The 44,636-nt window shown below is 59.1% G+C and carries 36 protein-coding genes, 2 tRNA genes and 1 pseudogene; 24 read left to right on the top strand and 15 right to left on the bottom strand.

Features of this window, described 5'->3' with window-relative positions; all coding sequences use genetic code 11:
- The 4 genes from pgl to GAO09_RS05180 form a co-directional block, all read right to left on the bottom strand.
- Positions 1 to 547 (bottom strand): 6-phosphogluconolactonase (pgl, locus tag GAO09_RS05195; RefSeq protein WP_153352987.1); only part of this gene is annotated, 547 nt, incomplete at its 3' end.
- 3 nt (positions 548 to 550) lie between these two features.
- A complete protein-coding gene (zwf, locus tag GAO09_RS05190; RefSeq protein WP_153352986.1) occupies positions 551 to 2,023 on the bottom strand; it encodes a glucose-6-phosphate dehydrogenase in 1,473 nt (490 codons plus the stop codon).
- A gap of 93 nt (positions 2,024 to 2,116) precedes the next feature.
- Entirely contained in the window at positions 2,117 to 3,406 is a 1,290-nt protein-coding gene (locus GAO09_RS05185) for an NAD(P)/FAD-dependent oxidoreductase (RefSeq protein ID WP_153352985.1), read from the bottom strand.
- 10 nt (positions 3,407 to 3,416) lie between these two features.
- A complete protein-coding gene (locus GAO09_RS05180) occupies positions 3,417 to 4,844 on the bottom strand; it encodes a glutamine synthetase family protein (RefSeq protein ID WP_153352984.1) in 1,428 nt (475 codons plus the stop codon).
- A 146-nt stretch (positions 4,845 to 4,990) separates the two neighbouring features.
- On the opposite strand from GAO09_RS05180, the gene GAO09_RS05175 reads away from it, so the two are divergent.
- The 3 genes from GAO09_RS05175 (at position 4,991) to GAO09_RS05165 (ending at position 8,513) form a co-directional block, all read left to right on the top strand.
- Complete coding sequence (locus GAO09_RS05175) at positions 4,991 to 6,184, top strand: BaiN/RdsA family NAD(P)/FAD-dependent oxidoreductase (protein WP_153352983.1); 1,194 nt, start codon at positions 4,991 to 4,993, stop codon at positions 6,182 to 6,184.
- A gap of 79 nt (positions 6,185 to 6,263) precedes the next feature.
- The gene (locus GAO09_RS05170; RefSeq protein ID WP_153352982.1) at positions 6,264 to 6,458 is read left to right on the top strand and encodes a hypothetical protein; all 195 of its coding nucleotides are present in this window, start codon (positions 6,264 to 6,266) and stop codon (positions 6,456 to 6,458) included.
- A 216-nt stretch (positions 6,459 to 6,674) separates the two neighbouring features.
- A complete protein-coding gene (locus GAO09_RS05165; protein ID WP_153352981.1) occupies positions 6,675 to 8,513 on the top strand; it encodes a methyl-accepting chemotaxis protein in 1,839 nt (612 codons plus the stop codon).
- A 105-nt stretch (positions 8,514 to 8,618) separates the two neighbouring features.
- Here the strand turns inward: GAO09_RS05165 and GAO09_RS05160 are convergent, their stop codons facing one another.
- Together GAO09_RS05160 and aceA are read right to left on the bottom strand one after the other, a co-directional pair.
- Entirely contained in the window at positions 8,619 to 8,885 is a 267-nt protein-coding gene (locus GAO09_RS05160) for an SMc00767 family acetate metabolism repressor (protein ID WP_410769478.1), read from the bottom strand.
- Between the two features lie 41 nt (positions 8,886 to 8,926).
- Positions 8,927 to 10,216 carry an isocitrate lyase gene (aceA, locus tag GAO09_RS05155; RefSeq protein ID WP_153352980.1) on the bottom strand — a complete coding sequence of 430 codons (1,290 nt, stop codon included), beginning with the start codon at positions 10,214 to 10,216 and terminating at the stop codon, positions 8,927 to 8,929.
- A gap of 191 nt (positions 10,217 to 10,407) precedes the next feature.
- Here aceA and GAO09_RS05150 point away from each other — a divergent pair, with 191 nt between their 5' ends.
- The 5 genes from GAO09_RS05150 to GAO09_RS05130 all read left to right on the top strand — a co-directional run bounded on the left by GAO09_RS05150 (position 10,408) and on the right by GAO09_RS05130 (position 16,100).
- A complete protein-coding gene (locus GAO09_RS05150) occupies positions 10,408 to 11,826 on the top strand; it encodes a helix-turn-helix domain-containing protein (RefSeq protein WP_153352979.1) in 1,419 nt (472 codons plus the stop codon).
- A 154-nt stretch (positions 11,827 to 11,980) separates the two neighbouring features.
- Positions 11,981 to 13,078 carry a polyamine ABC transporter substrate-binding protein gene (locus tag GAO09_RS05145; protein WP_153352978.1) on the top strand — a complete coding sequence of 366 codons (1,098 nt, stop codon included), beginning with the start codon at positions 11,981 to 11,983 and terminating at the stop codon, positions 13,076 to 13,078.
- Positions 13,079 to 13,169: 91 nt separating this feature from the next.
- A complete protein-coding gene (locus GAO09_RS05140; protein ID WP_153352977.1) occupies positions 13,170 to 14,321 on the top strand; it encodes an ABC transporter ATP-binding protein in 1,152 nt (383 codons plus the stop codon).
- 11 nt (positions 14,322 to 14,332) lie between these two features.
- Positions 14,333 to 15,283, top strand: a complete 951-nt coding sequence (locus GAO09_RS05135) for an ABC transporter permease subunit (protein WP_153352976.1) — start codon at positions 14,333 to 14,335, stop codon at positions 15,281 to 15,283.
- Positions 15,284 to 15,287: 4 nt separating this feature from the next.
- Positions 15,288 to 16,100: an ABC transporter permease gene (locus tag GAO09_RS05130; RefSeq protein ID WP_153352975.1), complete on the top strand. Its 813-nt coding sequence runs from the start codon at positions 15,288 to 15,290 to the stop codon at positions 16,098 to 16,100.
- Positions 16,101 to 16,103: 3 nt separating this feature from the next.
- On the opposite strand, the gene GAO09_RS05125 is transcribed toward GAO09_RS05130, so the two are convergent.
- Positions 16,104 to 17,963 (bottom strand): AsmA family protein, encoded by a 1,860-nt coding sequence (locus tag GAO09_RS05125; RefSeq protein WP_209018616.1) that lies wholly within the window; start codon positions 17,961 to 17,963, stop codon positions 16,104 to 16,106.
- 160 nt (positions 17,964 to 18,123) lie between these two features.
- On the opposite strand from GAO09_RS05125, the gene GAO09_RS05120 reads away from it, so the two are divergent.
- Positions 18,124 to 20,079, top strand: a complete 1,956-nt coding sequence (locus GAO09_RS05120; protein WP_153352973.1) for an acetoacetate--CoA ligase — start codon at positions 18,124 to 18,126, stop codon at positions 20,077 to 20,079.
- A gap of 291 nt (positions 20,080 to 20,370) precedes the next feature.
- On the opposite strand, the gene GAO09_RS05115 is transcribed toward GAO09_RS05120, so the two are convergent.
- Positions 20,371 to 24,354: a PAS domain-containing sensor histidine kinase gene (locus GAO09_RS05115; protein ID WP_153352972.1), complete on the bottom strand. Its 3,984-nt coding sequence runs from the start codon at positions 24,352 to 24,354 to the stop codon at positions 20,371 to 20,373.
- Positions 24,355 to 24,585: 231 nt separating this feature from the next.
- On the opposite strand from GAO09_RS05115, the gene GAO09_RS05110 reads away from it, so the two are divergent.
- From GAO09_RS05110 to GAO09_RS05100, 3 genes are all read left to right on the top strand, one after another.
- Positions 24,586 to 25,032: a phasin family protein gene (locus tag GAO09_RS05110; RefSeq protein WP_153352971.1), complete on the top strand. Its 447-nt coding sequence runs from the start codon at positions 24,586 to 24,588 to the stop codon at positions 25,030 to 25,032.
- A 298-nt stretch (positions 25,033 to 25,330) separates the two neighbouring features.
- Positions 25,331 to 25,407 (top strand) — tRNA-His (locus GAO09_RS05105).
- Between the two features lie 600 nt (positions 25,408 to 26,007).
- The gene (locus GAO09_RS05100) at positions 26,008 to 26,709 is read left to right on the top strand and encodes a response regulator transcription factor (protein WP_153352970.1); all 702 of its coding nucleotides are present in this window, start codon (positions 26,008 to 26,010) and stop codon (positions 26,707 to 26,709) included.
- A gap of 44 nt (positions 26,710 to 26,753) precedes the next feature.
- Here the strand turns inward: GAO09_RS05100 and GAO09_RS05095 are convergent, their stop codons facing one another.
- Entirely contained in the window at positions 26,754 to 27,638 is an 885-nt protein-coding gene (locus GAO09_RS05095) for a LysR family transcriptional regulator (RefSeq protein ID WP_153352969.1), read from the bottom strand.
- A 118-nt stretch (positions 27,639 to 27,756) separates the two neighbouring features.
- On the opposite strand from GAO09_RS05095, the gene GAO09_RS05090 reads away from it, so the two are divergent.
- The 5 genes from GAO09_RS05090 to GAO09_RS05070 all read left to right on the top strand — a co-directional run bounded on the left by GAO09_RS05090 (position 27,757) and on the right by GAO09_RS05070 (position 34,015).
- Positions 27,757 to 29,253 (top strand): CoA-acylating methylmalonate-semialdehyde dehydrogenase, encoded by a 1,497-nt coding sequence (locus GAO09_RS05090; RefSeq protein WP_153352968.1) that lies wholly within the window; start codon positions 27,757 to 27,759, stop codon positions 29,251 to 29,253.
- 214 nt (positions 29,254 to 29,467) lie between these two features.
- Positions 29,468 to 30,538 (top strand): YjgN family protein, encoded by a 1,071-nt coding sequence (locus GAO09_RS05085; protein ID WP_153352967.1) that lies wholly within the window; start codon positions 29,468 to 29,470, stop codon positions 30,536 to 30,538.
- A complete protein-coding gene (locus GAO09_RS05080) occupies positions 30,528 to 31,592 on the top strand; it encodes a M48 family metallopeptidase (protein ID WP_153352966.1) in 1,065 nt (354 codons plus the stop codon). Before GAO09_RS05085 ends, GAO09_RS05080 begins: the two co-directional genes overlap by 11 nt.
- Before the next feature lie 462 nt (positions 31,593 to 32,054).
- Positions 32,055 to 32,534 carry an iron-responsive transcriptional regulator RirA gene (gene rirA, locus GAO09_RS05075; RefSeq protein WP_153352965.1) on the top strand — a complete coding sequence of 160 codons (480 nt, stop codon included), beginning with the start codon at positions 32,055 to 32,057 and terminating at the stop codon, positions 32,532 to 32,534.
- A gap of 821 nt (positions 32,535 to 33,355) precedes the next feature.
- A complete protein-coding gene (locus tag GAO09_RS05070; RefSeq protein ID WP_153352964.1) occupies positions 33,356 to 34,015 on the top strand; it encodes a TetR/AcrR family transcriptional regulator in 660 nt (219 codons plus the stop codon).
- Between the two features lie 11 nt (positions 34,016 to 34,026).
- Here the strand turns inward: GAO09_RS05070 and GAO09_RS05065 are convergent, their stop codons facing one another.
- Complete coding sequence (locus GAO09_RS05065) at positions 34,027 to 35,274, bottom strand: NAD(P)/FAD-dependent oxidoreductase (RefSeq protein ID WP_153352963.1); 1,248 nt, start codon at positions 35,272 to 35,274, stop codon at positions 34,027 to 34,029.
- 144 nt (positions 35,275 to 35,418) lie between these two features.
- Between GAO09_RS05065 and GAO09_RS05060 the strand changes: the two genes are divergently transcribed.
- Entirely contained in the window at positions 35,419 to 35,772 is a 354-nt protein-coding gene (locus GAO09_RS05060; protein ID WP_153352962.1) for a hypothetical protein, read from the top strand.
- A 17-nt stretch (positions 35,773 to 35,789) separates the two neighbouring features.
- Here the strand turns inward: GAO09_RS05060 and GAO09_RS05055 are convergent, their stop codons facing one another.
- Both GAO09_RS05055 and GAO09_RS05050 read right to left on the bottom strand, forming a co-directional pair.
- Positions 35,790 to 36,017 (bottom strand): hypothetical protein, encoded by a 228-nt coding sequence (locus GAO09_RS05055; protein ID WP_153352961.1) that lies wholly within the window; start codon positions 36,015 to 36,017, stop codon positions 35,790 to 35,792.
- A gap of 126 nt (positions 36,018 to 36,143) precedes the next feature.
- Positions 36,144 to 36,800, bottom strand: coding sequence for a TetR/AcrR family transcriptional regulator (locus GAO09_RS05050; protein ID WP_153352960.1), 657 nt, complete (start codon positions 36,798 to 36,800; stop codon positions 36,144 to 36,146).
- Positions 36,801 to 36,910: 110 nt separating this feature from the next.
- Here GAO09_RS05050 and GAO09_RS05045 point away from each other — a divergent pair, with 110 nt between their 5' ends.
- Positions 36,911 to 37,144, top strand: coding sequence for a tautomerase family protein (locus GAO09_RS05045; protein ID WP_153352959.1), 234 nt, complete (start codon positions 36,911 to 36,913; stop codon positions 37,142 to 37,144).
- A gap of 47 nt (positions 37,145 to 37,191) precedes the next feature.
- On the opposite strand, the gene GAO09_RS05040 is transcribed toward GAO09_RS05045, so the two are convergent.
- The gene (locus tag GAO09_RS05040; protein ID WP_153352958.1) at positions 37,192 to 38,442 is read right to left on the bottom strand and encodes a D-amino acid dehydrogenase; all 1,251 of its coding nucleotides are present in this window, start codon (positions 38,440 to 38,442) and stop codon (positions 37,192 to 37,194) included.
- 245 nt (positions 38,443 to 38,687) lie between these two features.
- On the opposite strand from GAO09_RS05040, the gene GAO09_RS05035 reads away from it, so the two are divergent.
- Together GAO09_RS05035 and GAO09_RS05030 are read left to right on the top strand one after the other, a co-directional pair.
- Positions 38,688 to 39,149: an Lrp/AsnC family transcriptional regulator gene (locus GAO09_RS05035; RefSeq protein WP_153352957.1), complete on the top strand. Its 462-nt coding sequence runs from the start codon at positions 38,688 to 38,690 to the stop codon at positions 39,147 to 39,149.
- A gap of 89 nt (positions 39,150 to 39,238) precedes the next feature.
- Positions 39,239 to 39,526, top strand: coding sequence for a hypothetical protein (locus tag GAO09_RS05030; RefSeq protein WP_153352956.1), 288 nt, complete (start codon positions 39,239 to 39,241; stop codon positions 39,524 to 39,526).
- A gap of 63 nt (positions 39,527 to 39,589) precedes the next feature.
- Here GAO09_RS05030 and GAO09_RS05025 read toward each other — a convergent pair.
- Positions 39,590 to 39,663 (bottom strand) — tRNA-Gln (locus GAO09_RS05025).
- A gap of 456 nt (positions 39,664 to 40,119) precedes the next feature.
- On the opposite strand from GAO09_RS05025, the gene GAO09_RS05020 reads away from it, so the two are divergent.
- Both GAO09_RS05020 and GAO09_RS05015 read left to right on the top strand, forming a co-directional pair.
- Entirely contained in the window at positions 40,120 to 41,727 is a 1,608-nt protein-coding gene (locus GAO09_RS05020; protein ID WP_410768949.1) for a Ppx/GppA phosphatase family protein, read from the top strand.
- On the top strand, positions 41,724 to 42,482 hold the full coding sequence (locus GAO09_RS05015; protein WP_235937936.1) for an RlmE family RNA methyltransferase: 759 nt from the start codon (positions 41,724 to 41,726) through the stop codon (positions 42,480 to 42,482). The genes GAO09_RS05020 and GAO09_RS05015 overlap by 4 nt, the downstream gene beginning before the upstream one ends.
- 101 nt (positions 42,483 to 42,583) lie before the next feature.
- Here the strand turns inward: GAO09_RS05015 and GAO09_RS05010 are convergent, their stop codons facing one another.
- Positions 42,584 to 43,990: a DHA2 family efflux MFS transporter permease subunit gene (locus tag GAO09_RS05010; RefSeq protein ID WP_153352954.1), complete on the bottom strand. Its 1,407-nt coding sequence runs from the start codon at positions 43,988 to 43,990 to the stop codon at positions 42,584 to 42,586.
- A 212-nt stretch (positions 43,991 to 44,202) separates the two neighbouring features.
- On the opposite strand from GAO09_RS05010, the pseudogene GAO09_RS05005 reads away from it, so the two are divergent.
- Positions 44,203 to 44,636 (top strand): annotated as a pseudogene (locus tag GAO09_RS05005) (MBL fold metallo-hydrolase); the annotation flags it as partial.

Raw genomic sequence — 44,636 nt, 5'->3', positions numbered from 1 at the left:
CAAGGCTGGTGTAAGAGAAGGTCAAACGCTCTTCGCCCGCACCTTCGGCCTGCATGGTCAGAACGCCACGCGGACCTTCCGGGTCGATCGCCCTAGCCAGGTTGTTGCCCTTCGGGAAAAAGGAGGCGGTGTGACCGTCTCCACCCATGCCGAGAATGACGACATCGAAAGGATTTCCGAAGCCGGAGGTCTTTTCCGTCGCGATCTTTGCGGCTTCCTCGGCGGTCGTCGCGGGCTGGTAGAGCGGCACGAATGTCGCTGCTTCCGCATTGCCCTTCAGAAGATGCGTCGCCACCAGACGATGGTTGGAACGCTCGTCGTCGGCGGATACGAAACGTTCGTCCACCAGCGTGATCGTTACCTTTGCCCAGTTGATGTCCTGTTCCGACAGCGCCTCGAAAAACCGCTTTGGCGTCGAGCCGCCGGAGACGGCGATCGAAGCCGAACCGCGCACTGCAATCGCCACGGTCAGCTGTGTTGCCACGTCGATGGCAAGCTCGTGTGCCAGCGTTTCGGGATCAGGAAATTCGTGCAGATTACCGGCCATGCCTCAGCCCTCGTGCCATGTGCGGCCGTCACGCTCGATCAGCGCGATGGCCTGGCTCGGACCCCAGGTGCCGGCGGTGTAACCCTGCGCGACCTGTCCGGTTTCGTCCCAACCCTTGAGGATCGGGTCGACCCATTCCCATGCCGCTTCCACTTCGTCGCGGCGCATGAACAGCGTCTGGTTGGCGCGGATCGTGTCCATCAGCAGGCGCTCGTAAGCGTCCGGCGAGCGCACGTTGAAGGCTTCGGCAAAGCTCATGTCGAGCGAAACGTTGCGCAGGCGCATGCCGCCCGGACCCGGATCCTTGATCATCAGCGACTGTTTCACGCCTTCATCGGGCTGCAGGCGGATGATCAGCTGGTTGGCCGAAATGCGGCCCGCTGCGGTGTCGAAAATGTTGTGCGGCACCGGCTTGAAGGTGATGACGATTTCCGACATCCGCTCCGTCAGGCGCTTGCCTGTGCGGATGTAGAAGGGAACGCCGGCCCAGCGCCAATTGCCGATCTCGGCCTTGATGGCGACAAAGGTCTCGATGTTGGAAACGCCGCCTTCCAGCTCTTCCAGATATCCCTTGACCGGGCCACCAGCGGAAGCGCCGGCGCGGTACTGGCCGCGCACCGTCATCTGCTCGACATTGTCGGCGGTAATCGGCTTCAGCGCGCGCAGAACCTTCAGTTTTTCGTCGCGCACGGCCTCGGAATTCATCGAGGACGGAGTTTCCATGGCAACAAGGCAAAGCAGCTGCATGATGTGGTTCTGCACCATGTCGCGCAGTGCGCCGGCCGTGTCGTAATAACCGGCGCGACCTTCAAGGCCGACAGCCTCGGCCACGGTGATCTGCACGTGGTCGATATAGTTGGCGTTCCACAGCGGCTCATAAAGCGCGTTGGCAAAGCGCAGCGCCATCAGGTTCTGGACGGTTTCCTTGCCCAGATAATGGTCGATACGGTAGATCTGTTCTTCCTTGAACACCTTGCCGATCGTGTCGTTCAGCACCAGCGCCGACGCGAGGTCGCGGCCGATCGGCTTTTCGACAACGATGCGGGTCTTTGGCGTGATCAGCTTGTGGTCGCGGATCTTTTCGGAGATCGCGCCAAAAATGCCCGGAGCCACGGCGAGGTAGAAGGCGCGGATGCGGTCCTTGCCTTCGTCCAGCAGCTTTTTCAGCACATCCCAGCCCTGATCGGACTTGGCATCGACGGACACGTAGAACAGGCGTTCGCAGAATTTCTTGACTTCCGCCTCGTCATATTCGCCCTTTTTCAGGTGCTCCTTGAGAGCGTCCTTGGCGAACTTGCGGTAATCTTCATGGGAAAGCGCGCTGCGCGATGCGCCGATAATCCGCGTCGGTTCGGTGAACTGACCCTCGATCTGGCGGTGATAGAGTGCCGGAAGAAGCTTTCGCTCCGCAAGGTCTCCGCTGCCGCCGAAGACGATGCAATCGAAGGGCTCAACTGGGATGATCTGGCTGCTCATACCTAATTCTCTCGAAGTCGCGTTGTTGATAGGGGTCATAATCTAATCGATTTAAAAGCGCTAGCCCGAAATGGGCCAGGGTGACGATTTGCCCTAGAACCTGTCGCGCAAGGCGTACCAGGTCAGGGCGAGGAAAAGGAGCGGAGCCCGCAGGCGCGAGCCTCCCGGAAAGGCCGGAACGTCCAGATCGGCAAGATAGGAAAGCTCCGTCGATTTGCCGAGTGTCATATCTGCATAAAGCTTACCACAATAATTTGACAGCATGACGCCATGGCCGGAATAACCGCCCACCGACATCACGCCGGGCATCACTTCTTTCACAAAAGGCTGGCGGGTGAGGGTGATGCCCACCGAACCGCCCCAGGAATGGGTGATCTCGATATTGTTCAGCGCCGGATAAATCTCGGCGATCTGCCGGCGGATATGGCTGGAAATGTCGCGCGGGCTATCGGCCGTATAGGCTTCGCGACCGCCGAACAGCAGGCGCCCATCCTTCGACTTGCGGAAATAGCGCACCACGAAACGCGAATCGGCGACCGATTCATTGCCGGCAAGAATGGTCGGATGCGCAGTGAGCGGTTCGGTCGCACCGATGAAGGAGCGGATCGGCATGACATGCGCTGCCGTTACCGGTTCCAGATTGCCGATATAGGCATTGGTGGCGATCAGCACGCGATTGGCGGTGATCGTGCCGGTCGGCGTTTCGATCAGGGTTTTACCGCCGGACTGCGAGATCGATTTTGCCGGTGTGTTTTCGTGGATTGCGGCTCCTACTGCGGCGGCCACGCGTGCAAGGCCGATCAGCAGTTTCAGCGGATGGATATGACCCGTGCCGCCATCATAGATGCCGCAATGGTAATGGCTGGAGCCGAGCCGCTCGGCGGTCTCGGCCTTGTCCATGTAGGAAATGTAAGGGTAATCGTAACGTGTCGCGGCAATCTCGGCATTGGCGCGGTATTCCTTGTCGTGGCCCGGCTTGTGGGCCACGCACATGTGGCCCTGCACATATTCCATGTCGATGCCGTGCTTGTCGGCGAAATCCAGCAGGTAACGCTTGGCATGTTCGGCCATGTCGAACAGGGCGCGGGACCGTTCCAGCCCGAGCGTCTCTTCCTGCTCTTCCGGCCACCAGCGCTGGCCGGTGCCCAGCTGCCCGCCATTGCGGCCGGATGCGCCATCGCCGAAATGGCAGGCCTCGATCAGCGTCACCGATGCGCCGGCAGACGCCAGACAATAGGCTGCCTGCAGGCCGGTAAAACCGCCGCCGATGATCGCGACATCCGTGCTCTTCGATCCGTCAAGCGCCGGATAGGTGGGGCGCTCGCCGGCAGACACCTGATACCATGAAATTCCGGGCGCGATCGGGCTCTGCCATGCGGTCATGCCGTCTCCTTCAAACGTTCAGCAACAGGAATTCACGTTCCCAGGGACTGATCACCTGCATGAATGTCTCGAACTCGCCGCGTTTGACCCCGGCATAGATATTGATGAATTCCGAGCCGTAAACCTCCTCGAAGGCGGGCTCGCCTTCCAGAAGCGCCAGTGCTTCCAAGAGGCCGCGCGGCAGTTCGATCGAACCTTCATTGGCGGTGTCCGATGTCGGTTCGGTCGGCTGGATTTCCTTGGTGATGCCGAGCAGGCCGCAGCCGAGTGACGCCGCCAGCGCTAGATAGGGATTGGCATCCGAACTCGGCAGGCGGTTTTCGACACGTCGTGCAGACGGATCGGACACCGGCACGCGGAAAGCGGTGGTGCGGTTGTCGTAACCCCAGGCATTGTTGACCGGGCAGGCCATGTCTGGCGTCAGGCGGCGGTAGGAATTCACATAAGGCGCCAGCATCACCAGCGAACTGGGCACGAATTTCTGCATGCCGCCGATGAAGTGGAAAAACTCCTTGGACGGCGAACCATCCTCGTTGGAGAAGATGTTGCGGCCGGTATTGATATCGACCACCGACTGGTGAACGTGCATGGCAGACCCCGGCTGGCCCTGCATCGGCTTCGCCATGAACGTGGCATAGATGCCGTGTTTCAGCGCCGCCTCACGAATGGTGCGCTTGAACAGAAACACCTGGTCAGCCAGCTGGATGGGATCGCCATGGCGAAGGTTGATTTCCAGCTGCGCCGGACCTTCCTCATGGATCAGCGTGTCGATCTCCAGACCCTGCTTTTCCGAAAAATGGTAGATATCGTCGATCAGTTCGTCGAATTCGTTGATACCGGCAATGGAATAACTCTGGCCACCGGAGATCGAACGGCCCGAACGGCCTTTCGGCGGGTGCAGCGGATAATCCGGGTCTTCATTGACGGCAACGAGATAAAACTCGATTTCCGGCGCGACGACCGGTTTCCAGCCGCGATCCGAATAGAGTTTGACGACATGCTTCAAGACGTTGCGCGGCGTGTAGGGCACGTTCTTGCCGTCGGCGCCGACGATGTCGCAAATCACCTGCGCCGTCGGGTCGCTTTCCCACGGCACGACGGAAAGCGTCGAAAGGTCCGGCACCAGCTTGATGTCGCTGTCGCGGCTGTCATAGCGAAAGTTGCCGGTCTCATCCGGGTATTCGCCCGAAATCGTGTGGCGGTAGAGAGCCGATGGCAGAGCCAGCGAGGTGTTGCTGGTGAACTTCGACGCCGGCATCATCTTGCCGCGCGGCACGCCGGCCAAGTCGGGCGTGATGCATTCGACATCCTCGATGCCGCGCACTTTCAGCCATGCGGCGGCTTCCTGCCAGGATTTTACCCCGCGTCGGGATTCCAGAACGGAGGCCGGGATTTTGGGCTTGGGGGCGGAAGGCGTCGGCTTTTTCTTGGGCGGCATGGCTCACCGGAAGCGTTGGTCGGGAACTCTATAATAGTCACCTTGTGGCAATTGGCGATAGGTGAGTTGTCGATCAATACCGCGATCGGCATTGACACCGGGACGTGATCGCAACAGAAACGCCGCTCGTTTCAGGAGTTTTTGTTTTGGCCCGCAGATTTGACGTGGTGATCCTTGGTGCCGGTGCGGCCGGGCTGATGTGTGCGATCCGCGCCGGGCAGGGCGGCAAGCGCGTGCTCGTGCTCGACCACGCCAAGAACCCTGCCGAAAAGATCCGCATTTCCGGCGGCGGCCGCTGCAATTTCACCAATATTCATGCGACCCCGAAAAACTATCTGTCGGCCAATCCGCATTTCGCCAAGTCGGCCTTGGCGCGTTACACACCACGCGATTTTCTCGATCTTGTCGAAAAGCATCGCATCGCGTGGCATGAAAAGACCCTCGGACAATTGTTCTGCGACGACAGCGCCAAGGACATCATCCACATGCTGCTCGACGAGATGCGGGCGGTCGGCGCAACGCTGGAGCTGAAGACAGAAATTTCCACTGTTGAAAAAGGCCCGGACGGTTTTCGCATAACGACCACTGGCGGCATGGTAGAGGCAGGCGCGGTGGTCATCGCCACCGGCGGCAAGTCGATCCCGAAAATGGGCGCAACGGGTTTTGCCTATCGCATCGCCGCCGAATTCGGTCTGAAGGTTACCGAAACACGCCCCGGTCTTGTGCCGCTGACGCTTGATCCGACACTTCTCGAAAAACTGTCGCCGCTGTCCGGCATTGCTGTCGACGCTGAAGTCAAACACGGCAAAACGTCGTTTCGTGAGGCTCTGCTCTTCACCCATCGCGGCATCAGCGGTCCCTCCATTCTGCAGATCTCGTCCTATTGGCGGGAAGGGGATGCGATCAAACTGTCGATCGAGCCGGATATCGACATTGCCACCCGCCTGAAGGAAGGTCGCAAGGCCAATGGCAAACAGGCGGCGCAGACGGTGCTGGGCGAAATCCTGCCGAAACGTCTGGCGCAGTTTTTGACCGAAAACGCCGGCATGACCGGGCAGATGGCCGATCAGGGTGATCGCAAGCTCGAAGCTTTGGCGGCGGGCGCGCAGGATTGGACCATCGTCCCGGCTGGTTCCGAAGGTTATCGTACGGCGGAAGTCACGATCGGCGGCATCGATACATCGGAGATCGATTCCAAAACGATGCAGGCCAAGAATGTGCCCGGTCTCTATTTCATCGGCGAATGCGTCGATGTCACCGGCTGGCTGGGCGGTTACAATTTCCAGTGGGCCTGGGCATCCGGCCATGCCTGCGGCGAGGCGCTGTCTGAACTGTTCTGATGCAGGCGATATCTTTTAGCACTTTTTAATAAGCCTGCGACATCCTGCCTTAATGCGCGCACAGTCATGGATTCTTATCTTGTGCCAAGCGCTGGTCGTCGCTCAGGTGATGGCCGAAACCCCTCCAGTCGGGATTATCTTGATGCAGAACCGTCGTCGTGCTCGTGCCATCGCCATTGCAAAGACTGAAGCCGCCGCAGATATCAAGCTGCGTCTGGGCATTATTACTGTAAGCGCAACTGTTGCATTGCTGACGATTGCACATCTGTTGTGATGTACGTCTAATATAGACGTTATGTTTTATCAGATACATCGATGATCTGGACGATCTAATTGAGCATCGCCGGATTTACACTGAACCAAAATTGGGATTGTCCAATTTAGATTTCTGCGGCCTTAATGGCAAAACGCAGATTCAGTAAGTTTTTACGCATTTCGATTTAAATAGCCCCCAAATTACTACTGGTATTTCGCATTTGGGGGTCGCCGTATGTTAAACTTTCTGCCGTCATCCGTGGTCGCACGGATTGTCAGTCTTTGTCTTTTCCTTGTCTTCGTGTCGATTTCCGCTCTTTCGGGAATGACTTATCTGAACCTGCGTTCCGATATCATGGGCAATGCCGTGGAAGATGCGCATAGTGCTGTGCGCGCCATGGGCGTTCTGTATGAGGTTGAAGCTGAAGGTGCCGACATTGCCGTCAAGGACGGTGAAGTCACCGGCATCACCAGCGCCGGCCCGATCGAGTTCAAGAGCCATTCGCTGGTTGACCGCACCGCTGAGTCCATCAGCGGCGTCGCCACTGTGTTCAGCAAGAACGGCAGCGATTATGTCCGCGTTTCCACCAACGTGAAGACAGAGAAGGGCGAACGCGCCGTCGGCACCAAGCTTGCTGCCGATCATCCGGCCCAGAAGACGCTGGCTGCCGGCCAACCCTATTTCGGTCAGGCCGCACTGTTCGGTCGCGATTTCATGACGGGTTATTTCCCGATCAAGGACAAGGCGAATACCGTTACCGGCGTCATGTTCATCGGCATTCCGATGGAAGTCTATTTTGCCCAGCTGTCCGCCGCCGTCACCCAGATGGCCGTGACCAGCCTGCTGGCTCTCGTCGCCATGGGTCTTCTCGGCTTCATCGCCATCCGTCATCTCGTCAAGCCGCTCAGCGTGCTCACCGGTACGATCCGCACCATGGCGGAAGGCACCGATACCGACGTGCCTTATCTCGACCGTCGCAACGAGTTCGGCAACATTGCCCGCGCACTCGAAGTGTTCCGCGACAATGCCCGCCAGAAGCGCCTGATCGAAGCCCGCAGCGCTGACGACCGCGCCAGCGCCGATGCCGACCGCCGTCGCAACGACGCCGAAAAGCTGGAAGTCGACAACCAGATCAACCTTGCCGTCACCGAACTTGGTGCAGCACTGTCCCGCCTGTCGCAGGGTGATCTTTCGGTCAAGATCGACCGCGCCTTTACGGGCCGTCTCGAACAGCTCCGCGTCGATTTCAACGGCTCGATCGAGCGTCTGCGCGATACGCTGTCGCGCATCCGTGAAAGCACGCTGGCCATCCAGCGTAACAGTGGCGAACTTAGCCAGTCGTCTGCCGACCTTGCCAAGCGCACGGAAAACCAGGCCGCGTCGCTGGAAGAAACCGCCGCCGCCGTCGACGAAATTACCGTCACCGTCCGCTCGTCAGCTGAGCGTGCCCGGGAAGCCAACGATGCCGTGGCCAAGACCAAGCAGAACGCAGACGGTTCCGGCACTGTCGTCAACAATGCCATCGAAGCCATGGACCGCATCGAGGAAGCTTCGAAGAAGATCGAGCAGATCATCGAGGTGATCGACGATATCGCCTTCCAGACCAACCTTCTGGCGCTCAACGCCGGCATCGAAGCCGCACGTGCCGGTGAAGCAGGCAAGGGGTTTGCCGTCGTTGCCCAGGAAGTGCGTGAACTTGCCCAGCGTTCGGCCGATGCCGCCCGCGAGATCAAGACACTGATCAACCAGTCCAGCAACGAGGTCAGCAATGGTGCCGGTCTCGTGCAGCAGACCGGCCAGGTTCTGGCGACCATCAGCGAGCAGATCACCGGCATCAGCAAGCATGTGGAAACCATCGCCACCGCTGCCCGCGACCAGTCGGCCGCGCTGCAGGACATCAACCAGTCGGTCAACCGCATGGACCAGATGACCCAGCAGAACGGCGCGATGGTGGAAGAAACCAGCACGGCCAGCCATGTTTTGGCCGAAGAGGCCAACCAGCTGATGATGCTCGTGCAGCAGTTCCGCATCGAAGCCGATCACGGCGCGGGCCATAAGCGTTACGCCGCCTGATATCTCGGGCTTTTATTGATCGACCAAAGGCCGGGCCGGCACGCCCGGCCTTTGGCATTTCGGGTGAAGCGTTCGGGCATGTCTTCCGCCCGGTCGAGCACCCTGTCAGTTGCTGCGGGCAACAACGACCGGGATCAGCAGATCACCCCATTGCCCATCACCGCCGTGATGGCGGGCAGAGCGGACGAGTTCGACCGAAACCCCGGCCTCGACCGCCTTCATGACCGAATGGTTCAGCCGATGCAGATCATTGGCAAGCGACCGAATCGCCGCCTGCTGCTCGAAGCTCATGGTGGAGGATTGTTCCTCGGCACGTTCCTTGACGTGGGTCTGGATCGGCGTTGTCTGGGTGATCGGGTTGTGCATGTTCATGATATATCTCCTCTCTGTAGTTTTTGACTTCGCAGTGGCGGCTACTCCGCCGCCGGCCGGAACTGCGCATGTTCGGTGGATTCACCCATCGCGGTGGTGGACGAAAGCCCGCCGCTGATCGCCACCGACACGGCATCGAAATAACCGGTGCCGACCTCGCGCTGGTGTTTGGTGGCGGTATACCCATGAACCTCGGCGGCAAACTCGGCCTCCTGCAGTTCCGAATAGGCAGCCATCTGCCGGTCCCGGTAACCGCGCGCCAATTCGAACATGCCAAAGTTCAGCTGGTGGAAACCGGCCAGCGTGATGAACTGGAACTTGTAGCCCATCGCCCCCAGTTCCCGCTGGAATTTGGCGATCGTCGCGTCATCGAGGTTCTTTTTCCAGTTGAACGATGGTGAGCAATTGTAGGCCAGCAGTTTTCCGGGATGCACCTTGTGCACGCCCTCCGCAAATTTGCGGGCCTGCTCCAGATCAGGCTTCGACGTTTCGCACCAGATCAGGTCACAATAGGGCGCATAGGCCACGGCACGGGCGATGCACGGCTCAAGCCCGTTGCGCACCCGGTAAAACCCCTCGACGGTGCGGCCGGAATCGTAATCGACAAACGGCTGGTCGCGCTCATCGATATCTGACGTCAGCAGCTTGGCCGCCTCCGCATCGGTGCGGGCAATCACCAGTGTCGGCGTGCCCATGACGTCGGCGGCAAGGCGCGCGGCGGTGAGGTTGCGGATATGGGCCGCCGTCGGGATCAGCACCTTGCCGCCCAGATGACCGCATTTCTTTTCGGACGCCAGCTGGTCTTCATAATGCACACCGGCAACGCCTGCCTCGATAAAGGCCTTCATGATCTCGAATGCATTGAGCGAACCACCGAAACCTGCCTCCGCATCGGCAACGATCGGTGCAAACCATGTATCGACCGAAAGACCCTTGCCCTCCGCCGTCTCGATCTGGTCGGCGCGTTGCAAGGTTCGGTTGATGCGGCGTGCCAGTTCAGGCGCTGCATTGGCCGGGTAAAGCGACTGGTCAGGATACATGGAAGAGGCGGTATTGCTGTCGGCCGCGACCTGCCAGCCGGAGAGGTAGATCGCCTTCAGCCCGGCGCGCACCTGCTGCATGGCTTGATTGCCGGTCATGGCGCCCAGCGAATTGACAAAATCTTCGCTGTGCAGAAGCGACCAGAGCCGGTTGGCGCCAGCCTCTGCCAATGAATGCCGGATCGTCACCGAGCCGCGCAGCCGCTTCACATCCTCGGCGGAATAGGGGCGCTCGATGCCGTTGTAACGGTTTTGCGGTGCAGTCGGAACGATATTGTAAAAATCAGTCATGCCTCACTCCCTTGGCTATCGGTGACTTGTCCGATGTCAAGGAATTTACAGAAGGTGAGGAATTGTATCTAATCAAATCCGCAGTGTTGTCGCAGTAAAAGGGTCGAGATGTACTGTTGTTGACAAAGTCGAACGTGGCTTTGTCAATGTTTGTAAATTTTGTGCTGGTTGCTTCTTTGGGAGGAGAGCGAATGGCGGATCGAAAGATTTTTGCGGGGCCAAAAGTCCGGCGCATCCGGCTGGGGCTGGAACTGACACAGGCGGCGATGGCGGAGGGGCTGGAGATATCTCCGTCCTATCTCAACCTCATCGAGCGCAACCAGCGGCCGCTCACCGTGCAGCTTCTGTTGCGGCTGGCCTCCACATACAAGATCGATCTTGAAGCGCTGCAAAGCGATGATGGCGCTTTGGTCGGTGAGTTGCGAAACGTGTTTCGCGATCCGCTGCTGGCGGGCGAATTGCCGGGCGATCAGGAACTGGTCGAAATGGCCGATGCTGCACCCAATACGGCCGGCGGCATTCTGAAGTTATATCGGGCCTACCGCGAACAGGCCGCACGCCTTTCCGACCTTGCCGAACTGTTGGCGCGCGAAGGTCACGAGACCGGCATGGCCGCCACGCGCCTGCCGGCCGATGAGGTGCGGGATCGTTTCGAACATCGCCCCAATTTTTTCGCCCGTATCGAGGACGCGGCAGAGGCTTTTGTTGCGGAACTCTCTACCGGCGATGATCTCGTCACGTCGCTACAAGAATGGCTCAAAACCCGCCACGGCATCGTTGTGCGCTCCCTGCCTGTGCATGTCATGCCCGACCTGAAACGTCGTTACGATCGCCATTCGCTGCGGCTGTTTTTGTCCGAGCGTTTGTCCGCGCATGACCGCCTGCGCGAGATCGCCATGGAAGTATCGCTGCTGGCGCTGGGGGAGGCGGTCGCCGCCGAACTGGAAGACCTCTCGTTTTCCAGTGGCGAGGTCAAGCGCATCGCCCGCTTCGAATTGGCGCGTTATGCCGCCCACGCATTGATGATGCCCTACAGTGCTTTCCTCTCTGCGGCCCAGCGCGCCCGCTACGATATCGACGTGCTGCGTGCCCGCTTCGATGTGTCGTTCGAACAGGCGGCAAACCGCTTGGCCACACTCGCCCGGCCCTGTGCATCCGGCCTGCCGTTCTTCCTTTTCGAGATCGATAATGCCGGCAATCGCCTGCGCCGGGCCGGTGCGCAAGGATATCCGCATGCCAAATTCGGCGGTCTCTGTCCCAAGCTCGGCGTGCATGCGGCCTTTGCGCAGCCGGGCCAAATTCTGGTCGATCGTGTCGAAATGCCGGATGGTTCCGGGTATCTCACGGTCTGTCGCACGCTTGAAGGACCGCAGGCCGGTTTCAACGAGCGCGTGCGTCGTACCGCCATCCTGATCGGCTGCGATTTCGAGGCGGCGCGGGATACGGTTTATGGCGAAGCGGCCAACCGGCCGGGGGCAAACGTGCTGGCCGGCACCGCCTGTCGCCTGTGTGAACGGCGCGGTTGTCTCTCCCGCGCCGAGCCGCCGGTCACGCGGCCTCTGGGGCTCGATGAAATGGCGACCGGCCTCAGCGCCTTCGATTTTCGCTGATTGCCCGCCCGATATATTGAGAAGTCTTTGCTGCAATGCAGCTTTTTGCTTGTGGGTAGAGATGTTCCTTCATACTCTTGCACAAAACAAACGCATAAAGAGGGAAACAAGGTTTGGCGCGCTGAACGGCCAGCCTTCATAAACAGGAGAACTCATGAGACCGCATCTGCTTCGTCTTCTGACCGCCGCTGCCGCAACCGCGCTGATGGCCGGCACCGCCTTTGCGCAGGAACGCACCGTCCACGTCTACAACTGGTCCGATTATATCGATGAATCGGTTCTGGCCGAATTCACCAAGGAAACCGGCATCAAGGTCGTTTACGACGTGTTCGACAACAATGATGTGGTCGAGACCAAGCTCTTGGCCGGCGGTTCGGGTTATGACGTCGTTGCCCCGACAGGCCCGTTCCTTGCCCGCCAGATCCAGGCCGGCGTCTTCCAGAAGCTCGACAAGTCGAAGCTGCCGAACCTCACCAACCTGTGGCCGGAAGTGTCCGAGCGTCTGGCCAAGTATGACCCCGGCAACGAATATGCCGTCAACTACATGTGGGGCACCACCGGTATCGGCTACAATGTCGACAAGGTGAAGGCAGCGCTGGGCGACGTGCCGGTTGATAGCTGGGATATTCTGTTCAAGCCGGAAAACGCCGCCAAGCTGAAATCCTGCGGCATCAACATTCTTGATGCGTCGGACGAGACCTTCGCGATTGCCATGAACTACATCGGCAAGGATCCGGACAGCAAGGAAACCGCCGATCTTCAGGCCGGTGGCGATGTCTACAAGGCAATCCGCCCGTCGGTTCGCACCTTCAATGCGTCCGCTTACATCGATGAACTGGCAAACGGCGATACCTGCATCACCATCGGCTGGTCGGGCGATATCCTGCAGGCCAAGGACCGCGCGGAAGAAGCCAAGAACGGCGTCAATGTCGAATATGTCATCCCCAAGGAAGGCACCTATGTCTGGTTCGACAACCTCGCCATTCCGGCCGATGCCAAGAACGTTGCCGAAGCGCATGAATTCATCAACTTCATGATGAAGCCGGAAGTCATCGCCAAGTCATCGAACTATGTTCAGTACGCCAACGGCAACCTTGCCTCGCAAAAGTTCGTGGACAAGGAAGTGCTTGAAAATCCTGCCGTCTATCCGCCGGAAGACGTCATGAAGAAGCTGTTTGCGATCTCGCCTTACGGCCCCAAGGAACAGCGCGTTCTGAACCGCGTCTGGACCGAGATCAAGACCGGCAACTGACCGGATGAAACCGGGAACGGGCGCAAAAAAACGCCCGTTCCCGAAAATGCCTGACAATGGTTGGCGAACGACAAAACGAATGGGGACAGGCATGGCGAAATCACTCGGGCCGGTTAAGCGCAAATTTTCTCCCTGGACCGATCCTGCATCGGTGCCTTTCATTCGTTTTGAGAACATCACCAAGAAATTCGGCAACTTCACCGCCGTCGACAACCTGACGCTGGATATTTACGAGCGCGAGTTTTTTGCGCTGCTCGGCCCATCCGGCTGCGGCAAGACCACGCTGATGCGCATGCTGGCCGGTTTCGAGGAACCGACCGAAGGCCGCATCCTGCTGCAGGGCAAGGATCTCGCCGGCGTGCCGCCCTATCGCCGCCCGACAAACATGATGTTCCAGTCCTACGCGCTTTTCCCGCATATGACGGTCGAAAAGAACATCGCCTTCGGTCTGGAGCAGGACAATCTGCCCAAGGCCGATATCGCCGCCCGCGTCGAAGAAATGCTGAAACTGGTGAAGCTTGAACAGTTTGCCAAACGCAAGCCGTCGCAGCTCTCCGGTGGCCAGCGTCAGCGCGTAGCGCTCGCCCGTTCGCTCGCCAAGCAGCCGAAGGTGCTGCTGCTGGATGAACCGCTCGGTGCGCTCGACAAGAAGCTGCGCGAGGAAACCCAGTTTGAACTAACCGATCTGCAGCATACGCTGGGCCTCACCTTCCTGATCGTCACCCACGATCAGGAAGAGGCGATGACCGTGTCCGACCGTATCGCGGTGATGGACAAGGGCGTCATCATGCAGGTGGCGACACCGGCGGAAATCTACGAGGCGCCGAACAGCCGTTACGTCGCCGACTTCATTGGCGATATCAACATCATCGAAGGTGCCGTGGTTTCCAATCAGGGCGCTGCCACCGGTGGCGTGATGCTCGATTGCGATGGCTTGAAGGTCGTTGTCGATCAGGAATGCCCGGCATCGACGGGTGACCGCGTTGCGTTTGCCATCCGCCCGGAAAAGGTGCGCCTCAGCATCGATCCGCCCACCGAAACCGCAGTGAATGCCGGTGCAGGTGAAGTTTACGACATCGGTTATCTAGGCGATTTTTCGCTCTTCCTCGTCAAACTCGACGATGGCCGCATCATTCGCGCAGCACAGGCCAACATCCAGCGTCTCGTCGACCGCCCGCTCACATTCGGTGACCGTGTCTGGGTCAACTGGTCGCGCGATGCCGGCCTCGTTCTGACCCGCTGAAGGAGGGCGTCATGGCGATCGATACGCTTTCCCCACAGCCACAGCCCAAACAGGAACCGGTCATCGCCGATCCCAGCCGCCGCAATCCGGCACGCTGGCTCGTTGTCGCCGTTCCCTATCTCTGGCTGCTGCTGTTTTTCGCCGCGCCGTTTGTCATCATCGCCAAGATTTCGCTGTCGGATACGGCCATCGCCATGCCGCCCTACACGCCGGTCTTCGAAGGCTTTGGCAAATTCGGCGAATTTTTCTCAGCTCTCGATTTCGAGAATTACGAGTTTCTGGCCAGCGACAGCCTCTACATCAAATCCTATCTCAACTCGCTGCGAATAGCCGCCATCTCAACGGCCCTCCTGCTGCTGATCGGTTACCCGATGGCGCTGGCCATGGCGCGGGCAAAAACCTCGATCCGGCCGATCCTCGTGATGCTGGTCATCCTGCCGTTCTGGACGTCGTTCCTGATCCGCGTTTACGCCTGGATCGGCATTCTGAAACCGGAAGGCCTATTGACCCTGCTGTTCCAGAGCATCGGTCTCATGGGGCCGGATGAACAGGTGCAGATCCTGCGCACCGATTATGCCGTCTTTATCGGCATCGTGTATTCCTATCTGCCGTTCATGGTGCTGCCGCTTTACGCGGCGCTTGAAAAGCTGGACAACACGCTGCTCGAGGCGGCAAGCGATCTCGGTTGCCCGCCTTGGAAAGCGTTCTGGCGTATCACTTTCCCGCTGTCCCTGCCGGGTGTGATTGCCGGCTCGCTGATCTGCTTCATCCCGATCACCGGCGAATTCGTCATTCCGGATCTTCTCGGCGGTGCCGATACGTTGATGATCGGCAAGACGCTGTGGACCGAGTTCTTCAACAATCGCGACTGGCCGCTTGCCTCGGCAATTGCCGTTATCCTGCTGGCGGTGCTGGTCATCCCGATCGCCTATTTCCAGAACCAGCAACAGAAGGCGGGATGAGACCATGAAGAATTCCCGTTTCGACGCGACCGTTCTGACCCTCGGTTTCGCCTTCCTCTACATCCCGATCATCATTCTGGTGATCTATTCGTTCAACGCCTCGCGTCTGGTCACCGTCTGGGGTGGGTTTTCATTTGTCTGGTACCAGCAGATGTGGTCGAACCAGGGGCTGATGGATGCCGCATGGGTCACCGCCCGCGTCGCCGTCATCAGCGCCACCATCGCCACCGTGCTCGGCACGCTCGCCGCACTCACGCTGGTGCGGTTCCGCAAAATCCCGGGACGTTTTCTGTTTTCGGGCATGATTTATGCGCCGCTGGTCATGCCGGAAGTCATTACCGGCCTATCGCTGCTGCTGCTGTTCGTGTCGCTCAATGTCGATCGCGGTTTCTGGACGGTGATCATCGCCCACACGACCTTTTCGATGTGCTACGTGGCGATCGTCGTGCAGTCGCGGCTTCTGACGTTTGACCGTTCTCTGGAAGAGGCAGCACTCGATCTCGGTTGCCCGCCGGTCAAAACCTTTTTCCATATCACCCTGCCGCTCATCTTGCCGGCTGTGCTGGCGGGCTGGATGTTGGCTTTCACGCTGTCGCTCGACGATCTGGTCATCGCCAGCTTCAACACCGGCCCGGGTGCCACCACGCTGCCGATCAAGATCTATTCGCAGGTGCGTCTCGGCGTCACGCCGGAAATCAATGCCATCTGCACCATCCTGATCGGGCTTGTGGCTTTGGGCGTGATCGCGGCATCGATTGCCACCAAGCGCAACGAAGTCCGCCGCCAGCGCGACGAGCACGCGGCAGCAGCCGGCTGATTATTATTGCTGGGGTTGTGGTGTCTGGTCGGCCATCGGCCAAAACACCGGCGCTGGCCATGCGCCGCCGATGAACATCATCAGCGGATCGCTGGAAGGCGTGCCGCCGGTCTTGGCGTAGATATTGGCTGAAAGCGCAAGATCCTGCGTTTCGAGAGGCACGAGGCCGCTCAGCACGATCAGGTCGTTTGGCCCATCCAGCCGCGTTTCGCCAAGCTCGGCCACGCCATCGGCAATGGTTGCCGAAATATCCAGACGGTCGAAGAAAAGCTCGCCTTCGCTGGCATCCTTGAGGCTGAAATAAGCCGATTGTGTCGCAAGCCGCCTGATTGCCGAAAGGTCGAGCCCTGTAATCCGGCCGTTGCGGGCGTTGAGCCGCAATGATCCCGACAGGTCGCTTGTCGAGGCAAGCCCGAGAGGCTTCTTCAGATGCAGGGCCAATTCGGCGGACCCATTGGCCTCCGGAATGAGCGTATCGACGCCGAGCCGGCGCGCCACGCTCGCCAGATCGACATCCCGCAGCGAAAGGCGAAGATCGGCGCTATCATTGATGCGGCCCTCCGGTGCGCTGATCTGCCCGGTCAGGCGGCCGTCGTCGATGCTGGAATCGACGAGGTCCACGCGCGCCATTTGGCGGGTGCTGATCATGCTGACGGCGGCGTTGCGCAGCGGCAGCGGCCCCAACTGAGCCTCGGTGGATGAAAGGCGCAGGTCGAGGTCGAGAAGGTCACTGAGAAGAGCAGCTGGCGTCACATCATCCTGGCTTGATGCCTGTGGTCCAGGCGACAACGCCGAAATGATCGCGGAGAAATTCAGCTTGTCGAAGGCAAGCGTGCCGGTCAACCGCGCGCGACCACCCTCCGGCGCCTGAAGGTCCATGATGCCGGTGGCGGAGGCTTCGTTGGCCTGCAGCGATACCTGCTCGAAACGCAGCGTATTGCCGGTCGTCATCAATTGTCCGTTGAGCGACAGGTTTTGCAGTCGGTCCAGCCCGGTGACGCGGATATCGAGCCAGTCCAGAATTTCCGGCATGCGCTGTGTCGCCATGCTGAACGCGCCGCTCAGAAATGCATAGTTTGCCAGATTGGCGGTGCCGCTGAACTGGGCAGAAAAGAGGTCTGAATTGATGGACATGTCGGCCTCGGAATTGCGGCCGGACAGAAGCGTCAATGGCTGTGGCGCGGAAAGGGCAAGCGTAAAGGTCTTGCCGTTCAGCGTGCCGCTCAGGCGGGAGGATATCGCTGCGGAAAGCCGTGGCCATTCCACGGTTCCATTGAGGGCAGTCACGGTTGTCTTGTGTTCACCATCGGCTGTCGCGATCTCGATCGTGCCGTTTTCGACCGTGACCTCGCCAATAGCCGCATTCAGCGTGTCATCGATAGCTGGATTGCCAGCATTGCGCTTGACCGTCTGCACGGCATCATTGAGCAATCCATCCATCGACCAGTCGATATCGCCTGAAGCCTGCCGGATAGAGAAAAGCTTCGGCCGCACCAGCTCGAAATCTTGGAAAACCAGTCGGCCCCGAAAGGCTTGAAACAGTTCAAACGATGCCGAAAGCCCGTCCACCTGGGCAATCAGGCGCGACGCCGGATCCTCCGTTTCGCGAATGGAAACATCTTTCAGGATGATGTGAGGGCGCGGCCAGAAATGTAGTTCCGGGTCGCCGCCAATGGTCGCTTCATGCCCGAACCATCCTTCCACGGCATTTTCCATGCCATTGCGTACCAGCGTGGTGGAGATGAGATAAGGAGCTGCAACCTGCGACACCAGCCCGAGCGCAAGAGTACCGCCCACAAGCACCATGGCGGCCCGCCGGTATCGTTTTCTCGTCTTGAGCGAATGGATCAGCGATCGAAACATGCTTTCCTCGAAGCGCCCATGGCTTCGCAATCTCGGGGCCTCGGCAATGTTGTGGCCTTCGTTAGCGGAAATCCGGCGACCATGCAAATCAGCTGGCGAACGCGCCTTTCCCGCGAGTTGGCTTATGTTAATGTGGGGTGGAAGTGGGAGGACTTCATTCATGTCGCAATCGCAGCAACCTCTATGGACACCGGCACCGGATGCGCTTTCACAAGCACCTCTGGCGCACTTCATGAACTGGTGCGCCGAGCGATATGATCGGCGTTATGATGGTCCGGACGACTTTCACGAATGGTCGATTGCCGAGCGCGCGGATTTCTGGTCGGCTATCTGGGATTTTTGCGGGGTTCGCGGGCAGCGGCCGGGCCCGGTCCTCATCGATGAAGGCCATATGACCGAGGCGCGTTTCTTTCCAGAAGCAACGCTCAATTTTGCAGAAAACCTGCTGTCGCGACGTGGTGTCGAGCCTGCGCTGATCTTTCGCGGCGAAGACAAGATTTGTTCCCGCTGGTCATGGGATGAACTTGCCGCTTCGGTGTCGCGTCTGCAGCAAGCTTTTGGTGCCATGGGCATAACCAGGGGTGATCGCATCGCCGCCATGCTGCCGAATATGCCGGAAACGGTCGCCTGCATGCTCGCTGCCGCATCGATCGGCGCCATCTGGTCATCCTGTTCGCCGGATTTTGGCGTTCAGGGCGTGCTCGATCGGTTCGGCCAGATAGAACCGAAACTGTTCATTGCCTGCGATGGATACTGGTATAACGGCAAGCTGCAGGATGTTTCGCAAAAGGTAGGTGCGGTTGCCGCGCAGTTGGATGTTGCGGTTCTAGTCCTGCCTTATGCCGGGGATGCCGAAGCGTTGGCGGCATCGCTTGCAGACGGTCACACGCTTCCCGCTTTTATTGAGCCCTTTGAAGCCCGGGAACTGCATTTCGAGCCGCTGCCATTTGCCCATCCGCTTTATATCCTGTTCTCCTCGGGCACGACCGGCATTCCCAAATGTATCGTCCATTCGGCGGGCGGCACGCTGTTGCAGCATCTCAAGGAGCAGCAGTTGCATTGTGGGCTGAGGCCCGGCGAACGGCTTTTCTATTTCACCACCTGCGGCTGGATGATGTGGAACTGGCTGGTTTCCGGCCTTGCTTCAGGGGCAACCCTTTGCCTGTATGACGGCTCACCCTTTGCACCGGACGGTAACGTCCTGTTCGATTTTGCTGAAGATGAGCGTTTCTCGATCTTCGGCACCTCGGCGAAATATCTCGATGCCGTCCGCAAGGCCGGTCTCACGCCGAAGGACACACACGATCTTTCTCATCTGCGCATGATCACCTCCACAGGCTCGCCACTGTCGCCCGAGGGATTTTCCTTCGTTTATGAGGGCATCAAGGAGGATGTGCACCTGGCTTCGATTTCCGGCGGCACCGATATTGTCTCCTGTTTCGTGCTGGGCAATCCGCTCAAACCCGTCTGGCGCGGCGAGATACAGGGGCCGGGTCTTAGCCTTGCGATGGATGTGTTCGACGAAACCGGCCATCCGGTACGCGGCCAAAAGGGAGAACTGGTTTGTACCAAGGCATTCCCGTCGATGCCGGTGATGTTCTGGAACGACCCGGATGGCGCAAAATACCGCGCCGCCTACTTTGAGCGTTTCGACAATATCTGGTGCCATGGCGATTTCGCCGAATGGACGCAGCATGGCGGACTGGTCATCCACGGCCGTTCCGATGCCACGCTCAATCCCGGCGGGGTGCGCATCGGTACGGCGGAAATCTACAATCAGGTCGAGCAGATGGAGGAGGTCGTCGAGGCGCTCTGCATCGGCCAGGATTGGCAAGATGACGTGCGGGTGGTTCTGTTCGTGCGGCTTGCGTCCGGTTCGTTTCTGGACGAGGCGCTGCAGGCAAGAATCCGGTCAGGCATCCGAGACGGAGCTTCGCCCCGCCATGTCCCGGCGAAAATCGTTGCCGTCGCTGATATTCCCCGCACCAAGTCGGGCAAGATTGTCGAACTTGCAGTGCGCGATGTCGTGCATGGCCGTGCCGTTAAAAACAGGGATGCCCTTGCCAATCCCGAAGCGCTCGACCTTTTCGTCGAGCTCCCGGAACTGCGCTTGTGATGTGTTCCGAATTGGCATGAAGGGCTGCCGGATACACGTTTTGTTGTCTCTTTGTGGGAGGTAAGTGATCTTGTGTCGTATAATGCGGTTTTTACCTGGCGAATAATGGGAAAATTTACCAGTTGTTAAAACCTGTTGGAGCAAAGTTAACAGCGAACGGAAAAGTGGAATGTCGCCGGTTTCGGTGCTCCCTGTCTCCGTTAGATACTTTTTTCCCGTCGTTGGGATCGCAGCATCAACTTATAAAAAGGCAGCTTCGGCTGCCTTCTTTTTTGCCCGGTTTGCAAATTATCAGTCTGCCAGGACGCGCGGCGAGGGGAAGGTAATCTCCACCAGTGTCCCCTCGTTAGGCGTCGAGGAGATGGCAAAGGATGCGCGGTTCGCGTCCACCATTGCCTTGGTCAGCGGCAGACCGAGACCGGTGCCGTCACCGCGCTTGCGGGCAGCACCCGTCACCTGCCGGAAAGGCTTCATCGCCAGTTCCAGTTCGGATCGGGTCATGCCGACGCCGGTATCCCGGATGCGCATGATAACACTGCCATTGGCCTCGAACGCCGTCGACACCACGATCTGCCCGCCCGAGGGGGTGAACCGGATAGCGTTTGACAGGATGTTGAGCACGATCTGCTTGATCGAGCGCAGATCGGCGACGACCTGCGGCACGGCCTGTGAGAGTGCGGTGCGGATGATGACCCGCTGTCCGTTAGCCTGCGGCTGGATCAGCGATACGGCTTCCGACACGGTTTCGTTCAGCCCGACCGCCTCGAATTCGAGATCCATTTCGCCCGCCTCGATTTTGGAAATGTCGAGGAGGTCGTTGACGATATCGAGCACATGGCGACCGGAGCGCCCGATGTCATTGGCATATTCGATGTAACGCGGATGGCCGATCGGTCCAAAACGTTCGGTCGCCATCATGTCTGCGAAACCGATAATGGCATTGAGCGGCGTGCGGATCTCGTGGCTCACATGGGCCAGAAAATCGCTCTTGTGGGCATTGGCTGTTTCCGCGGAGCGCTTGGCATTGCGCAACTCTTCCTCGGTGCGCTTCCAGGCGGTGATGTCGCGAATGACGGCGCAATAACCATTTGAGGAAGTCAGGCGGCCGATCGTCATGAACAGCGGCAGGAACCCGCCACCGGCTTCGCGACCGATCACCTCGCGCCCGTCGTTCAGCACGCTGGCAACGCCGTGGCCGGACAGGCCGCCGAGATAATCGATGACCGAGCGCTGGCTTTCATGAGCAAACAGCATGACGAAGGGCCGACCGGCCGTCTCGTCATTGTCGTAGTTGAACAACGCGCTTGCGGCCCGGTTCATCGAGCGCACATCGCCTTCGGAACCAATGATGACAACGCCGTCCGTCGCGGTTTCGAGGATCGAGCGCAGCTCGTCCACTTCCACCTGCAGGCGTGAAACTTCGGCTGCAACGGCCGGGAGGTCTGCATCTTCCACGGCCTCGGCAAGGGGCTGAGCAGTGGTGGGAACTGCGACGCCTGTCCCTGATATTGTGCCGGAGACCGGCATCAGGGCCAACATCAGCGCAGTGGAGTTTTCCCAACGGATCGACTGCAGGCGGGCGCTGACGGGAACCAGCGTATCGTCGGCGCGCACCACAACCATGCCGCCGGCCTCCGACGTCTTTGCCTCCAGTTCGTCGCGCTGAAGAAGAGCGTCCAGACCGCCGAGTTCCTCCAGTTGCTGCAGGGAGTCGTAACCGGTCAGGCGCAGGAATTCGGCATTGGCGTGATAAAGCGTGTCGCCGGCATGAACGATCAGCGCCACCGGCATCTGGTCGAGAATATCAGCGTTGAGGCCAAGCCGGGCGCGCATCGGCATGATGTCCGCATAGGTTTGCGGCTCTTCCGCTTCGTCCTCGGCGTCGATCTGATCAGTCTCGTCGGTGTCTGCCACCACTTCATCGAGCAGCGGCAGCGCGTCCGATGTCGTTTCCTCGTTGCCCTGTTCCGCAACATCGGTCTCGTCGGCAATATCCTCGATGTCATCGGCGGCGTCGATGTCATCAGTGCCGTCAACAACCGGGCCGTCGGTTACGCCTGGAGCCTCGTCAATAGTGTTTTCGGACTGTTCATCCGTATCGATGATTTCGCGCGGGTCATTTTCATTGGCGTAAGGCGTGGCAGCCGTCTCAATGTCCTCGGCCTCATCCTCTTGCGGGTGCGGGTCCAGACGGCGGCCGATTTCCACAAAGGCTGCCTTTTCGCCGGGCGTCAGCGCGTCATTGCGGAAGCGGTGCTCCTCAAACTGGATGACCTTGTCGGACTGGCGGCGAGAAGGTGTCTCGACGAGGCGAAGCGCAGGCTTTTCCTCCTCCGGCAGGAAAGTGCTGTCTGCCTCGACAGTCATGTCTTCTGTGGCGGCGATCTCCGCGTCATCTTCCGCCCCGGCAATGTCGTTTTCTGCCACGTTGGAAGTTTCCGCGACGCCCGAATCGGCGTCTTCGGAGGTCGTGATCTCGTCTTCTTCAGCCTCCGACAGGGGCGCGCTCGTCTCCGTCGAAACCGGTGCCGTCAGATCGTCGATGTCGTCGACAATCTCGTCCGGGATCATGTCGTTTTCGTCCGTTTCCGGGGTCGGCACCAGCGTGATGCCAATCGCCAGCGGGTCTTCCGCCACATCGGCTACACGCACGATGCCGAAACCACGGAAACCGTCGAATTCACGCGACCGCGTATAGGTTGGCAGGGCTGCCAGATCGACCGGCACCTTCAGCGTCGTTCCTTCGATCGGCCACCAGATGGTCTTGCCCGACCAGGTGTCGCGTTTGCGCAGGAGTTCGGTGATCTTGCCGTCCGGATCGAAGTTGAACAGCGCCGCCAGATCGGAAAAGGCCAGCCCGTTTATATCGGCCGCATGCGGGCCGACGACGCGGGAAAATTCGCTGGAAACCTCGCTGAACCGACCTTCGGCATCGATCTTCCAGACGAAACGCGTGGCGCGCATGTCGGACGAAAAGATGAAGGGTTCGGAATTTTCGGCAGTTCTCGCCGTGCCGAACATCGGTGCGGGCGTGAGCTGCAGCGCGACTTCGGTTGCCTTGTTCGTCTCGGCCGTTTCCACAGGCTCGACGCTTTCCGCCTCGACAGTCGTTTCTTCTGTTGCAAGCCCGGCTGCGGGCAGATTTTCTTCCGCTTCCGCTTCCGCTTCCGCTTCCGCTTCCGCTTCCGCTTCCGCTTCCGCTTCCGCTTCCGCTTCCGCTTCCGCGGTTACGGTGTCGTCATCTTTTCCTGCGGTGTGTTCAGAACCAATGTTGTCCAGCAGGGCCTGCCGCACATTGGCCATGGCCTGCTCCGTACCGGTCGGCGCGGTTTTCGCATGCTCGAATTCGGCTTCCTCACTCGGTTCGTCATCCACCTCATCAATGCCCGCCAGGGCATCGAGCGTGTCGGCATAGTCATCGGCAGCAGGGGATGCGAGGTCCTCAAGCGCCGGGGTCGTTTCCTCAATGTCGGAAGGGGCTGCGGCCGGTGCTTCGTGCCCGATGGTTTCGGATGCGGCCTCTACTGGGGCTGCGCTGGCCGAAAGGGCAGCGGCGCGCTCGCTCTCGACGTCATCCTCAGGGGCTTCCATCGGTATGATGTCGGCGGATCCTGCATCCGGTTCGACGATGAAGAGAAGGTACATGGCCGGCATCTCGGACACCTTGCCCATCGCGGCCGGCAGATAACCGGCGCGGGTCGGAACAGGTCTCTTGACCAATCCGTCAATGTGGACGGTGGCCATGTTGACGAGCATGCGGGCCGTATGCGGTGTCAGGTTCAGCGAAGCGTATCGGGGCGAAGCGGCCAGAACCTGGCCGTTCTGGTCCAGTACGGCACGGTGCGTATCTGTATCGTCGAAACCTTCGATCATGCGCGCGGCGCATTGTGCGGTCGACATCGCTGCGTCGGTGGACGGAGCGGCGACCAGGATCGCGCGATCCTGCCCGATCGTGATGATTTCGCAGGTTGCCTGCACTGCGGTGCGCTGGAAACCATTGGTCACGCGCATCAGGAAAGGCCGGCTGTCGCCATTGTTTTTCAGCCCGCGCGCGGCCGCTTCCGCCTGGCGAAACGAAAGATCCAGTGGCTCGGCGCCGTGATCCAGAAAATCATAGATGGTTTCATGGCCGAACAGTTCGGCGCCACGCCCGTTTGCCCACAGCGCAAGCTTCATGTCGGGTGAAAAGATGACGATTGCCTCGCCGCCGGAAAGGCGCGCGCGGATGCGCGGATGAACGGCAATGTCGATAAACGGATACTGTACAGCGGACATGAACGAACCCTGGGAGCACCTTCGCCAGATACGCGGCGATATGCCAAGTTAACATATTGTTAGTAACTTCCCAGAGGCTTCTGGTCCACCTTCGCAGTCTTTCTATCGGGCAAAAGGGTTAACGCTGGCGGGTGCGGCGTGCAATCATGTTGCGATGCACAATTAGATATTGTAGATATTTGCGCGAGGAGCCGGCCCACCGGGCTGGGATAATGTCGAGGAGGACATGACATGGCCTACAAGCCTGATGATTTCTTTGGGTTTTCCGCATTCGATCCGAGCCGCATGGCGCAAGAATTTCGCGATGCAGCGCATTTGGGAGCGGAACAGTCCCGCGAGGCCTATTCGCGCCTGCGTGATGCCACGACCGATGCGACGAAAACTGTGGAAGACACATTTCACTCCGCCCAATCCGGCTCGTTCACGCTGGGCATGACGGCGGTCGATGCGATGCGCAGCAGCGCCGACCTCTCCATTGCCCATATGCAGGCACTGATGGGCGTGCGTTCCGTCTCGGAACTGGTGGAGCTGCAGTCGACATTCGTGCGCAGGCAGGCTGAACTGACTGTGGAAAACGTGCGCGAGCTGCAGGAAGCCACCCGCAAAGTTGCCGAGGAGGTGACGAAGCCCGGTCGCGAGGCCGCCGAGCGCGCCATGGCCGGCTTCAAGGCCGCCTGATATTGGTCCGCGATCATAAAGACCACGCGCTGTCATGTGGTCTTTATAATATGTCCGTATGTCACAGCTCGTCGCCGCTAATTTCAACCATTCTGCCGGAAAGATGCCTGGCCCTTCGGTATTGGCTGATGCCGCCGGCTTGGCCGTATATTTTGGCTGCCACACGCGCCGGCCGAACGCATATCCAACCCTGTCTAAGCCAACAGAATGGTGCAAATTAGCTGCGACGTGCTCTAGGGGCTTGCAAAACGAGTTTTATCCTCGTATGTGAGCCGCAGACGCAACGAGCGTCTCATGTGCGGTTGTAGCTCAGTTGGTTAGAGCGCAGGTTTGTGGCACCTGAGGTCGGTGGTTCGACCCCACTCAACCGTACCATTCTCTTCTCCCCGTCAGTCTTTATGTCACTGCGACTGTCGGGGAGAAGAGAATCTTTCTTCTTGCAAAATCCATCTTTTCATTTCTGTTCGCCCTGATCCGTTGTGCGGCCTGACGGCGCACATTGGTTTTTCCGTCTGAAGCGGTGAGCATTCTTCAAAAGCCACGAGGGCCGGCTCCTCTGTGACGGAGACGGATGCACCATGTCTTACGCCTGACGCGAATAGCGAAACTGGGGTGCCACTTTGCCCTCGGCGCATATGTCCGGCGGATTTTCGTAATTAAATACTGTATATCTTAAGGTTAGAATCCGTCGTTGTTTGGGGCGAAACTGTGGCGGACGAGACGTTGCTGGATGCCAAAATCCATCATCTTTGCCGTTATTTCGGATTTTTACCGTGAAAAAATTCTAACCGTTTTGGGACCGAGATGTATCGTTTCGGGATTTTGACATCTGGTGGTTGTTGTTTTCCCGTTATGGGGGCGAAAGTTCGGGAAAACTAAATAAGTAGTTGCGTTTAAACGAATTTTCTCCTTGTGCGGGAGAAAATATTGAGGTGGTATGACACCAGTTTTTAGCTGGGTACTACATCTTATCTTATGCCTAAAGAGACACCTTTTGCAGTAGTGAGTCGCAAGCTTCTTGATGCTTGGCTTGCATCTGATTCAAATCGTCCTGCCGATGCTATCGATATTTATCGTGGTGTGGTGGATCTTCTTTCCGCGCGTATGCGCCTAACACTAATTCGTATTGACGATGGTGATCCATGGCAGTGGCAGATGCGCGCCATCCGCACCTATGGCTTTGCATCGCGTCTTCTGGATATGGCCAAGCTTCTCCCTGACGGGCCGCTCGGCAATGTGACCGACCGCCAGTTCATGGAGCACGCGGTTGTGCCGCGCATGCAGGAGGTCATTCAAAACCAGCAGCCGGTGATCGAGGTCGTCAAGACCAAGGTCTTTGGCCTCAGTGTCGGTTATGACCGCATCATGCTGGCCCAGAAAAATACCACCCGCCCGGAATGGGTCATTACCTGCACAATGGGACGTTTCATGTTCGTTGCCCCCCAGAAGACCGCCGAACTCGACCTGACTGACGAATCGATCGTGCAGTTGCTGGTGGAGGGGGCTACCGCCAAAGAGATTGCAGCCGAGATCAATGTGTCGCCGCGCACCGTCGAACATCGCCTCGAGCGCATGAAGGACCGCATGGGAGCCCGAAATCTCGTTCAGCTCACTGCCATGCTGATGGCTCACCGGCTCGGTCACTCGCTGCCGGAACTTGAGATGCGCCGCGATTGAAGCGGTCGGCAGCGCTGATGCCATGCCTGGCGGAGCGCTGCCCCTCAGACCCGGAAATCCGCATTCTCATCCTTGGCGATTTCCTGAAGGAAGGCGATGACCGTGCGAATCCGCGGCAGGTCACGCAGGCTTTCATGATAGGTTGTCCAGTAGGAGCGACGGATGCTGATATCGGGCAGTAGTCGCTCCAGTTCCGCATCCTGCTGCGCGATGTAATCGTGCAGGATGGCGATGCCGGCACCGGCGCGCACCGCCTGCACCTGGCCGATCGCACTCGAAATTTCGAAACCCGCATCCCAGTTGCGCATCACCTCGCCGGTGAAGTTGAGGGATGGTGAGAAGATCAGGTCTTCCACATAGCCGATACGGGCATGTTCGCGCAGGTCTTCCACCATCTGCGGTCGCCCACGCCCGTCGAGATAGCCGCGCGAAGCATAAAGCCCGAGCGTGTAATCCGTCAGTTTTGCCGAGATCAGCCGTCCCTGTTCCGGGCGTTCTATGGTAATCGCGATATCCGCCTCGCGTTGCGACAGGGAAAAGGAGCGGTGCACCGGCACCAGCTGCAGTTTCAGTTGCGGATATCGCTGCATCAGGTCTCCCAGTCTCGGTGCCAGCACGGCCACACCAAAACCGTCCGGCGCACCGATCCTGACTGTGCCGGCAATGGCGGTGTCGCCCGAACCTGTCGCCGCCTGCATGGCCAGCATTTCCGTTTCCATGCGTTCGGCGGCGGCATAAAGCGCATGCCCTTCCGGCGTCAGTTCGCAACCGGTCGTGCGTCGGATCAGCAACTGCGTTTTCATATCCGCTTCCAGCGCCGTGATCCGCCGTCCAAGCGTCGCATGGTTGATGCCGAGCCGCCGCGAGGCGGCAAGAATCTGTCCCGTTCGCGCCACGGCCAGAAACATGCGGACATCATCCCAGTTCATCACGCTGCCTCCAATTCCGTTCCTGATGTCGAATTATGCACAACGGATGCGTAAACTATGGCGTTGCCCTGTGCAAATGTGAGTGTCATCCTGCCACGAACTGAATGGAGGAATATTCATGACGGCACTCGGGCATTTTATCGGCGGCAAGCATGTTGCCGGCACCAGCGGGCGTACGGCCGACGTTTTCAACCCGGCAACCGGCGAGGTTCAGGCCAAGGTGGCGCTGGCAAGCGTTGCGGAAATCCGCGCAGCCGTCGAAAACGCCAGGGAAGCGCAGCCGAAATGGGCAGCCACCAACCCGCAGCGTCGCGCCCGCGTGTTCATGAAATTCGTCGATCTTCTCAACCAGAACATGGACGAACTCGCCGTCATGCTGTCGAAGGAGCACGGCAAGACGGTCGAGGACTCAAAGGGCGATATCGTTCGTGGTCTCGAAGTCTGCGAATTCGTCATCGGCATTCCGCATCTGTCCAAGGGTGAGTTCACCGAAGGGGCGGGGCCCGCGATCGACATGTATTCGATCCGCCAGCCGGTCGGTATCGGTGCCGGCATCACCCCGTTCAATTTTCCTGGCATGATCCCGATGTGGATGTTCGCGCCGGCGATCGCCTGCGGCAATGCCTTTATCCTGAAGCCGTCGGAGCGAGATCCGTCGCTGCCGCTGCGTCTGGCCGAACTGATGATCGAGGCTGGGCTGCCGGCCGGCATCCTCAATGTCGTCAATGGCGACAAGGAAGCCGTCGATGCGCTGCTGACCGATCCGGATATCGGCGCGATTTCCTTCGTCGGCTCCACGCCGATTGCCCGCCACGTTTATGGCACGGCGGCTGCGAACGGCAAGCGCGCCCAGTGCTTCGGTGGTGCCAAGAACCACATGATCATCATGCCCGATGCCGATCTCGATCAGGCCGTCAACGCGCTGATGGGCGCCGGTTACGGTTCGGCCGGCGAGCGCTGCATGGCGGTGTCCGTTGCCGTGCCGGTGGGCGAGGAAACCGCCAACCGCCTCGTTGAGAAGCTCATTCCCAAGATCGAGTCCCTGCGCATTGGCCCTTATACGGACGACAAGGCCGATATGGGCCCCGTCGTCACCAAGGCGGCGCAGGAACGCATCAATGGCCTGATCGATCGTGGTGTCGAAGAAGGAGCCGAGCTTCTGGTCGATGGTCGCGGTTTCAAGTTGCAGGGTTATGAGAACGGCTATTTCGTCGGAGGCTCGCTGTTCGACCATGTCAGCCCGGACATGGATATCTATCGCCAGGAAATCTTTGGGCCGGTCCTGTCGGTGGTGCGTGCCAAAAATTATGAAGAGGCGCTCGACCTGCCGATGAAGCATGAATATGGCAACGGCGTCGCCATCTATACGCGCGATGGCGATGCAGCGCGCGATTTCGCCTCGCGCATCAATATCGGCATGATCGGCATCAACGTACCTATCCCGGTGCCGCTCGCCTATCATTCCTTCGGCGGCTGGAAGGCCTCCTCCTTTGGCGATCTCAACCAGCACGGCACGGATTCGATCAAGTTCTGGACCAAGACCAAGACGATTACCGCCCGCTGGCCCTCCGGTATCAAGGATGGTGCCGAATTCGTCATGCCGGTCATGAAATGAGCCGGGGCAAGACTATTTACAACAAAGACTTGGAGAAGGGTGGCGTCGGCCGTCCTTCGTCGTTTCGCAAGCATTTTCCGTCGCTTGGAACTGGAGGGTAGAACTCCCCTTTCTTCACTATGTGATTGAAATTGATTTTTTTTGCTCTATTTGCCGCACCCGATCACCGAGGGTTGCCGTTTTCTGCGGTAATTGAAGGATAGGGGAAATATACATGTCCTTTTCAGACTTGGCGCCCAGGGCGTCAGGCACGCTGGAGCGTGCATCTTTCAGCGGTAACGCGCGCGAATACTTCGGCATCTGGATCGTCAACGTTCTTCTGACGATCGTGACCTTCGGCATTTACTCGGCCTGGGCCAAGGTGCGCCGTAACCGTTATTTCTACGGCAACACCGTCATCGCCGGCCGTGCCTTCGATTACCATGCCGAGGGCAGGCAGATCTTTCTCGGTCGTGTGATCGTCGTCGGGTTTTTCATCTTTACCCAGATACTCACAACCATCTCCGAAGTGCTGGGCCTTGTGGTGTTTTTGCTCGTCCTTATCGCGCTGCCCGCGCTCATCCAGCGCAGCCTGCGCTTCAGCGCCCGCGTCACCAGCTATCGTAACGTTCGCTTCAACTTCACCGGCACGGTCGGTGGTGCCTTCGTTGCGGTCCTGCTCGGCAGCACGGTCGCCTCGATGTCCTTCGGCATCCTGGCGCCACTCGCCAGCCGCTGGCTCTGGCGTTACATCTTTAACAACCTGCATTATGGTGACCGTCCCTTCGCGACCGATCCGAAGATCGGTTCGCTCTACCGCGTCTGGGTTTTGCCGGTTGCGCTGATCGTCATTGGTGTCGTTCTTGGTGCCAGCATCGGTGTCGCTGCCAAGCATACCGCCTCCGCCATAAGCGGTGAAGCGGTCGACAGCATGTTCGGTTTCAGCCCGCTCCATTTTACTATCCTGTGCGCTTTCATTACCTACGGTCTTGCCGTTCTGCTCTACCGCATCGGCGTGCGCAACGTCGTCTTCTCCGCCACGACGCTCGACGGCAAGCATCAGCTGGTCAGTGATGCACCGCGCCTCCAGTATGCCTGGATCGCCATTTCCAACGTCATCGTCACGGTCCTCACCTTCGGTCTGATGCGCCCATGGGCAGCGGTGCGCATGGCGCGTTTCATGGCCATTCACACCGGCGTCATTGTTGTCGGCGATCTGGGTGAGGTATTGTCTTCGATGGAAGCAAGCGGCTCTGCTGTCAGTGCCGAATATCTCGATCTGGAAGGGTTTGACTTTGGGTTCTGACGGCACAGTGATTGCGCGCGGCGAATGGCAACCTGCTCATTCCAGCCGCGCGGTTGCCGCTGACCTCTTCGAAAAGGAAGGCCAGCTGGCTGCCGTCTCCGACGGCGCCACGTTGGCTTCCGGCCCGCGCAGTGAGGTCGGCATCACGCCGCGGGTTGGTTCGATCCCGCGGCGCCTGACATTTATAGATGGTTCGGTGTTCGAAACACGCGACAATGGCGCCATCGACGCACTTGTCAGTCGCCATGGCGGCAAAGGCAGCGGTCTTGTGTATCGGATGGAACAGTTTCATCCGCGTCTGATCGCCTTCACGCTTGCCGTGATTCTTCTCGCGGTTGGCATCTATCGTTATGCCCTGCCGGTCATGGTCGAGGTGGCCATTCTGGTGACGCCACCGGTCGTGCCGGAAATGATCGGTGCAAGCACGCTTGCCACTTTGGAAAAGACCCTCCTGCGTCCAACTGCTCTGCCGGAAGTGGACCAGAACGCCATCCGTGCCGAATTCGCGGCGCTGGCCAAAAATGCGAGGGGTGGAGAGCCTGCCTATACATTGCTGTTCCGCAATGCCCGGCTGATGGGACCCAATGCCTTTGCGTTGCCGGACGGCACGCTGGTGCTGACCGATGATCTCGTCGAGTTGTCTAAGGGCGACAGACAGATGGTACTTGGAGTGCTGGGGCATGAGATCGCCCATGTGGAAGGTGACCACAGCCTGCGGCAGATTTATCGGGTTGCCGGTTTTGCGGCGCTGGTCATGCTGATTGCCGGTGATGTCGGCTCGGGTGTCGAGGATATTCTCTCTCAAGGCGGTGCGCTCGTTGCGCTCTCTTATTCGCGCGGAGCGGAAGAGGATGCAGATCGTCGTTCCGTCGAACTGATGAAGGCCGCCGGATACGAACCTGCAGCGCTTGCACGCTTCTTCGCCATTCTGGAGGAAAAGATGAGTGACCACGACGAAACGAGCATGTTGTCGACCCATCCCGGCACCCCGGCGCGGCAACGTTATATTCGGGAATATGCCCAGCAACTTGAAGGTGCTGTTAACGATCCGTGACAATGTACGGCTTTGACACATTGACCTTCCCGGCGGTGAGACTAATTTAGCCGCCAAGTAAAGAGTTGGGGGAGTTCTGCGTCATGGTCTATGAGTGGGATGCCAGGCGCGCGCGCCGCGTGCAGCTTGGCAAGCTTGGCCTGGCATTGATCGTGGCCTGTGGTTTCTTCGCTCTCGGCAGCTGGGTTCTTTCGATTATCTGATCCCGACAGAAAACATCACATCGACAGCCGGGGAGTGCCTGCGCGTCCAAAAGACGCGACGGGCGACCCTTGTCGTGCCGTGCGGAACCGCATATAAGAAAAAACTGGAGTACGACGGTCATCATAAGTCGATGTGCCGACGAGTACGCGTTCGCCGGATGCGACATTTGTGTAAAGGCGCCGGTGAAATTCGTATTTTGGAATTGTTCAAAACTAGCAAAGCCCCTATATAGGACTTCAAGAGTCTCTGGAGACGAAGATGCGCCTGACAAAGCAGACCAATTATGCCGTTCGCATGCTGATGTATTGTGCAGCCAATGAAGGCCATTTGAGCCGTATTCCCGAGATCGCCAGGGCTTATGGCGTATCCGAGCTTTTCCTGTTCAAGATCCTGCAGCCGTTGACGAGGGCTAGTTTGGTCGAGACGGTCCGTGGCCGCAACGGCGGTGTGAGGCTTGGTCGCGATGCGGCAAAGATCACGTTGTTCGATGTCGTCAAGGTCACTGAAGACAGCTTTGCCATGGCGGAGTGCTTCGAGGATGGCGTTGCCGAATGTCCGCTGGTTGACAGCTGCGGCCTCAATGCCGCGCTTCGCAAGGCGCTGAATGCATTCTTCGATGTCTTGGCCGATTACACGATCGACGATCTCGTCAAGGCGCGTCCGCAGATCAACTTCCTGCTTGGTCTCGATGAATTTCCGCCCGCCACGTCGCCGGAGCTTCGCGTGCCTGCCGCTTGAATGAAGCAGGCTTAAGAGCCAGTCATCTAAATCAGATTTTTTGAAAGCCGCGGAGAAATCCGCGGCTTTTTGCATATGTACAAAACCCGAATAACAGCGATTCGCGTATTGTTGTTGAGGTGCTGAGGCACCGCGGATGATTTTCACCGCCTCCCGGTGGCAAGTTTAGCCGGCTTGCGCGCGATGAGGGTCTTTTTACGGTAAAAATAATGTTAATCGATGTATATTCTTATGTTGTCATTGAACCGTTTTGTTCAATGAAGTACATAATCCTCATAAAGGAAGTGGTTGCATTTATTGGTTGAGGTGGCGGTACAATTTCATGCTGCAGTAAGCGTTTCCATAGTGGAATACTCTAGGGAACTACATGCCGCACTAATGATTTGTCTGGCGTTGATTTGCAGGTCATCGAAAATCCTTGTCTTTGCACATTTCTAATGCGTTGTCGGATTTTTGAGATCCGTCGCTTCGGGACCTGAAGCAGTTGTTCTGCTCGGCCTTCGAGTGGTGGTTTTGGATAATCTGTCGGATTGGTGAAACTGTTTCCGACATTTGCTCGTCTGTTCTTAAGCAGGTGGAGGAGTGGCGTCGGATCACCCTCCGAAGCGAGGTTCGTGAGGCAGCCGGTACGGGCTGTCGATCCAGCCGAAATAGACACCATGCGGTCCCTCCCGCCTGGTGGAAAAATAAAACGAGGGGGAGGTGATCCGTTCGCGGTGCACTTCCGTACAGTAATCAGGTTTTAGGAATGCGTATCCGGGTACCGCGTTTGTTCCACGAACAACGCCTCCGCTACGTCGAATAACGGTTTGAGGAATATTATGCCAGGTCTCGGTCATGACAGTGGAAGTTCGTCGTCGCTCCGTCGCGTTCCCAAACAGGGAAGAAGCCGTGACCGGATCGACGAAATCCTGAAGGTATCGATGCATCTCATTGGTGAGAAGGGCATTGATGCCGTCACCATGAAGGAAATCGCCGCCCTTTCCGGCGGCCCGATCGCATCGGTCTATCAATACTTCCCGAACAAGTCGGCGATTATTGCGATGCTCTACGATCGCTATGTCGAGCAGACGCGTGTGATCATCAGCAAGTCGATCAGCAACATCGCGTCGGCAGCCGACGCATTGGATGCGACCGACACGATGTTCGACGTGTATTACAACAATCTGCGCCAGAACCCGTCAACGCAGGATCTGCTGAACGCCATCCAGGCCGACAAGAACCTTGCCGATCGCGACATCGAGGAAACCCGTTACCAGTCGGACAATTTCTACGACGCCACGGAGCAGTTCATTCCCGAGCAGATGCGTGATGCCTATCGCCGCACCCTGTTCCTGATGTTCCACATGGCCTCTGCGACCCTGCGTCTGGCCCTGATGGTTTCGGAAAAGGAAGGCGAGGTTCTGGTCTCGCAGTTCAAGGCCGTCGTTCGCGCCCAGGCCAGCTATTATTTCGAAGGCAAGTTCCCCGCTTCGATGTGAGGTACTGATCCTCAGGCCCGGAAACGTTCGGGCCTGTAGGGTGAAATATCGATGACCGGTTTTTCGCCGGTCATCGTTTCCGCCAGTACCCGGCCGGTTATCGGCCCGAGTGTCAGGCCGTGATGTGCATGGCCGAAGGCGAACCACAGGCCGCGATGGCGTGGCGCCTTGCCGATCACCGGCATCATGTCGGACGTGCAGGGCCGGGCTCCCATCCATGGCTCCTTGTCGAGCCTTTCTCCCAATGGAAATACCTTTCGTGCAATCGCTTCGGCCCGGGTCAGCTGAACCGGTGTTTTCGGCGCGTCACGCAGCGCAAATTCGGCGCCCGTCGTCAGCCTTATCCCCTGGTTCATCGGCGCGAGCAGATAACCGCGTTCGGCATCCATCAGCCAGTTGTTGAGCTTTGCGCCATCCCTTGCGCCATAATGCATGTGGTAACCGCGCTTGACGCCGACGAGATAGCGGTAACCGAGCGGCGCCGTCACGGTATCCGACCACGGCCCGAGTGCCACGACAACGTCTTCACCCTGCACCGGGCCTTCCCGGGTCGTCACTGTCCAGCCATTGGCAACGGGTGAAAGCGTTCCGGCATCTCCAGGGATGAACCGCCCGCCCAGCTTTTCGAACAGCGCCACATAGGCCTGTGTCAGCGCCAGCGGATCGAGAACCGACCACGGATCACGCCATGTCAGGCCGCCGGCAAAATCGCCGTTGAGATGCGGTTCGCGCCGCGCCAACTCCGCCTTGTCGAGAGCATCGAAGGCAAGACCATATTCCGCCTGCTTTTTGCGGGCAGCATCGAGTTCGGCATCCAGCGCTGCGGGGGTGCGAAACACCTCCATCCAGCCATCCTTGCGGATGAGATGGCTTGCCCCGGCTGCCTCGATCAGGTCCGCATGCTCGCAGATCGAATGCTCGATCAGCGGCGCATAGGCCTTTGCGATCAGCTTGTGACGTTCGGCATCGGAATGCCACCAGTAGCGCAACAGAAAGGGTGCGACCTTCGGCATGGCGCGTACGTGATAAAATGCATCGACGCGATTGTTGAGCGCATAGCGTAGCAGCACGGCGAAATCTCGTGGAAAGCCATAGGGCGCAACGCCCTCGCGCTGGATCAGTCCAGCATTGCCATAGGAGGTTTCCTCACCCGGATTGCGCCGGTCCACCAGAACCACGGACTTGCCGCGTCGCGCCAGATGGATGGCGGTCGAAACACCGATGATACCGGCGCCGAGAACGATGACGTCTGCTGTCATGCTGAACCTGTCCGAGAAAACTGCATGTGTGATTTGAAAGCCATCTTACAGGCCGGCAATGCCTTCACAAGCACCTGAAGAACAGAGGTCATGTGGAACGGATGAAGCCGCCATGGGTTGGAAAACAAGAAGAGGAGGTCGATCATGACCGGAAAACACATGAGATCGTGCCTGACGGCAGGCGCCATGCTTGTCGCAGTTCTCGCGCCTGACATCACGCTTGCGCAGACGAGCGGTCCATCGAAAGCTCAGACACCCCCACCAGCCGAGGCGCCGGATTGCGCGACCCCGGCCGATCCGTCGAAAAAGGGCGACCGGGTTCCCAAACAGGGGGAAGAGCTTTCCGATACCTTGAGGAACTGCAATGGCGTTCTGAAGGCGCCCGAAGCCGGTGACAAGGGCATTGTCACGCCTGCGCCCGACACCGGCAATTCACGGGTCATCAAGCCGAGGGATGTTCCCGAAAATGCCAATCCCTCGAATGGATCAGGCGGATAGGGGAGGCAGGCCTGCGCTCACGTGCCTGTCGCGGCTGTCTCCGGCCCGATCATCGGATCTAGCATCGACTTGAGTTCGTCTCCGTTGCGGATGCCGAACAGGAACCAGTTGATCAACTGATCGGCCACCGCCTTTTCTTCCGGGCTGCCCGGCGCGATATCGCGCTCGCGGCAGACCTCGGTCAGAACCTCATGTAGAAACGACAGATCTTTGCTGTCGATGATGTCGTTGGACGCAAACGGCATGCTGCACCTCCAATTCGGGGCTTTCGGGCGTCTCCTCCACCCGCGCGCCCGCAGCCTTTGGAAATTGACTTGCTGCAGCAACGCGTCTTTTGCTTCAGGGTTCCATGTCCGAAGTCATGAGGCCGCTCATGCTTGTTGGGTGAGATAGGCCAGTATCGTATCGGCCGCCATCCGGCGGTGGCGCTCGTAGGTCTCCGGTTCCGACAGGTCGCAACGGAACAGCGCACCAAAGGTGTGACGGTTGGAAACACGGAAAAAACAGAGCGCACTGATCATCATATGCAGGTCGAGCGGATCGATCCTGCGACAGAAAACACCGTCCCTGTATCCACGACAGAGAATATCATCGAGAACGCGAATGACGGATATGTTGAGTTCGTTAAGTTCCGCCGAGCGCTTCATGTGCATCGCATTGTTGATGTTCTCGCCGATGACGATGCGGATGAAATCCGGGTTCTGCTCATCATAATCGAACGTGCTGTGGATGAGTTCTCGCAAGGCGTCTGCCGGAGGCATGGCGGCAAGCTGAAGGTCGTCTTCACGCGAGCGGGTGCGTTGGTAGGCGCGTTCCAGAACGGCAAGATACAGCTCTTCCTTGCCGCCGAAATAATAGTAGATCATCCGCTTGGATGTTCTGGTCTTTTCCGCGATCGCATCGATACGGGCACCGGCCAGGCCAAATTCGGCGAATTCGGCGGTCGCGACAGCAAGAATATCCTGTTTCGTCTTGTCGGGATCGTTCCTGCGTGTCCTTCCGGCGGCCGGTGCTGCCGTGTTGTCCATGTGCTCTCTCGCTATCGGCTCGAATTTCGGGATTGTCGTGCTGCGGCAATGTTGTAATCGAGACATATCCGGTCATCAACAAAACGCCGGAAAACAGACAAGGAGGCCCCATGCCGCACGTGGTCGTGAAAATGTATGCCGGCAAGACGGAAGAGCAGAAGCAGGCGCTGGCGCTGGAAATCCAGAAAGCGCTGATGACGGCGATCGGTTCGACGGAAAAGTCGATTTCGGTGGCCATCGAGGATGTCGATCCCTCGGATTGGGTCGAAAAGGTCTATCAGCCCGACATCGCCGGCAAGCCGGACCTCATCTACAAGAAGCCGGGTTACGATCCCTTAGCCTAAGTGGTGAGGGCGGGCGGCGCGGTAGGCGCCGCCGTGCCGGACTAAATTCAGGCGTAGCGGCTGACGGAAAGGTCGCTCGCATCGATTTCCGGTGTGCGGCCGCTGACGAGATCGGCGATCACGCGCGCCGAACCGGTGCTCATCGTCCAGCCCAGCGTGCCATGGCCGGTATTGAGATAGAGGCCGGCAATATGGGTCTTGCCGATGATCGGCGTGCCATCCGGCGTCATCGGGCGAAGGCCCGACCAGAACTCGCCCTTGCCGACCTCGCCGCCCGGAAACAGGTCCATGACGGAATGTTCCAGCGTGCGGCGGCGGGCAAGGCCCAGATCATTGGTGTAACCGGAAATCTCGGCCATGCCGCCCACGCGGATCCGGTCGCCGAGCCGGGTGATGGCGATCTTGTAGGTTTCGTCCATCACCGTCGATTCAGGCGCGCGCGTAACGTCGGTGATCGGAATGGTCAGCGAATAACCCTTGACCGGATAGACCGGCAGATTGATGCCGAAGGATTTGACCAGCAGCGGTGAATAGGAGCCGAGCGCCACCACGACGGCATCCGACTTGATGTCGCCCTTGTCGGTATGAACGCCGGACACCGCGCCGCCGGAAATATCGACAGCCTTGATCGTGTGGCCCCAGAGAAACTTCACGCCCATCGCCTCGGCTTTTGCCGCCAGCGCATTGGTGAACTTGAAACAGTCGCCGGTTTCGTCCTTCGGGGTCAAAAGCCCGCCGACCATCTTGTGGCGCACATGCGACAATGCGGGTTCAACGCGCACGCAGCCGTCACGGTCCAGCACTTCATACGGCACACCGTCGGCGGCCAGCGCCTTCACGTCTTTTGCAGACGCATCCAGCTGTTCCTGTGTGCGAAAAAGCTGCAGCGTGCCCTGCATGCGCTCGTCATAGGCGATGCCGGTCTCTTGACGCACATCGGCAAGCGTGATGCGGGCATAATCGGCCAGGCGCAACATCCGGCTCTTGTTGATGGCGTAACGGTCCGAGGTACAGTTCATCAGCATTTTGAGCATCCACGACAACATCGCCGCGTCCATTTTCGGACGCAGGATGAGCGGTGCATGTTTCATAAACAGCCATTTCATCGCCTTCTGCGGAATGCCAGGGGCGGCCCAGGGCGAGCAATAACCGAAGGACACTTCGCCGGCATTGGCAAAGCTGGTTTCCAGCGCCGGACCCGGCTGGCGGTCGATGACCGTCACCTCATGTCCGGCCTTGGCGAGCTGATAGGCGGATGTCACGCCGATAATGCCGGCGCCGAGAATGGAGACTTTCATGCGGTCCTCAGTGTTTCATGCCGGAAAGGCCACTATACTGCAAAACACAGTTTTGGCCGAGTCCGCACTGCGGCAGTAGCGTTCGAACACGCCTTGAAACCACTCTGCATCACCCGTTCCCGTCATTATTGACTTGATCAGAGCAGCTTATTGAAACGATCACGCAATATCCCGCCGATTATTGCTTGATCATTGTGCATAGACATGTTTTTCGGAATGATGTTCGAATCTATGGAATGATCAGCATGTCCGCCATCGATGCCACCGACCGCGATATCATCCGCCTGCTACGCCTCAATGCGCGCATGAGCAATGCCAAGATCGCTGCCGAAGTCGGCCTGTCGCCGTCGGCCTGCCTGCGCCGCATCAACCTTCTGGAAAAGGCGGGCGTGATCAAGGGTTATACGGCGCTGATCGAGAGTGCCGGCGGCAACACGATCGCGGTGATCATCAACATCACACTGGAGCGCCAGACGGAGGATCACCTGAACCGCTTCGAGGCGGCGATCCGCAAACACCCGGAAATCCGCGAATGTTTTCTGATGACCGGCGATTCCGACTATCTGCTGCGGGTGGAGGTGGAGAGCGCGCTGGAATTCGAGCGCATCCACAAGGAAATCCTTTCCGCGCTACCCGGCGTGCTGCGCATCCATTCCAGCTTTTCCATCCGCAACGTGCTGGCGACCCGGCCGAAAGCGCGGCGCTAACCTGTCATGCTTGCATGATCATCAAGCTAGCCTATCTCATCTCCTGAGAGTGCTGGTTTTTCGCATGAAGACACGGCAGGAGAAAGCGCATGGTCAAGCCCGTAGCCCGCATATCCGCAAGCGCTGCGTCCGAGGCAACCCGGATCGATCATAGCCTGTCGATCACCTCGGAGCCGGATAATGCCTGGGTTGCTGCCCGGCAGGATCGCATGACAGCGGATCAGGAGGAGCGGAAACGGGATGTGACGGAAGGCGATAGTGAGGATCATGCGCGTGAGGAGGCGGATGAGGCGCTATTGTCGGGCGAAAGCGAACGCATCGGTTCACAGAATTTCGACGATGACACACCATTCGGCGACCGGGTCGCGATCATCTGATGTCGCGCGGACGAGCGAATTCAGGTGACGGCGAAGTCTGGAAATGGATGTGGAAAGAGAAATTGGCTGGGGAACCTGGATTCGAACCAAGATTAACGGAGTCAGAGTCCGTCGTTCTACCGTTGAACTATTCCCCAGCAGGAAACGGCTTGTCGCCGGTTCGTCGGTGTGCGGCGCTTATAACCAAAGTTTTTCAGATTGCAAATACCGTTTTCAAAAAACTTTCATCCAATTTTTCATCCCTGTGGATGATTGCCGCATGCCATGCTTAAGCCATCACCATGTGCGGCCAAAAAGGCATTGGCGAAAGTGCCCGTCGCTGTTATCCTATTGCCAACGAAACACCAGATGCCTGCGGCAGTCCCATTTCACGGGGTTCTTGCGCGGCGAGACGGAAAAGATCAGTGATGGACCCCGACAGCGGCAACCAGCCGCCAGATGGCGGGGCGTCGACGGCAGGGCGCAGCGGCAAGAACCGCAGGCGCCGCAAGGCAAAGCAGAACGGCAAGCCCCGTTCCGCGGCCCTACCTGCGCGTGGTAGCGAAGCCGGTGTGACCGGCGAAGCCAGACGCCCTGAAACGAATGACGACGGCATGCCTGCGCGTAAGCGTAAGCGTCGCCGTTCGCGTGGCGGTGCGGCCTCCCAGCAGGCAGATGGCAACCAGTCCCCCAAAAACGAACAGGGCGATACGTCATCGCGCAGCCAGAACCATGGCGCGCATCCTGCCGGGCATGGCGGTGCAGGCCATGTTGCGTCTGGGCAGGCGGGTGCTGCGCAGGCGGGTGAAGGTCATGGTTCCGGTTCCGGCCAGAACCATCCGCAAAAGCAGGGGCAGGGTGCCGGCAAGAACCGCAATCGCCGCCGCAACAAGAATCGCAATGAGCGCAGCCCGCAGGTTCGCCCATTGGCGCCGGCCGGCAAGCAGGCGGATAACAGGCATGCAGACAAGCAGCATTCGCAGCGCAAGGGCGATGCCCGCGAAACCGTGGCCGCCCTGCCGGACATGGCGCGCGAGGCAAAGCTGCGCCACGGCCAGCATCCCGCCTTCGACCCGCGTTCGCCCAGACATGATAGAGGTCATGAAAAGACGGGCCCGCATGATCGTATGCGTGAAAATGCCGGTCAGCACGAGGATCTCTACGCAGCGCTCGATCTCGGCACCAACAATTGCCGCCTCCTGATCGCCCAGCCGACGCGTCCCGGCCATTTTCGCGTCATCGATGCGTTTTCGCGCATCGTGCGTCTGGGGGAAGGGCTCGGCGCCACCGGCCGGCTGTCTGAAGATGCAATGGACCGCGCGGTGGATGCGCTACGCGTCTGCGCCTCGAAACTCGCCAACCGGCCGATCAAGCGCATGCGGCTGATCGCCACCGAAGCCTGCCGCGCCGCCGAAAACGGCGAACTGTTCCTGTCCCGCGTGACAGCGGAGACCGGCCTAGAACTCGAGATCATCGATCGCGAGACCGAGGCGCGGCTTGCCGTGTCGGGCTGCTCGTCGCTCGTCGGTCGCGAAGCGCGTTCCGTCGTTCTGTTTGATATCGGCGGCGGTTCGTCGGAAATCGCCGTCATCCGCATCGGTGATCAGCGCTCCTCGCGCCTTGCCAGCCATATCACCGACTGGACCTCGCTGCCGGTCGGCGTTGTCACCCTGTCGGAACGCCATGGCGGCCGCGATGTCACGCCGGACGTGTTTTCGGCCATGGTCACTGAAGTCGAGGGCATGCTGCAAAAATTCCAGTGCCCGCCGATCGACATGAATTATGTCGGCGCAGGCCCTGAGGACTTTTACCTGATCGGCACATCCGGCACGGTTACCACGCTTGCCGGCGTGCATCTCGACCTGCCGCGTTATGATCGCCGTCGTGTCGATGGCGTCTGGCTGTCGAACAGTGAAGTCGATGCGATGCAGCACAAGCTGCTGTCCTGGGATTTTGCCGGCCGTGCCGCCAATCCCTGCATCGGGCCGGATCGCGCCGATCTGGTTCTGGCCGGCTGCGCCATTCTCGAAGCCATCCGCCGTCGCTGGCCGAGCACGCGCATGCGCGTTGCCGATCGCGGCTTGCGTGAGGGCATTCTGACCGAAATGATGGCCGATGACGGCGTCTGGCGCAGGCACAGGCAGCGTCGGGACGGTGATACCGGCGCAAAGCCCGCCCGCCAAACGCAGCAGGCACCGCAATCTTCAGGAGCAAGGCGATGACGAAACCGCCCATTGGCCGTAAGCTCGGTCAAAAAGTCAAAAGCGGCAAGTTGAAAGCGTCGTCCAGACGTTGGCTGGAACGCCATATCAACGATCCTTATGTGCAGCGCGCCAAGCTGGAAGGATATCGCGCCCGCGCGGCCTTCAAACTTCTGGAGATCGATGAAAAACATCAGATCCTCAAAGGCGCGCGGCGTATCATCGACCTTGGCGCTGCACCGGGCAGCTGGTCGCAGATCGCCGCCAAGGTCACCAATTCGACCGATGAGGACATCCGCGTCGCCGCCATCGATTTTCTCGAAATGGCGCCGCTGCCGGGTGTCAAAATCCTGCAACTGGACTTTCTTGACGATGACGCGCCGCGCCAGCTGATCGAGGCGATCGGCGGCACGCCGGATCTCGTCGTCTCCGACATGGCGGCTCCCACGACCGGTCACCACCGGACCGACCACCTGCGCACCATGCATCTGTGCGAGGTCGCGGCCTATTTCGCCATCGAGGTGCTCGGCCCCGGCGGCCATTTTCTGGCCAAGACGTTTCAGGGCGGCACGGAAAAGGACCTGCTGGATATGCTGAAAAGGCATTTCAAGCAGGTCATCCATGTGAAGCCGGGCGCATCACGCCAGGAATCGGTGGAAATGTTCCTGCTCGCCAAGGGTTTTAAGGGCCGTCAGGCGGATGTGTCCGATCCGCGCGATGAAACTGCCGAATATGTGGATGAACGCGAAGGCTGGGCAGAAGACCACGACCGGTGATTTTTGTCATCAGCCAGTTGCCTTCGGGGCAAGGCTGAAGCCACAAGCATCTTCTCCCCGGCGGGGAGAAGAGAAGTGCAGCCGAGCCAGACCTTTGCCCGTCACTCGCCCGGCGCCGGTTTTGCCTGCAATCCCGCACCATGGCCCGACGCCACCGCACCGGCATATTTGTCGAGCGGCAGCAGCGGAATGATCGCCAAAAGCGACATGATGGACACGGCATAGAAGGCGAGATGAAAGTCCGCCAGCTGCAGATGCGTGCCCGATATGGCGGATGCGGCCTCCAGAATGGAGGCGGCAAAGGCGACACCGAGCGCGAGGCTCACCTGCTGCAGTACGGAGGACATCGAGGTCGCCTGACTGGCCTGCGAATCCTCTATTTCCGAATAGCTCAGCGCATTGGCACCGGTGAAGAAGAACGACCGCGCCAGCCCCGAGATGAACAGGAAAAGAATGATCGCCATATGCGGCGTCTGCGGCGTGAAGAAGCCGTTGACCACGGTGGTGACCGCCCCGACACACCCTGCGCAGATCAGCGTCGTCTTGAAGCCGATGGCGCGATAGACCCGCTTGGCGATGAATTTCACCGTCAGCGCACCGCCGGCGCCGGCAAAGGTGATCAGGCCCGACTGGAACGGGTTGAGCCCGAAGGCGAGCTGCAGCATCAGCGGCATCAGGAAGGGGATCGCACCCGTCGAAATGCGAAAGATCGTGCCGCCGATCGTGGCTGCCCGGAAGGCCGCATTCTCGAAAATCCGCAGGTTGAGGATCGGGAACGGATGCCGCCGTGCGTGAAAAACGTAAGCGACGGCGCAGGCGATGCCGGTGAGCGTCGCCGAGATGCCGACGGCCGGCGGCAGCGCCGGCAGGCCGATGACGGAGAGGCCGAACACCACGCCGGCCGCAGCAAAGGCGGTGAGCAGAAAACCGAGAAAATCGATGCGCAGCGAGGCGCGTTTTTCGATTTCCGGCAGGTAGATGCCGGTCATGATCAGTCCCAGAATGCCGACCGGGATGTTGATGATGAAAATCCAGTGCCAGGAAAAGTATGTGGTGATGAAACCACCGATCGGCGGGCCGGTGAGCGGGCCGACAAGCGCTGGAATTGTCAAAAGCGCCATGGCGGAAACGAGATCGCTGCGTTTGGTGGTGCGCAGCAGAACCAGTCGCCCGACCGGCGTCATCATTGCCCCACCCATGCCCTGCAGGAAACGCGCCATTACGAATTCGATCAGGTTTCCGGAAATGGCGCAGAAGATCGAACCGATCATGAAGACAAGAATGGCGCAGCGGAACACCTTCTTGGCGCCGAACGTGTCGGCCATCCAGCCGCTGATCGGAATGAACACGGCAAGCGCCACCATATAGGATGTCAGCGCCAGTTTGAGCGTGATCGGTCCGACGCCGAGATCCGCCGCGATCGTCGGCAGGGCGGTGGCGATGACGGTGGAATCCATCTGCTCCATGAAAAGAGCGACGGCAAGAATGAGAGGCACTGCGCGGTTCATCGGGGACGCTTCACGGAAAAGATGCTGAGGCCTGCGGAGAAGGCCGGAAAATCTCTATGCCTGAATGGATGACATGCCAATCATGTTCGGCTAACTTTTGTCATTTCGCATCACGACTGCGTGACGCCGGCTTGTCCGTCACATGGTCATTCTATCTTCTGCCTCGGGACGGTCCTGCCTTCGCTCGGCCGATGGAAACGATGGAGATCATCATGACGCGCTTTACGATTGATCGCAGGACGATGCTGGGAACTGCCGGTCTCGGTGTCTTGGCCGCGCCGGCCATTTTGTCGGGCAAGGCCTATGCGCAGACTGCCCAAGGTGCCGCCTCCGGCGCCGAAGCCAACAAGGGATTACCCATGGATCATGCCATGCCGCCGGAAGTGAACCGCTTCAAGCTCGGCGATTTCGAGGTTCTCGCCATCCGTGACGGTTTTGGCGCTCTGCCGAAGCCGAACGAAACCTTTGGTACCGATCAGGCGCCGGATGCCGTGGCAGCACTTCTGGAAAAGAACTTTCTGCCGACTGACCAGTTCGTCAACAGCTACGCGCCGGTTGCCATCAATACCGGCAGCGACCTCGTTCTGTTCGATACCGGTTTTGGTGAAGGTGGCCGCGCAAAAGGCAATGGCCGTCTGATCGAAGG

The sequence above is a fragment of the Endobacterium cereale genome (genome assembly GCF_009617585.1).
Classification (GTDB): domain Bacteria; phylum Pseudomonadota; class Alphaproteobacteria; order Rhizobiales; family Rhizobiaceae; genus Neorhizobium; species Neorhizobium cereale.
The sequence above is the reverse complement of the archived record's forward strand: the minus strand, read 5'-3'. Positions and strand labels throughout refer to the sequence as shown.

Coding starts and splice junctions, on each gene's coding strand:
- zwf (WP_153352986.1), bottom strand. CDS start 2,023: ATGAGCAGCCAGATCATCCCAGTTGAGCCCTTCGATTGCATCGTCTTC.
- GAO09_RS05185 (WP_153352985.1), bottom strand. CDS start 3,406: ATGACCGCATGGCAGAGCCCGATCGCGCCCGGAATTTCATGGTATCAG.
- GAO09_RS05180 (WP_153352984.1), bottom strand. CDS start 4,844: ATGCCGCCCAAGAAAAAGCCGACGCCTTCCGCCCCCAAGCCCAAAATC.
- GAO09_RS05165 (WP_153352981.1), top strand. CDS start 6,675: ATGTTAAACTTTCTGCCGTCATCCGTGGTCGCACGGATTGTCAGTCTT.
- GAO09_RS05160 (WP_410769478.1), bottom strand. CDS start 8,885: ATGAACATGCACAACCCGATCACCCAGACAACGCCGATCCAGACCCAC.
- aceA (WP_153352980.1), bottom strand. CDS start 10,216: ATGACTGATTTTTACAATATCGTTCCGACTGCACCGCAAAACCGTTAC.
- GAO09_RS05150 (WP_153352979.1), top strand. CDS start 10,408: ATGGCGGATCGAAAGATTTTTGCGGGGCCAAAAGTCCGGCGCATCCGG.
- GAO09_RS05145 (WP_153352978.1), top strand. CDS start 11,981: ATGAGACCGCATCTGCTTCGTCTTCTGACCGCCGCTGCCGCAACCGCG.
- GAO09_RS05140 (WP_153352977.1), top strand. CDS start 13,170: ATGGCGAAATCACTCGGGCCGGTTAAGCGCAAATTTTCTCCCTGGACC.
- GAO09_RS05135 (WP_153352976.1), top strand. CDS start 14,333: ATGGCGATCGATACGCTTTCCCCACAGCCACAGCCCAAACAGGAACCG.
- GAO09_RS05130 (WP_153352975.1), top strand. CDS start 15,288: ATGAAGAATTCCCGTTTCGACGCGACCGTTCTGACCCTCGGTTTCGCC.
- GAO09_RS05125 (WP_209018616.1), bottom strand. CDS start 17,963: ATGTTTCGATCGCTGATCCATTCGCTCAAGACGAGAAAACGATACCGG.
- GAO09_RS05120 (WP_153352973.1), top strand. CDS start 18,124: ATGTCGCAATCGCAGCAACCTCTATGGACACCGGCACCGGATGCGCTT.
- GAO09_RS05115 (WP_153352972.1), bottom strand. CDS start 24,354: ATGTCCGCTGTACAGTATCCGTTTATCGACATTGCCGTTCATCCGCGC.
- GAO09_RS05110 (WP_153352971.1), top strand. CDS start 24,586: ATGGCCTACAAGCCTGATGATTTCTTTGGGTTTTCCGCATTCGATCCG.
- GAO09_RS05100 (WP_153352970.1), top strand. CDS start 26,008: ATGCCTAAAGAGACACCTTTTGCAGTAGTGAGTCGCAAGCTTCTTGAT.
- GAO09_RS05095 (WP_153352969.1), bottom strand. CDS start 27,638: ATGAACTGGGATGATGTCCGCATGTTTCTGGCCGTGGCGCGAACGGGA.
- GAO09_RS05090 (WP_153352968.1), top strand. CDS start 27,757: ATGACGGCACTCGGGCATTTTATCGGCGGCAAGCATGTTGCCGGCACC.
- GAO09_RS05085 (WP_153352967.1), top strand. CDS start 29,468: ATGTCCTTTTCAGACTTGGCGCCCAGGGCGTCAGGCACGCTGGAGCGT.
- rirA (WP_153352965.1), top strand. CDS start 32,055: ATGCGCCTGACAAAGCAGACCAATTATGCCGTTCGCATGCTGATGTAT.
- GAO09_RS05070 (WP_153352964.1), top strand. CDS start 33,356: ATGCCAGGTCTCGGTCATGACAGTGGAAGTTCGTCGTCGCTCCGTCGC.
- GAO09_RS05065 (WP_153352963.1), bottom strand. CDS start 35,274: ATGACAGCAGACGTCATCGTTCTCGGCGCCGGTATCATCGGTGTTTCG.
- GAO09_RS05060 (WP_153352962.1), top strand. CDS start 35,419: ATGACCGGAAAACACATGAGATCGTGCCTGACGGCAGGCGCCATGCTT.
- GAO09_RS05055 (WP_153352961.1), bottom strand. CDS start 36,017: ATGCCGTTTGCGTCCAACGACATCATCGACAGCAAAGATCTGTCGTTT.
- GAO09_RS05050 (WP_153352960.1), bottom strand. CDS start 36,800: ATGGACAACACGGCAGCACCGGCCGCCGGAAGGACACGCAGGAACGAT.
- GAO09_RS05045 (WP_153352959.1), top strand. CDS start 36,911: ATGCCGCACGTGGTCGTGAAAATGTATGCCGGCAAGACGGAAGAGCAG.
- GAO09_RS05040 (WP_153352958.1), bottom strand. CDS start 38,442: ATGAAAGTCTCCATTCTCGGCGCCGGCATTATCGGCGTGACATCCGCC.
- GAO09_RS05035 (WP_153352957.1), top strand. CDS start 38,688: ATGTCCGCCATCGATGCCACCGACCGCGATATCATCCGCCTGCTACGC.
- GAO09_RS05030 (WP_153352956.1), top strand. CDS start 39,239: ATGGTCAAGCCCGTAGCCCGCATATCCGCAAGCGCTGCGTCCGAGGCA.
- GAO09_RS05020 (WP_410768949.1), top strand. CDS start 40,120: ATGCCTGCGCGTAAGCGTAAGCGTCGCCGTTCGCGTGGCGGTGCGGCC.
- GAO09_RS05015 (WP_235937936.1), top strand. CDS start 41,724: ATGACGAAACCGCCCATTGGCCGTAAGCTCGGTCAAAAAGTCAAAAGC.
- GAO09_RS05010 (WP_153352954.1), bottom strand. CDS start 43,990: ATGAACCGCGCAGTGCCTCTCATTCTTGCCGTCGCTCTTTTCATGGAG.